Raw genomic sequence first — 57,671 nt, forward strand, 5'->3', positions numbered from 1 at the left:
CCGTTACCTCCTTGGCCTCCGGCCCCGCCACCGGCCCTGATGGCGCCGTTATTGACAAGGGTGAGGCCGGCCTGTTCGACGAGCAGCGCCGTGCCGCCGGCGCCACTGTTCGGTTGACCACCGGCCCCCTGAATCTCGCCATTGACGGTGATATGCAGCGTGCCGCCGCGACCTGTGCCGGTGCGCAGGGCCGGCACGCCGGGCGCCGTTGAGCCGATAATCGTGCCGGCCGGCACGATCACCCGTTTGGGCCGGCTGGCCGCCCAGCGGCCATTGGCCGTGAAATCAGGCAGGGCGGCGAGGTTCACCGCCGTGGCGCTGGTCAGGGTGACCGGGAAGAGGGCGTCGCCCGAAAGCGATGCGGTCTTGCTGACATTGCCGCCATAATATTCCGCCGCGCCCGATACCGTGAGCGTGCCAGCAAGCGCGCCAGTAGCGGTGGCTTTTGCCCGCACTGTGACCGAACAGCTGTCATTCAACAAGAGCGAGGCGGCGGCGCAGCTATTGGCCGTGACCTCGAAATCCGAGGAGTTGATGGCCGGACTGTATAGCACGGCCTTGTCCTCGCCCATGTTGCGCACGGTGAAAGTTGTGGTGCCGCTATAGGCGGTGCCGCTCTCGCCATCGACCAGCATGTTCGAGGCGGCAGGCGGGGTGATCTCCAGATTGGCCGGGGTCCTATCGCGCGTGCGGAGGGTCCATGTCTTCTTCACCCCGCTGATCGAGACGGAAAAGCTCAAGGTGGTTTCGGGGGTAGAAGAAGAAGTGGCGCGCAGCGCCACATCATCGCCGGCGACGATCTGCGTCGGCGAGGGCGTGACGATGCCGTTGACCAGCAAGGCCGCATCGCCCTGAACCTCGATATTTTTGGTGCCCATGAAGCCGGCAAAGGAAATAGAATTCGAGGTATGGTGCGTGGCCAGGCCGGCATTGATGATTGGATCAAAATTCCCGGTTGCCTGCGCGGCCGTGCCGACTTCCTCCCAGCCCGTATCCATGCAGGCCTGCACAACGCCGAGCGAAAGACGCATGATGCCGATGGTCTCGACCGTACAGGCGGCATCGGCCAGATCCTCAAGCCGGGCCGAGGAGACGCGCGGCAGCAGGAACTGGCCGTAGGGCAGGACGCGCACAATATCATCGCTGCCGGCGGGGCGGATTACGCCGGGATGATCGTCATCGATATAATCGGCGCAGCTTGTCTGGAAGATCCGGTCGGGACCGGAACTGACCAGCGCGATGGCAATCCCCGAACTGGACGGACCGCCCCGGCGGCGATGGGCGCTTGCACCGCCGCAGGCGGCAACATTGTCCGAGACGGTTTTACTGCCATGGTCCCAGACGCAATAGCCGTAATCATTACCCCATGGATCGCGGCGGTTGACGCCGACCGTATCGGGCAGGACGCCGCCGCCGGTCGGGGCCGCGCCCACCGGCGCCGGCTTCCATGGCGGCGGCTCGATGATGCCATCGCCATCGCAATCGGCATCGGCATCGGGCAGGGATAATGTATGTTCGGATAAGAGCGCGCCCGCCGCGATCAGATCGTTGGTCACGCGTGTATTCTGGGTGACCGCATGCATCGAGCGTACCGGCCCCTTCACCAGCGTGCTGATCGTTGTTCCCAATACCGCCACGAGGGCGACGGCCCCGAAAAGCGCAAAAAACAAATTCCCCGATTGCCGGTCCCGAATATGCCTGCCCATACCATCCCGTTTGCCTGCAAGCCGGAGAAGGGAAAATAAAGCCGGCTGCATGCTTATGTATTAGTGATTTATAATATTGGTAAAGTCTTCCCTCTTACATGTATAATTATCCCACAATATTGATCTAACAATCAACAAAACTATACGTATATGAGAAATATTATTCAATATAACGCGCACAACGGACATACCTATGCGCGCTCTCCTACCTTTTCCATGAGGGGCAAAAGGGAACCCTTTTCCTTTTTATTCTTAATATCAGCGGCTTAACCGGGCGATGGCCATGAATGTCCCCGACGAAGCGAACATCCAGATCGGCTATGCCCGTGTTTCCACTGACGGGCAAAATCTCGACCTTCAGGAAAGAGCCCTGATTGAGGCCGGCTGCACCATCATCTATTCCGATAAGGCATCGGGTGTGCTCAACGGGCGGCAGGGACTGGACCGCGCTATCGGCAGATGCAGGAGCGGCGACGTGCTGGTGGTCTGGAAACTCGACCGGCTGGGCCGCAGCCTGATCGACCTGATGGGCCTTGTTGAGCAATTGCGCGTCAAGGACATCGGCCTGCGCGTTCTCACCGGACAGGGTGCGATGATCGACACGACGCGGCCCGAAGGGCGGATGATCTTCGCCATCTTTGCGACCCTAGCCGAGTTTGAGCGCGAGTTGATCCGCGAGCGCACTAGGGCGGGCATGGAAGCGGCGAAGCGCCGGGGCGTTCATTGCGGTCGCCCGTCAAAACTAACCCGCGACTTGCTGGAGCATGCGCGGCGCAGCGTCAGAAATGGTGAGCGCATCGTAATTATCGCGCAGCGACTGGGCGTTCATGAAACCACCCTGCGCAAGACGCTGAAAACACGCTCGTAATAGCCATTCTTCCAAAAAGACGGGCCGCCGAAGCGGCCCGCCAATCACATATTTTGCGGACTCAGCTACCGGTCGGTAACGGCCAGCCTCTCACGGTAGAGGGAACGCCAATCCTGCTCTCCGACCAGTCCGCCAATGAGGTAGCAGACGGGATGGCCGATGGCGCACAGGAACGCGCCAAAGCGGTTGCGGCGGGCCGTATCGCCGTGAAGGAACGCGATATGATCGGCCCGCGCCCGTGCAAGCGTGCGCCAGAAGGCGGTAGCCCTGCGCGAGCGCCGCATGGAGCGCACCACCGGCAGCGCCCAGGCGTGATAGCCGCGCATATGCTGCTCGCTCAGGTGCTTTTCGACATGGCGCGCGCCAAGCAGATAATCGTCCCTGTCAAACAAGCCCTGCCGCACCAGTTCGGTGCAGATCACTTTGCGACCTGTGTTGGCTTTTGGGGGAGATGAGCGACGCTGTTTTCTTGTATTAGCTTTTGGGGGAGATAAGCGATGCTGCTTTTGCCGTTCCAACTCTTTTTCGGCTCTGACCTGCTCATTGACCCATGCATTGCCGCTCGTTCCATAGGCCCGGGCGTTTTGGAGGTCGCGCAAATAATTCCCCATAGGTCCTAGATCGTCCTTCTCGCTCATGGTCTTCTCCTTTGCTGTAGCAGTGGGCGGACAGGTAAACAGGAATCAGAGACAAGGCCGGGGAATGGATGATCCCCCGGCCGGATAGAAGCGGGCGGCTTAGGCTGGAACGCCCGGTGCGGGCATAGCCGATGCGGTGGCGGTCGGCCGCATATCGTCGGAAATATCGAACAGGTTCGATGCCGGTGCAGACGCATCCGGGGCCGGTTCTTGCTCGTTGGCCAGTTCGAGAATTTGGGCGCGGACGGCGTCGGGCATGGCGGTAGTCAGTTCATCGCGCAATGCATCGAATTCCTCGTGGGTCATATCGCCCGCATCAAGGCGCTCGCGCGCCTCGTCAAGCTGCGCCTGATAATCAAGAAGCTCCTGGCGCTCCTGTCGCAAGAACAATTCCTCATTGAAAACCCGCTCATAGGTCTCCCAGCTAGGACGCTCATTACCGATCAGTTCGGGATCAATATCATCGGCACCAAGCTCGATTCCGTGCTCGTCAAAGACACGAACGCCGTCTTCCGACTTGAACACGTGGCGGCCATCAGGCAGCACATATGCCTGCATCAGCAGTTCCTCTTTTTGCTGCATGATGAGGGCGAGGGCTGTTTCGTTGGCATAGAGCGCCTCAAACGTGGCTGCATCATACCGGTCAATCTCAAGACGGAACGCACCGATCTCTGCACTGGACACCATCACGGCCGCCATATCGAGCAGGTCCGACCCGTTATCCTCGGCCTCGGCCTCGGCCTTGGCCTTGTCCTCGCGCTCGCGGCGCTTGCGGTCGTCGCGTTGCATTTGCTGGAAACGATGGAAGACGGACGCCTGGCTGCGTCCGCCAAATTCCCTGCTCAAGCTACCGGCTAGAATGGAGTGGGTCATTCGCCGCACTCCTGTTTCAGCATTGCGCCTAATACGGTCGATGGACCGTGTTCACTGTGTTGCTGGAAGGCATCTTCGATAGTCAGGGTGACGCCAGGATTGTTGAAAAACCAGTCGTAAATACATTCCATACCGGTTTCCGTTCGCTCACCCGCCTCAAGCGTATCTTTGCGGAACCGGGAATAGGCGAAGCCTTCAACCATTCCAGAAATATAAACGATAAATTCTCTGTCCGGCATTTCCCGAAGAATATCACCAGCCGTTACGCCTGCGGCATACGAAGGGCTGGCACCGACAATTACCGCCAGCATAAAGGTCGAAATTCTTGCTTTAATATTTCGGGTGATGCGCTTGATATTGCTCACAACCGTCCCATTTTGTTTATATTTGTATAAACACTTCCATTTCTGTTAAGATATTATAGAAATTGAGGTTTCCGGCCAGGTCGCGGGGGTGCCGCACGGGCCGGATCGGCGGAAGCATAAAGGGGACCATTGTGTGACACCCAAAAACCCATCAACATATTGATTTATATGAAAAATATTGCATACATCCGTGTTTCCACCCCAGAGCAGCGCCATGACCGCCAGATTGACGGGTTAAAGGCCCTTTGCGACGAGCTGCATATCGAGACGATTTCGGCGGCAGCGGGCAAGCGGCCCGTTTACGACGAGGTGCTCAAAAAGCTCAAAACAGGGGATATGCTGGTGGTCTGGGATTTGGACCGCGCCTTCCGTTCGGTGGTCGATGCGCTGACCGAGGCGGAAAAGCTCCGCCAGCGCGGCGTGCATTTCCAGATCGCCAATCTCCATATCGACACGTCCACGCCCGCCGGCATTTTTGTCTACACCATGCTTTCGGCGCTGGCAGAGTTCGAGCGGCGCACCCTCTCGCAACGAACCAAGGAGGGCCTTGAGGCCGCCCGAAAGCGCGGCGCACGGATCGGCAGGCCGCCGGTGATGAGTCTATCGGATATCGGCAGAGCAAGACGGATGATCGAGGTGGAAGGGCTCACGCCAACCGGCGCTGCTAAAAGGCTGGGCGTGCATCGGTGGACCTTGATCCGTTCGCTCAAACGCACCGAAACGCCCCTGTTGAATTGATGCCTGACGGGCGGCAGCACCCTGTAGTACAATTCCACAGAACCGGCCATCTCCACGGTTCGCAAGATGTGTTTTGTAGTACAAAACCATCTTGGCAAGGGGGCAGCTAGCGCCCCCCGTTGCATCCCCCAGCCCTGGCTCTTTCAGGGTATCGAACCCGTTCCAGAGCCAATAGACCGTATCGTCGGTCAATCACTCGCGGGAGAGTTCGCTCTCCCTGCACCCATCGCTCAAAGGGCCGTCGAGCCCTTGTGAAATCCTGACCAACCGTCCGCCGATTGGATGTCGCCAGCGCGTCGGCGCTGAACCCGATCAGGGGGCTATCGCGCCGCCCTGAACCCACTCGCAGGGCATGGAGAATTGCCTCTCCACCTGCACCGTACCATGCACAATCGACCGCTCGATTGATCCCCGATCAGGGGAGCTACCCCCGATACTCCCCATGACCGTTTCGTGGACACCAGGAAGGAAGTTTTGCGCTACCCCTCGCCTTGGAGCTATCCCATCGGCCAAAGGCGCTTTGCCCTTAGAGCCGCAAATAAGCAGCACGGATTGGAGAGGTGCTGGACATAACATGTGAGTCCACCCCCATACGTTGTGGGCGGGGGGTTCTTTGAGCTTGCTTGATTGCCGCTTAAGATTCTATTTTTGTTCTCATGGATTCTTTTGCCCTAGCCATCGCCGACCGGCAGCCGTCCCTTTTCGAAACTTCGCCGATCAGCGAGGCTGTGCAGGCCCTTGCCAATGCGGGCATCGAGGAACGGGGAGCAATCTTCACGCGCCGCGAGGTCGTGGACTTCATCCTCGATCTGGCGGGCTACACCCCGGATCGCCCACTACACCGCATGAAGCTGCTGGAGCCGTCCTTTGGGAACGGCGACTTCCTACTGCCGGCTATCGAGCGTTTATTGTCGGCATGGACTCTGGCCGACCGTCCCGATCCAATCGCAAACCTTAGCCATGCCATACGCGGCGTTGAGTTGCACGACGCTACCTACCGCACCACGAAGGAACGTATCGAATCCCTGTTGGTGTCGGCAGGGATTCCGAATGAGACGGCGTCCGCGCTCACCGATATGTGGCTGCTACACGCGGATTTCCTGCTGGCCGACCTTCCCGATGGCTTCGATGTAGTCGTCGGCAACCCGCCTTACGTGCGGCAGGAGCTCATTCCCGATGTACTGATGGCGGAGTATCGCTTTCGCTACCGCACCATTTATGACCGTGCCGACATCTATGTGCCTTTCATCGAACGGTCCCTGACCATGCTCAAGCAGGATGGTGCACTCGGCTTTATCTGCGCGGATCGCTGGATGAAAAACCGTTACGGCGCGCCGCTCCGCGAGCTGGTTGCGTCGCGCTTTCATCTTGCGGTCTATGTGGACATGGTGGACACGCCCGCTTTTCACTCGGATGTAATCGCCTATCCCGCCATCACGATCATTCGACGCGAAGAAGCGGGACCGACGCGCATCGCCCGCCGTCCTGCCATCGAAGCAGATACGTTGTCCGTCCTCGCCCGCGCATTGAACGCGCCCTTGGTTCCGTCCGCTGCTCCGTCCGTGCGAGAGGTTCATAGAGTCATGGACGGACGGGAGCCTTGGATACTGGATGCTCCCGACCAACTCGCACTTGTGCGGCGTTTCGAGCGCGGGCTGCCGACCCTGGAAGAAGCAGGTTGCAAGGTCGGGATCGGCGTTGCTACAGGGGCTGATAAAGCATTCATCGCGCCGTTCGACACCCTTGATGTTGAACCCGACCGCAAGCTGCCGCTCGTAATGACCCGCGACATCATGCAGGGCGTGGTCGATTGGCGGGGATACGGCGTCGTAAATCCGTTTTCAGACGATGGCGGTCTTGTGGATTTGGACAAGTATCCCCGGCTGCGGCGGTATCTCGAAGAGCACAAAGAGCAGATCGCGGGGCGACATGTGGCCCGGAAAGCACCGGCCAACTGGTATCGCACGATTGATCGTATCTATCCCGCGATTGCAGGTAAAAAAAAGCTGCTTATCCCCGACATCAAGGGCGAAGCCCATATCGTTTACGAGGACGGGCAGCTCTACCCTCACCACAACCTTTATTACATCACGTCGGAGACATGGGATATTCGCGCACTTCAGGCCGTGCTCTTGTCCGGCATTGCGCGGTTGTTCATTGCGACCTACTCGACAAAAATGCGCGGCGGGTATTTGCGTTTTCAGGCTCAGTATTTGCGCCGCATCCGCATTCCGCATTGGCGCGACGTTCCGGTGGCAATCCGGCACGAACTGATCGGCGCGGCGGAGCGTGGCGACATTGAAGCCTGCAATCGCGCTGCGATGCATCTTTATGACATTGACGAGTCCGAACGGACAGCCTGGGGGGGCATATCGGGCCATGGCACTTGATTTAGTAGATTATGAACGCAAGGCGCGCGAGGCGACTATGGCGTTCTGGGGCAATCGGGAAAGAGCGAGGCAAAAGCAGATAGAAGCCGGCAAGGCCGATCAGGGAGAGCGGGCGGGCGTCACCGCCGGTAAGAACATGGACGGCTTTCTGGCGTTGCTGATCGATATCATCGAGGCCAATGGTTTGCGTCATGCGCAAATCCACCAGAAGCGTGCTGTACTGACCCTGCCGGGATATTTCAGACCGACCAAGCTGTGGGATGTTCTGGTCATCAATGAAGGCAAACTGGTCGCTGCCATCGAACTGAAAAGCCAGGTCGGGCCTTCCTTCGGGAACAATTTTAATAACCGCACAGAAGAGGCTATCGGCACCGCCCACGATCTGTGGACCGCCTACCGCGAGGAAGCATTCGGCAAACAATCGCGGCCCTTCGTCGGCTGGAGGATGATGGTCGAGGATGCGCCGGAATCGCGGCGTCCGGTGACTGACCGCTCTCCGCATTTTCCGGTATTCAAGGAATTTCAAAAAGCATCATACCTCAATCGCTATGATATTCTTTGCCAGCGATTGGTGCAGGAACAGCTTTATACCAACGCAGCTCTTCTAGCTTCGCCGCGCTCTGCTGCGTCAACTGGCGAATTTACCGAGATGTCAGACATGACAAGTCTGAAAACCTTTATCACATCCTTCGCTGGACATATCGCCGCCGAAGCTGCACGGTAGTCGAGGGGCGTTGGGGTTGACGGATTCTAACCATAAGATCGGATCGATTTGGAAGCGGTGGGATTTGCATTTGCATGCCCCCGGCACCAAGCTGTCCGACAGTTACGGCGGTGTATCGGAAGAAACGCTCAAGCGGTACGTTGACGCGCTTGAGGCATCGGATGTTCAAGCGTTCGGCATTACCGACTATTTTTCTTTCGACGGCTACTTTGCCGTACTGGATGCCTATGGGAGTCATTACCCTGACGGCAAGAAATTCTTCGTTCCCAATATAGAATTTCGTCTGACGGAGACTGTGAGTTCTGACGGGCGTAATGTACACACCCATGTCCTCATCGATCCGGCAGTAGCGACACGGGAGAAATTAGCCACTCTTTTGAGTGACCTCTATACCCATAAAACGAGGGGTGATGCGCGGTTGCGCTGCCGTGAGCTTGGGTCCAGAGATGACTACGAGCAAGCTACAGTTAGCATCAGCGAGCTGAGAACAGCTCTCAAGCAGGTTTTCCCCGACGAAACTGCCTACATCATTGTCACGGCGGCCAGTAACGATGGGCTTCGTGGCGTTGATAGCAAATCGCCCCGAAGCATGTCGATTTCTGACGAACTCGACAAGGCAAGCCATGCGTTCTTCGGAGCTGCGAAGAACACCGATCATTTCTTGAAATCCGACCGCTACGAAGACCGCTCCGAGAGCCAGAAGAAGCCGGTATATTGCGGATCGGATGCACACTCATTCGACGATCTTTCCCGTTTGTCCGGGGACGAGGCGGGCTTCGAGCCGACTTGGATTAAAGCTGACTTGACATTTCGCGGGCTACGTCAAACGCTTTTCGAACCGAAGGGGCGCGTTCATATCGGCGAGCGTCCAACGGTTTTGAAGCGGCTCGATCAGGACGCGACCCGCTTCATCGCCGGTCTCAAAGTCAATCAGGTGTCCGGCTATCGCGGCAACAACGGATCGTGGTTCAAGAACGTCGATATTCCGTTCAACCCCGAGCTTACCGCGATCATTGGTAACAAGGGCAGCGGCAAGAGCGCGATTGCCGACATAATCGGGCTTTTGGGCGAGTCCCGTCAGTTCGATCATTTCTCATTTTTGACCGATGACGCCAGGAACAGGAAATTCAGGCAGAAGGGCTACGCGGAGAACTTTGTCGGTGAGCTGATCTGGGCGAGCGGAGCAACACCGACAAAGAAGCTGGATGCGGATGTCGATACGCTCAAGCCCGAGTCTGTAAAATATCTGCCGCAGAACTACTTCGAGAGCCTTACCAACGAGATTGAGGTCAAGGCATTCCGCCGAAAAATAGAAGAGGTCGTCTTCTCCCATGTCGATGAGTCCGACCGGATGGGGAAGTCCACCTTTGCAGAGCTGGAAGAACTGAAGACCAGCCAGAGTAAGAGCGACATTAGCGCGCTGAAGGTCAGGCTTCGCGAGCTGAACATCGAAATTGTCGAACTGGAAAAGCAGGCTGACCCAGCGACAAAGACGCGCCTCACCGAAGAGCTGAACCAGAAACGCGAGGAATACCGCGTTCTTGAAGAATCGAAGCCCAAGGAAGAGCCGAAGCCCCAGGAGGAAACTCCCGAACAGCAGGCTGTAACCCGACAGATCGAAGAAACGAGACAGGTACAGTCAGATATCGAAGAACGGGGCAAAGCCGCAGTAGAGCGCCTTTCAGCGCTCAAAATGGATATTGTCGATGTTGCTGCGTTGGGGGAAAGCGTGGCCGCGATTGACGCGCAGGTCAAGGAAAGCAAAGAGGAACTTCGGGCTTCATGTACGAAGTTTGGCTTCGACATCGACGCCATTGTTTCACATCGCGTTGATACGCGGCCAATCGACGCTAGAATCACGGCGCTCAAGACCGAGGTAAAAGTGCTGGAGCTTGCGGGCGAGAAACCTGTCTCCGACGAAACCGATTTGGCGGCGCTATCAAGCGTGCCGGATCTTCGCGCCGCTTACCAATTTCTGGCCGACAAGCTGAAAACGCTGCAAGAGACGCTATCTGCACCGCAACGTAGATATCAGCGGTACGTGCAGGCCCTAACCGACGTTCAGTCGAAAATGACCGCAGTTATGGGTGACGAAGAAAGTCCGAAGCCCGGCACTATCAAGGATATCGAGCGGCGTATTCGCTACATTGACGAGGGACTACGAACCCGGCTGAATGCACGATATGAGGACCGTAACCAAATTTCCCGGTCTATATTCGAGGCAAAAACAAAGGTCCGCTCCTTCTATGAAACCCTCAAGACCAGTGTTGAAGAGCGGTTGGCCGAGATAAATTCCGATGCGTTCATGGTGACGATTGATGCGTCTTTCGTTCCATCTCATGATTTTCAGGACAGCTTCTTTGACCTTGTGAACCAAGCGGCAAGCGGGCCATTTCGCGGTACGGCGCAGGGCCAGTCCGAACTTGATGCACGCATGGCGGATGTGGACTGGAATGATGTTGAGAGCATCCTTGCCTTTGCAAAAGGCATTGTTTCCTCGGTCTTCGAGGAAGATGTCAGCAAGCAGGTAAAAGACGTAAAGCGTCTATATGATCTTTTGTTCTCGTTTGAATATTTCGATGCTCGATACGAGCTTCGCCTTGGTGGAAAAAACCTGAACCAGCTATCACCCGGCGAAAAGGGCTTGCTGCTGCTGGTTTTCTATCTGCATCTCGATATGGAGAAAACGCCGCTGATTATCGACCAACCGGAAGATAATCTCGACAACGATAGCATATTCTCCGTTCTGGCGAGTTGCATCCGTGTAGCCAAGAAAACACGGCAGGTGATTTTGGTCACGCATAATCCCAACCTTGCCGTTGGAGCGGACGCGGAGCAGGTACTTTACGTGACCTTGGATAAGGCGGCGGACTACAAATTCACTTATGAATCCGGGTCCATCGAGAATCCGCGCATAAACGATGCCATCGTGAAGATTCTCGAAGGCTCGAAGCCCGCCTTTGTACAGCGCCGCCTTGCCTATCAGATTAAGTAAGTCATGAGGTTCGATCGTACCGGTTTTATTCCGAGCTCACTTTGTGCCGGGATATGGCCACATGCCTTGCGCAAACTCGAACAGTTTTTTGCCGCGCGCCTCGATTTGGGCTTCGTCCCAAATTTCTTCTTTTGTGATTTCGCGATTCATCACCAGCAATGAATGATCTCCAAGGGCCGCACGCTTGTCTTTATAAGGCCCATTACTGACGCTGCTGTTCAAGGGTTTAGTCAGAACGGTCAGATTGCCAAATGTATTTAGAAGCCTGCGGCGTCGCACAATTTGGCCTACGCGCGTGTCGTTCTCTTCACTAGCGAACATCGCTTGGAAGGTCTCATCACTGGTCGGACGCTCACCATTGGGAAGCGGCCAATGCTCTTCCCATCCTGATGGCAGGACGTGTTCCACTGATAGATCGGCACTGAGCTGATCCGTTTCATGGAACTTCTGTCTCTTTACGCGCTCTATGGCTTCCAGCACGGCCCGGACACGGAGGGGGGTCAATCGACGTCCGTACATAGGAGCAGAAAGCCAGGCGCTTTCAAATTCCGAATCAGTAGGAAGACGCGCACTTTCAGATTCCTGAGCCGTGAGGAACTTAGCCAAATTGTCTCGCGAGAAACCCTTGGCTTCCAAATAACGCAAAACAGATAGGAAGAATTTATTATAATTTTTTGTTGTAAGTCCGCAGATTGCGCGGCGAACAATAAACGTTAGAAGAATCGAAAGGCAACCGTTCTTCTCCTCATCGTCCATCTCTCCAGTTGCCCATAGCCGAAGAACGAGAGGGTATACCGTTGTCACATCCCAAGGATGAAGCAGCTTTGCAAATTGTCCGAGCGGGTCATTTCCATCGCGTTCCAGAAGTCGCCGATAAATCTCTCCGTAAGCTCCCAGGTCTCGAAGTTCAGCCTCGACGGTAGGGTACTCTTTTTGCGGTTTGCCAGCCTGGATTTTGATGAAGGCCTTATACTCGCTGAATAGCTTGGAGAGGGTCACTTCTCCTGCAACTTTTCCAGCGATAAAATTGGCAAGGAAGAATTCAATACGTGCCTTTTTATATCGACCCTGCTTTTCCATGAAGCTCCAGAAGGGGTCTTCAAAAGCCTTCCAATATTTCTCGAACAACTTCTCTGCATGTTCGCGTCTTGCGTCTGCACGGTGGAAAATGTTGTTTCGCACAAGATCAGCCGCCAGTAGAGGTTCCCCACGCTCATTAAGCGTTTCGAAAATCACCTGTGCGTCATCGCCTTCTTCCAGCGTGATTTCGACGACCCTGAATTCTTCGATGAGAGCTTCCCAAAGAGCATCAAGCCGCAGCTCCATAGCTGCACGGTCTTGATCTTTTCCATCCACTGCTTCCTTGTTCTCGATTTCGGCGTCGTTTTCACCCTCTAATTCGATGGTTTCGGCGAAATCATCTTCCAGATCGTCACTTTCAACAGCATGCTTGATCCTGTCAAAAAAATAACCATAGGCTCCAAGAAGATTTGGAACGGTGCTGTAGTCGTATATTTTGTCACGTCCCTTGTAAAAGTGTGCGCGATATTTTTTCCGTAGCTCGGTACGACCGATAGTAACGATATCCTGAAATAACTGGCGGTCAAATTTTGTCGGCCAAACTTTAAACCGCTCGATCTCCGGCTCTTCCATGAGATGTTCTTTTTCGTTGAAAAGGTAGCCTTCGATGAGCCCTACAGTGTCCTCAAAACCTGCTTGCTGTGCGTAGTCCCGTGCCGCCGCAAGGTACATTTGGAACGTAGTCAACCGTTGCTGGCCGTCAACAACTTGAAATGAGGTCACTTGCCGCGAAGAAATCGCGCCACGAGCCTCCAGGACGACAGCACCCATAAAATGGGAGAAACGCCGTTCACGACCATTCAGTCGTTCAATGGCCTTCGTCCGAACATCATTCCAGAACGGTTCCCATTGCTTGTCTCGCTGCCATACATAGTGGCGCTGATATATTGGAACACAAAATCGTTGCCGGTTTTCCAGAAGCTGGCGAACAGTGACGGGACCTGCCTTCAAAGTATTCCCTTTCTGTAATTTTCGATCAGGATACCTGATCGCTGAGGTAGTTCAATCAAAACAGCCGTTTATAGGATTCTGGAAATCGAAGATTTTTACCGCGCGCCTTCCCCTCGGATCGGGCTGTCGTGAACCGAGCCTGTAGTCTCGGCCGTCCGGCTTCCATCCCTTGCGCAGCATATTGCCAGCCTTTGGGCTGACCTTTTTTCTCTGGTTTGGGCCTGCGGCCCCGTCCTCCTTCAAGACCAGACACGCCGCAGGCTTTGTGCGCAGTCAGCGGTATCCCCATCCTTCCGCGCTTCGCTTGTGCAGGACGGGTGATCCCCCTCCGCTGTCTGCGGTCTTTGACGGACCTCCCCCGCTCATTGGCGCGGCCTAGTCCGGTTGCATGTGCAACCGGTTTTAAAACTAGGAGAAAGACCAATGAAACAGGATATTTACAAGCAAATCACTGACAAGATTATTGCCGATCTGGAGCAGGGCGAATTGACATGGCTTAAGCCGTGGAGCGCCGGAAACATGGACGGGCGGATCGTCAGGCCGCTACGTCATAACGGCATGGCCTATAGCGGTATCAATGTGCTGATGCTGTGGGGCGCGGCATGGGAGGCCGGTTATAATTCCCCGTACTGGATGACCTTTAAACAGGCAAAAGAGCTTGGCGCGCATGTGCGCAAGGGCGAGCGCGGCAATCCTGTTGTTTACGCCAATACCATCACCAGGACCGAGGAAGAGCGGACAATCCCGTTCATGAAAGCCTATAGCGTTTTCAACGTCGAACAGATCGACGGGCTGGCCGATCATTACTATGCGAAGGTAGAGCCCGTCATTAATGCTGCGCAGCGGATCGGGAATGCGGATTCATTCGTTGCCGCGACCGGCGCGGATATCCGGCATGGCGGCAATCGGGCTTATTACAGCAGCGGCAGCGACCATGTGCAGATGCCCCCGTTTGAGTGCTTCCGCAGCCCTGAATCCTACTATGCGACCCTTGCGCACGAGCTGACCCACTGGACGAAGCACAAAAAGCGGCTGGATCGTGAATTCGGGCGCAAGAAATGGGGCGATGAAGCCTACGCCCGCGAAGAACTGGTGGCTGAACTGGGCGCTGCGTTTCTTTGCGCTGATCTGGCCCTCACCCCGGAGCCGGGAACCGACCATGCCGCCTATATTCAAAGCTGGCTCAAGGTTCTGAAAGACGACAAACGCGCGATGTTTGCCGCCGCCGCCCATGCGCAACGCGCCGCCGATTTCCTGCATGGTTTCCAGCAACCCCGAGAAGAAGGAGTCGCCGCTTAAAGCGGCGCTCCCCATCGCTGGAGGATCAGAAACATGGAAAAGCACATCATCACATGGCGCGGCATTCAGATTGAAATCACCTTCACGCCGGAAAAACTCGGGATGATCGAGCATATCGAATTGCACGCAGAAAACAGGCTTGCGCTGCCCGTTACCGAAACGGGCTACTGCTCGCATTTTATCCCAATAGGCAGCGTTGCACAGGAAGGCGGGCCGGTTGCCTATGTCACCGCTTGGCTGGATTTTGAAGCCGAGCGCACACGCTGGAGCGGTGCGCAGCTAACGCTGTTTTAGGCAAAAATTCGCGGCTGGCTGCCAGGCCAGCCGCACCCTTGCCCATCACCTGATAGGCAAACACAGGTAACTTGCCAATCTGGTGCTTGGCAAAGTTGGCTTTCTCATAGATGGGTTTTCTGCCCGGTTTCAATATTAAGCCAATAGCGTGTATAGCGCCGCTCCCCGGTACGCAGCAGAGCGCCCATCTCCACCAGTTCATGCAAATCACGCGTCGCGGTGGCGCGCGAAGTCTGGGTTATGCTGATATAGTTTTCGGCGCTCAATCCCCCCTTGAAACCGTCAATGCCTTCGCGAAACATCCGTGCGATAACCTTGGCCTGGCGCTCGTTCAATTGATCACCTGCGCGATCATAGAATCTGGCCTTGGCGATATAGAAATTGGCCCGTGCCAAGGTGATCTGCTGCGCTTCCAAGGTCTTATCGGCAAAAAACGTGAGCCATCGGGTTACATCGAAATCCCGGCTGTTCAGCTCCAGCATGTCGTAATATTGTTTCCGGCTGCGTTCTATCGTGTGTGCCAGCGAAATCAGGCTGGGCTGACCAATGCCCTGGGCCAGTGCTTTTTCCGAGAGCGCGCGGCCGATGCGGCCATTGCCATCCTCGAACGGGTGGATGCTCTCGAAATAAATATGCACCAATCCCGAGCGTGTGAGCGGCGGCAAGGGACTTTTCCCGCCGGGGCTCGTGTCATTGAACCAGTCGATGAAGCGCGCCATTTCGCCCGGCACCTGGCTTGAGGGCGGAGCCTCAAAATGGACTTTGGACTTGCCTACGCTGCCCGAAACGATCTGCATAGGTTCGGCATGTGTACGGTAGCCGCCAATGGCTTCAATATGCCGTTCTCCGGCCATAACCATCTTATGCCATTCAAAAAGTTGCGCTGTGTCCAGCGGTTCGGCAAAGGTCTGGTAGAGCGTGACCATCATTTCAGCGATGCCGCGCTCCTTTGCAGGAATATGCCGATCATCGTCACCGAGACCAAACTGGCGGCGCAGGGAAGATTGAAGGCTGTCGCGGTTGAGAATTTCGCCTTCAATGGCGGACGTTTTAAGGGCCTCGTTGCCGATCAACTCAATTCGCAACATATCCCGGTCGTCCTCGGAGATATGCCGATAAGCGCCGATAAATTCCCCCGAACGGAGAAGGAATTGCTTTTCAGGCGTTACAAGCGCTTGCTCGTCATACGTAAAATGCGGCCATTCGGGTTGTTGCCAGTTCCAGCTCATGAGTTATAGGAGACCTTTCTATAACTCATGATGCCATGAACTTGTGAGCGATAGAAGCAATTTCTATCGCTCACGATGCCGAAAATGATTGGCGGAAGACCGGCCGCGTCAGGCTTAAAGGCAGGGCGGACGCCGTGCCAGCTCGATTTTAATATTGTGAATCGAGGTCAGCGCATCGCGGCGCTCTTGCGAGCTGGCCGGCGCGGACGCGCGCGCGGCAAAAGCCTTTTTCAGCAGGCCACGTAAATCGGCGGTGCTGCGGGTTACCGTTTCAAAGCGTGTGACAAGTTCCATCGTATCCTCCTTTGTTTCAAGGAGACCCCGAACAATTCAGGGCCTTTCGGCCCCGGCACACATCATCGGCCCATGAAGGCGCTGATGGTTCGAGTGGTGATTGAAGCAGAGGATGCGTCCCCCCGGAACATTGTCCCGGCTTGGACGGCCCCGGCAGCATGTCGGTCAGTAAATGCGGATGAGGGGAATGGCTTTGCCGCCGCTCGGTGCGGCGCGGGAATTTCACCGCTGCGACCGTGGCCTAACTATCGAAATCATGCTGGCGCGTCCGGCGCTCGCGCTGTCGCTGGCGGGCTTCCGGCCTGATGCTTTCGTCCCGATGTAATCGCTGCTCATTTTCCAGCACGTCATAGTTTGCGACATCCTCGCGCAGCAGGATCAGCCGCTGCTGCGATATCGCGCGCTGCGCCTTGATATAGGATTGCAAGGTGCTGCGTTCCTCAAGCTGACGAAAGATCAGATCGTCTTTCGCTTCCCGATCACGGCGATAGGCTTCGAAGGCTTCTCGTTCGTTCTGTATCCTGATTTTTGCGTATTGTCCGGTCAGGCGGTGCCAGATGCCGGAAATGCCTTTTGGCAATCGTTGCGCGCGACGCAGTGTTTCCGCTTCCCAACGACGCTCAAGACCGGCGTTGAGCTTTTCGCGTTCATCGCGGTGTCGCGCGGCTAATTCCCCCTTGCGCGATGTCAGTTCATCATGGCGCTGCATAGCCTCGCGCTCGGTATCGGCAATGAAGGTTTCAAGCTTGCCGGTCATGGCTTGCGCAATGTTGGCTTTTGTCTGATCGACCGAGCGCAACTGCGCCGGATCGCCAATCCGCGCTTCCAGCTCTTTGACCTTCACACCGGCATAGCGCGAGAGGGAGTAAACCTCCCCGCGATAATCCATGGCGACGAAGCCGCGCCGGTCGCCTCTGGCAAGCCAGAATCCGCGCTCTTTCAGCGCGCGCTCAAACGATGCCCTATTGTCGGAACGCTGCCAGCACTGCTGTAAGACAGATTTGATTTCGCGGGGGTCGAGGCCAGTCCGCTGCGCATGCTGCCATTCCTCTTGCGAGAAATTCAGCGGATTGCGCAGACTGCGATCCTGCAAGCCGCGCGGGATGTCCCAGCCATGCCGCATGAACAGCTCGCGGGAAATGTCGCGTAGCTTGATCTTGTAGTGAGACATGTTGATAGCGCGCATGGAAAGCAGGTAGCGGGCAAGCTGCGGCGCATCCCCGCGCTCTGTTGCTTTCAGGATCATGGCCCGTCTCCCGGCGACTTGCCGAGCGCACGAAGCAGATCGGTGCGCATGGCAGACACATCGCGGCAGGCGGCAGAAAGATCGGCTTCGGTTTCCGGTGATACAGGCAGCGATCCAGAATTGACGGCTTTGGCGAGCTGATTGAGGTTTGACGATAGCCTGGATTGTCCCAACGCCCCGAGGACACGGGCCAAAGCGTCGGCATCCTGCACCGGGCTGGTGCCGCCCTTTTGACGCGGTGCGGCGTCGTCTCCGAAAAGCTGTTGCCGGATATAGGCGCTGAGGGACTTATTGCCCGCAACACATTCAGCCTTGCCCGTTCCTCGGCGGTCAGACGTATCGAGAAGGGCGGCGGATAAGCCGTTTTTGCGGGAGGGGCAGCGACCGCCGCGCTAAATCTTTGGCTTAAGTCGCTCATGACCGCACCGCAGACTCTCATGGTCTAGCAGTGCGAGATGGCGTTCCCATTCATCTAACGAAGCGAAAAGGGTGTTTGAACCTTCTTCGCTGAGGTGCGCCAAATACTGCTGGATACCTTTGATAGTGCGATTTGGCGGCCATGTGACCGCTGGAACCACGCCGGGCAAAGAGCAGGGCATAATTCAACCAGAGAAAAAGCGTGAACCCGACGGCGTTTGGCGGCCAAGGTCTGCGGGCCCATAGCGCCAGAAATCGAAGGCAGCTCCACGCTCCACTAGGCCCAGCCGTCCCATCGGGTGGGCACTTCGTCTCGCCAGAAAGGCTGGCCGCGCCATTCTGTCGCGGAGAGTCAGGACAGTGCCTGATCTTCAAAAAATCCAGCAATTACAATCTATTACAAAATCTCCAGCAAGCTTGTCATCTATTGGAAACGAGCGTAATAAAACATGTCTCTTTTTATCAGGTTTTAACAATGCACAGACTTACCGCGCGCTCCCTTACCGTTGCCGCCACGCTTGCCCTTATGTCCACTCCAGCTTTCGCCGAGCGCATTTTCGTCGACCAGATGGGGCGCGAAGTGGTCCTTGCCGACCAGATCGAACGCTCGGTCGTCCTCTTCCACCAGGCCCTCGACGTTGTTGCCCAACTGGACGCGACTGCCCAGGTCAGCGGCGTCCTGGTCGATTGGGACCAGCGCCTGAGCCCGGGCTTCCGCAAGATCACTCCCGAATTTATCGACATCGCCAAGCCCGGCGAATTGCGCGCGGTCAACATCGAGAGCCTGCTGGCCCTCGATCCCGATCTGGTCGTCATTCCGCATTTTCTGGACGCCGCCGTGATCAAACAGCTCGAAGATGCCGATATCCCGACCATCGCGCTGGCATTTGCCGATCTGCCGGAAGACCAGTACGGAAAACTCGATCCGGAGCTGGATGACGAGAAGACGGCTTACACCGATGGCGTGATCGGGGCGGTGCAATTGCTCGGTGATATCTATGGCAAGACCGAAGCCGCCGGGGCGCTGATCGCCGCCATGGAAAGCGGCCGCGCACTGGCTGACGAACGCACCGCCTCTATCCCCCAGGACGAGCGCGTTCGGGTCTATCTCGCATCATCTGAGACCAGCACCCGCGGTGCGGGCAAATATACCGGGCTGATCATCGAGCAGGCCGGCGGGTTCAACGTCGCCGGGGAATTGCATGGCAACGCCACCGTTTCGCTGGAGCAGGTCCTGCAATGGAACCCCGAAATCATCATCGTCGAAGAGCGCTCGGCCGATGCCTATGAAGCCATCCTGGCCAAGCCCGAATGGGCCGAGATCGATGCCGTGAAGAACGGCAAGGTCTATCTCCTGCCCGAATTCGTGCGTCCCAACGGCCATCCCGCGCCGGAAAGCCTGGGCCTGGGCGAAGCCTATCTCGGCGCGCTGTTCTACCCGGAAATCTATGCGGACCTCGATCTGGAAGCCATGGTGCAGGACTATTACCAGACCTTCTACCGCATCGGCTATTCCCGTGACTGAACAGACCGCCACCCTGCGCCGGACCTTGTCCGGCGCAGCCTTGCCGATCACGCTGCTGGCCATGGTGGCGGCAACGCTGTTTGCCATGAATGCGGGCCGTTACGGCATCGATCCGGTCACCGTCATCAAGGTGATCCTCTCGCGCTTCATCGATCTGACACCCGACTGGAACGCAAGGGTGGAAACCGTGATCTATGGTGTGCGGCTGCCCCGGATCGGCGTGGCCCTGCTGGTGGGTGCGTGCCTCGCCTGTAGTGGGGTGACGTTTCAGGGCGTGTTCCGCAATCCGCTCGTCAGCCCGTTCCTGCTCGGCGTTTCCGCCGGTGCCGGGTTCGGCGCAGCCCTGGCCATCTTGCAGGGCGGGGGCAACCTTACCATCCAGATCTATGCCTTCGCCTTTGGCGGGCTGGCGGTGATCATTGCCGTGCTGCTGGCCAGACTTTACAAGAATTCCAATACCCTGGTGCTGATCCTGTCCGGCACCATTACCGGCTCGGTGTTCACCGCTTTGCTGGGGCTGCTCAAATATACGGCGGATACGGAAAACAAGCTGCCGGTGATCGAATATTGGCTGCTCGGCTCGCTCTCGGCGGCGGGCAATGACGCGCTGATCAATCTGTCCGTGGTCAGCATTCCGGTGATGATCCTCGTCTATCTGTTGCGGTGGCGCTTGAACCTGCTCGCCTCGGGCGATGAGCAGGCCCAGCTTTTGGGAGTGAATGTGCGTCGCGAGCGCGTGCTGCATATCACCCTGGGGACGCTACTCTGCGCTGCTGCCGTTTCCACCTGCGGCATCGTTGGCTGGGTCGGGCTGGTGGCGCCGCATCTGGCGCGCATGATCGTGGGCCCTGATCACGTCAAGCTGGTACCCATGTCGCTGGCCCTGGGCGCGACCTTCCTGCTGGTCGTGGACACGCTGGCGCGAACGCTGGTGCAGGCCGAAATACCCCTCGGCATCGTCACCGCCTTGGTCGGCGCGCCGTTCTTTGCCTTCCTTCTGGCGCGCAGCGGCAGGGGGTGGTCATGAATGGTTCCGCCCTCTCCAGCCGCCAGGTGTCGACGGGCTATGGGAAAACTGTGCTGGTGCGCGATCTCGACTTCGATCTGGCACAGGGCGACGTGCTCAACATTCTTGGCCCCAACGGGGTGGGCAAGACCACGCTTCTGCGCGCCATCACGGGTCTTTCCAACCCGATCGCCGGCGAAGTGCATCTCATGGGCAAGGCGCTCGGAACCATGAGCATCCGCGACCGCGCCAAGGCCATCGCCTTGGTTTCGCAGAGCGAAAACATGACTTTTGCGCTGACGGTGCGGGAGACGGTGCTGACCGGACGGGCGTCCCATCTCGGTCTTTTCGAGCGGCCCGGACCCAAGGACGAAAAGCTCGCCGTGGCCATGCTCGAAGAGATGGGCGTTGCCGATCTGATCGATCGCGAGCTGCCCTCGCTTTCGGGCGGCCAGCGGCAGATGGTGCGCATCGCGCGGGCCCTGACGCAGCAGTCCCAGGTGGTGGTGCTCGACGAGCCGACCTCCCATCTCGACATCGCCAATCAGATGCAGGTCCTGGCCGCCATAAGGCGCCTCTCGACCAGCGGAAAGACCGTGATCGTGACGACGCATGATCCAGAGCACGCGCTGGTGTGTGGCGGGCAGGTTCTGGTGTTGTCCAAGGCCCGCCCGCCAATCTTCGGTTCCGCGTCAACGGTGCTCGACGAGCAGCTTCTGGAAGACGTGTTCCAGGTGCCCGTGTCGCGCTCGGTGACCGAGGACGGCGACATCCTGATTGCCCCGAAATATCGAAAAATATTGGATACATATCAATCATGACCCGACCCCCGGTCGTTCTTTTTCACCCTGGCGATGGTGGTGTCGCCGCAACATTCCGCCCCTGCGTCGAGGCCGGGGATCTGCGCTGGCTGCGGCAGTCCGAGGCGATGCCCGAAGACCTCGACGGCATCGCGGGGCTGATCCTGCCGCTGGCCGTCGACCAGATCGCCCTCCTGGCGATGAAACCTGCGCTGGAAGCCTTTCTGGATCGCGGCGGGCGCATGATCCTCAATTGCCACATGCTGCGGCCATTCGTGGATGGGCCGGGACTGTTCGTTCCGATGGAAAAGCCCAGGCGCTCCGATTTCGATCTGGTGCGGGTGCGCGAGCATCCGATTTTTGCAGATGCACCGACGGCAGCCCTGGAGTCGAACCAGGGCGTCGTGGGCTTTTATGGCCGGGGCCATAATCCGATGCCGCCGGGTGCCGTGCCGATTCAGGTATTCGGCGAAAAGGCAGTTCCGGTCGATTGGGAATGGCAGCGTCCAGCCGGCGGCATCGTGTTCAGCCATTCCGGCAATGATCTGTGGGTTGTCGGCAATGATCCGGCCGTGCGCATGGCTATGGGCCCGCGTCTGGTTGCCTGGTGCAAGGGAGAAATCTGATGGGCATCGCCATTGTCAATTCGGGGGCCTGCTTCCAGCTCGAATGCATCGAGGGGCCGCGTTATCGCGACTATTTCGATAGCGCGATCCGTCCCGAAGAGCTGACGCTCGAAAGCCTCGCCGGCCATGATGTGCTGATCGTCCCCTGCCATACCCCGGTGCACCGCATCTCGCCGCGCAAGCAGGTCCTGCTCGATTTCCTCGATCAGGGCGGCACGATTTTCGCCAGCGGGCGCAGCAAGAACGAACAATGGCTGCCCAATGTTTCCTTTGACCCATGCCCGACCAATTTCTGGTGGTGGCTCACGCCGGGCGAAACACTGGGAACCGCGATCGCCAAGCCGGAGCACAGCCTGTTCGGCTATCTCGATCTCAAAGCCATCACCTGGCACCTGCATGGATTTTACGATGTGCCCGAGGGCGCCGAAGTGCTTGCCACCGGGCCGGAGAACCGTCCCATCCTCTATATCGACGATGTGACGACCAGGGGCCGCATGATCATCACCAGCCTCGACCCGTTTTCCCACCACGGTCGCCATTTCATGCCATCCGCCACACGGTTCCTCGATGGATTGTTGCCGTGGCTGCGCACAAAAGACGCTATTCGTTCGCCCGATTAGCGCAAGGCCGTGTGGTCAATCGATCCTCGCTCCGGGTTCGGACCGTCAAGGATTGATGCCTGCCGGGGAGGATGCCAGCAGGTCTTCGGTCAGCAGCGTCGCCATCTGGCGCAAATCCTGCAAGTGATGCGTATTGGTCCGCCATGATATGTTGATGGTGCGCAATGGCGTTCGCGCGGGCGTAAGGATGCGCAGGTCGGGCAAGGTGGAAAGCCTTGCGATACTGATATGGGGGACCAGGGCCGCAGCCCTGTTCGCCGCCGCTATGACAGCCAGGGATTCGAGGCTGACCCGTCCAATGGGGGTGATGTTGGGCACGGCGGATTGCCAGCCGGAACCAAAGGCCGAGGCCAGGGCCAGATAGTGAGGCCGGCCATAGACCTCCATATCCTCTGGAACGTAGAGCGTGGTTCCGGCCAGATCGCCGGCGGCGATATCGATGCTGGCGGCGTCCACGATGATGTCGCGATGGATGAGAAGCGAGAAGCCTTCCTCCAGAACGCTTGTGGTCTCCACATCGCGATAATCGGGAAGCAGACTGGAGATGAGAACGTCGATCTCGCCGTCTTCGAGGCGCCGGAACGGGCCGTTTGTCATGCCCTCCGAGAGATGAGGCGTGACGCCGGGATAGTGCTGGTGAAAAACCCGCTGGAGAGACGGGAGGATATAGGGGGCGATAGTTGTGTTGGCACCGACCCGCAGCGCGCCGCCAAACGGCAGGAAGGCCGAACCCGCCATGGTCGTCAGGACTTCTGCTTCATCGACGATGCGCGCAATCTGGCGCAGCAGTTTCAAGCCGCCGGCGGTGGGCCGGACGGCATGATGGCTTCGGTCGAAGAGCACGCAATCGAGCGCTTCTTCCACTTTGCGCACCTGGTGGGAAAGCCCCGACGCGCTGATCGCCATGTCCCGCGCCACAGGCCGGAACGCGCCGCGCCGCTGCACGGCGAGCACCAGTTTCATATCGCGAAGAGACACGGCTTGCAGGCGGGGTGAAAGCATTTCTGACCTTGTCGGGCGCTCCATTCCCCCTCCCTGCCGGAGAGGGGGAATGGAGCCGTTCTTTGCGATCAGGCGACTTCGTACACCTGCTCGGGTTGCAGGGCCATGAGGCGATCGGCCATTTCCTGGCGGAGCTGGATGATGCGTTCTTCCTCCTGGGCCGTGCGGTCCTTGCCCTTGGCGACGAGTTGCCGGAATTCCTCGCGCACGAGGCCTTCCTTGACCTGCAAAGTGGTGGTCTTGCCGCGATAGGTGAATTTGAAGACGTAGGGTGCAAGGAAGCCGCGTTCGGGCTTGGCCATTGCGGTATCCACCTTATAGCGGCCTTCGGTAAGGCTGCGGGTGATCATCTCGATGGAATCGCGCGCTCCGGCTCCGCCAAAGGCGGTTTCAATGCTGATTTCCCGGCGCTCGGGTGCTTCGTCGGGACTGAGCGTCTTGATCGCCAGGGCGAGGGAGTGAAAGCCGTGGGCGGCGCCGCCCGGCAGGAGGAAGCCGTGATAGTGCATGCATTCCTTGTAGGTGAACGCCATCGGCTTGCCGTCCTCGACGACATTGATCACATAATCTGCCATTTTCGATTCCTTGTTACGTTTGGTTGGGAGGGAATTCAGGAACGGACGCCAGTGAAGGCGGGAAGCACCCCGTGGCGTTCCCGGCCATCGAGGCCCTCCATGCGGACTTGCCGCATGGTGATGCCGTAAAGTCTTGCCAGATGCTCAAGCGTCATGGTCGTGCTGGTGTCGCCCATTTCGCTCTGCCCGTCGGGCATCAACAGCAGCACCCGGTCAGCAAGGGCCAGGGCATGGTTGGGGTCGTGGGTGGTGAAAACCACCGCCTTGTCGGCATCGGCATGGATTTCGCCGAGGAGGTGCAGAAGCCTTTGCTGATTGGCGAGATCGAGGGCTGAGGTGGGCTCGTCGAGCATGAGCACGCTCGATTGGGTCGCCAGCGCCCGGGCCAGCAGGACCAGTTGCCGCTCACCCCCGGAGAGCACGGAAAAATTGGACCGCGCCAGATGCGACATGCCGACCCGGGACAGACAGGATTCGGCAATGGCGTAATCGGCGCGGTCCGGCTGGCCAAAAAGACCCAGTCGGGCTGCCCGGCCCAGCACCACCGCGTCGATGACGGCGATTTGAGGCACCACCATGAGCGACTGGGGCACATAGCCGATGATGCCCGGAGCTTTTCGCGTACCGGTGGCAAGTTTTTGCTGGCCGAGTGCGGCTCGCAACGCCGTGGTCTTGCCGCGCCCATTGGGGCCGAGAATGGCGAGGCACTGGCCCGGCCCCACTTCAAAATCGAGATTCGAGAATATGAGACGGTCGCCAAAGCGGACTTCGGCATTCGAAAGACCGATCATCGTGCCTTCCTCAGCTGATATTGCCGCAGCAGCAGCGCAAAGACCGGTGCCCCGACGATGGCGGTCAAAATGCCGAGGGGAATTTCGGCAGCCGTCGCGGTGCGGGCGATCGTGTCGACCAGCACCATATAGGCGGCGCCAAACAGGATAGCGGTCGGTATCAACCGGCGATTGTCCTCGCCCACCAGAAGGCGCGCCGCATGGGGAATGACCAGGCCGACCCAGCCGACAATGCCGGACACGGCGACCTGGGACCCCACGATAAGCGCCACGAGAGCGAAGATGATCCAGCGCTCCCTGTCGGGGTTGGAGCCAAGGGTCCTGGCCTCGGTTTCGCCCAGGGCGAGCACGTTGAGGCGGAACCGCATGGCATAGAGGAACGCCACGGCGACGAAGATGCCGGGGCCACCGACCCACAGCCGTTCCCATGTGAGCGTGGAAAACGAGCCCATCAGCCAGAAGACGATCGCCGGCAGGGAGGATTGAGGATCGGCGAACATTTGCACGAGGGAGACGAGAGCGGACCCCAGAGCGCCCACCACCATGCCAGCGAGGATGATGGTCAGCATTTCACTGCGCCCGCCAATTCCAGCCAGCAATCCCACCAGGACCAGCGCCAGGACAGCGCCAAGCGACACCAGAAGGATAAGGGGCAGGCCCCAAATACCCATGACGATGGCAAACGCGCCGCCCAGCGCCGCGCCCTGGGACACGCCCAGAACCTGGGGAGAGACGAGAGGATTACGAAAGACCGCCTGAAGACTGGCACCCGCCACGGCAAGGCCAGCACCCGCCAGGACAGCAAAGAGCGTGCGGGGGGCACGCACGAGCAGGACGATCCGCTCGTCGATCTCTGCGTGTTCGGCGAAAGGCTGGACGAGGCCGCCCAGGATGATCTCCAGCGCCCGCCAGACCGGCACTTCGTACCGGCCAACACAAAGCGAGGCAAGGACGCTTGCGATCAGAAGCACGATGCCCAAAGGCATCGCGCTTTTCTCGAAGCCCTTGCGCGTCGCATCAGGCGACGTGGCGACTGAAACCGTCATTGAGCGCGGAACTGGGCATAGTTGGCGGCGTCGCCCTGCATGTCCATGCGCAGAATGGAGTCGATCTCCGCATCGCTGACCTCGTAATTATAGAGGAATTCATAGGCGCTGCGCATCTCGGCCCGCAGGTCGAAATCATAGACCTCCGGATGCAGCAGATTGGCCAGCCACATCCAGGTCAGCGGTGATTCCTGGCTGGCGGGTTCCCAGCGATAGCCGCCGATGGGCATTTTATAGACCCGGTGTTCCTGGGCTGCGGCGAGTTGGGAGAGAATGGGGTGGTCGTAGACCCAATCGACCGAAAGTTCGGGCTCGAAGCTGTTGAGCAGGATGACGTCCGGGTTCCAGACAGCGATCTGTTCGGCGCTGATCGGAACGGTTCCGTTCAACTCGGCCGAGGAACTGATCCCGCCGGCCATTTCGATATACCAGGTGTTGTAGTGGTTCTCACGCCCGGTTGCTGTGATCTCGCTGAGCGAGCGCAACATATAGAGCACGCTGGGCTTGTCGTCTTTGGCGATGGCGGCAGCTTTCGCCTCGACCGCCGCCACGACTTCGTTGCGCCAGTGCAGCATGGTCTCGAAGCGTTCCGGCTTGCCAATCGCTTCGGCGATCAGCGATTGGCTGCCGCGGGCATTGTCCTCCGTGCCGCTCAAGACCAGCAGCGTCGAAAGGCCGGCATTGGTGATGGGATCGACGATATCGTTGCCGCGCCCGCCCCATTGTACGACCAGATCGGGCGACAGAGTCACCAGGGACTCGACATTAGGTACAAAGCCGTTGCCGACGAAATCGAACGGTATGTCCGCAGCCTCGGGGAAGATCGTGCCTAAAAGGCCCTCGAAATGGGCGGCATAGGATTGCTCGTTCATGCCCACGAGGCGGTCGATGCCGCCATCCATGGAGACGACCACCGAGGCCATCGGCATCGGAAAAGTCGCGATCCGTTCCGCCGGTTTCTCCAGCGTAACGGCCCGGCCTTCCATGTCGGTCAGATTGATCTCCTGGGCACCAGCAATCGATGCGAGAAAGACGGAGGCAAGGGTAGCCAAAAGGGGTGAGCGCATCGCCATACCTTAATCATGAGTTAAATAATCAGGTTTTTTGATAGCGCCGCTCCTGCCCGATAGCAATGAGATTAACCCGCACAGGGTGTGCGATATTGTCGATCACTCTGGATATTTTGCGCGCACCGCCCATCGCCTTCCGCCCCATGTCGGCGCCGCGGACTTGATATCATTTGAGCAATGACTATAAGAAACTATACTAAATCACTCTAGTTATGTTGCCGTATCGAGGAAGTCATGAGCCGCCGTCCAGAACCAAGAATATTCGATGTCCTGTCGACCAGCGTGGTCACCCCCAACATGCTCCGTGTTTCGATTGGCGGCGCAGCCCTCGACGATTTTCCCGACAGCCAGGATGGCGGCTATCTGAAATTGCGCATTCCCGGCCCGGCACCCACGGACAAGCCTTCGGTGCGCACCTATACGATACGCCGGCAGACCGCCGACGCACTGGATATCGATTTTGTGCTCCATGGCGAGGCGGGCGCTGGTGGCCCGGCGGTGTCGTGGGCGCAAGCGGCCCGCCCCGGCGACCGGATCGCGGCTGGTGGCCCCGGCCCGGCCAAACTGCTGCCGCCGGACGCCGACTGGTATCTGGTCGCTGGCGACATGACCGCCTTGCCGGCCATCGCCGTCGCCCTTGAGGCGTTGCCGGACCATGCCGTCGGGCATGCAATCATCGAAATCCAGACCGAAGCGGACCGGCAGGAGTTCCGCCATCCGGCGGGGATTGAGATTGAGTGGCTGGTCAATCCCGACCAAAATCCGGATGTGTTTGAACACGCTCTCCGAGCCGTGCCCTGGAGGGATGGCGAGGTTTACGGCTGGTGCGCAACGGAATTTGACGAAATGCGCCGCGCTCGCAGCTATCTGCGCGGGGAGCGTGGCCTGTCACCCGCCCAATTGTACATCTCAAGCTACTGGAAGCAGGGGCTGGTGGAAGACCAGCATCGCGAAGTCAAGCAAGCCGACGCGGTCGCCACGTCCGCCTGATGTCTTGAACTGACCCATTCAGGTCAGGGGCGGTGCAGCGGGCACGATAAAGTTAGAGGAACAATCCTGCCCGCTGACACGTGGCCAGCGGGCAGGCAATCATTTTGCGATGGGTCAGGCTTCGCCCATGCCCTCGGCGGGCTTGGGGGCGCTGCCGTGGCGCACCTTTTCCTCGATGCGGGCACCAATATCGGCGTCAACGCTCTTCCAATAGTCGAAGGCGCGGCTCAGCACCGGCTCGCGTACGCCGCCCAGCAGGCTGCCGGCCACGGTATCGACCAACTGGTTGCGCTCGTCGTCGTTGAACACCTCGCGTACGAGAATGCCCGGCTGGATGAAGTCGTCATCATCAGCGCGCAGAGTATAGGCACTGCGGACCATGGGGCCATCGGATTCCCAGCTGTCATCGACCGGCCCGGTCTCGTCGGCCCATTGGCGGCCATAGCTGTTGGGCGCATAGACCGGGGCGTTGCCCGAATGGTGATACGCCATCTGTCCGTCGAACATATAGGTGTTCACCGGCACCTTGGGCTGGTTGACCGGCAACTGATGGAAGTTGGTGCCGATACGGTTGCGCTGCGCGTCGTTATAGGCAAAGGCGCGGCCCAGCAGCATCTTGTCGGGCGAAAGCCCGATACCAGGCACCGTGTTGCCGGGGGAGAACGCCGCCTGCTCGATCTGGGCAAAGAAGTTTTCCGGATTGCGGTTGAGCGTCATCTTACCCACCCGGATCAGCGGGTAATCCTGGTGCGGCCAGGTCTTGGTCAGGTCGAACGGGTTGAACCTGTAGGTCTTGGCCTCTTCATAAGGCATGATCTGAACCGACAGGATCCAGCTCGGGTGCTCGCCGCGTTCGATGGCGTCGAACAGGTCGCGGCGGTGGAAGTCCGCATCCGATCCCGACATGGCGGTCGCTTCTTCGTTGGTGAAGAACTCCATGCCCTGTTCGGTGTGGAAGTGATACTTGACCCAGAATTTTTCGCCCTTGGCGTTGATCCACATATAGGTGTGCGAACCATAGCCATTCATGTTGCGCCAGGTGCGCGGCAGGCCACGGACACCCATCAGGTAGGTCACCTGGTGCGCGGATTCGGGATTGTTGGTCCAGAAATCCCACTGCATGTTGTTGTCGCGCAGGCCGGAATCGGGAAGCCGCTTCTGGCTGCGGATGAAGTGCGGGAACTTCATCGGATCGCGCACGAAGAAGATCGGCGTGTTGTTGCCGACGAGGTCGTAATTGCCTTCGCTGGTGTAGAATTTCAGCGAGAAGCCGCGCACGTCGCGCCAGGTATCGGGGCTGCCCATCTCGCCGGCCACGGTCGAAAACCGCGCCAGCATTTCGGTGGATGCGCCCTTCTGGAACAGCGCGGCCTTGGTATAGGCGGACACGTCCTCGGTGGTTTCAAACACACCGAAGGCCCCTGCGCCCTTGGCGTGCGGCTGACGCTCCGGCACCTTTTCGCGGTTGAAATGGGCCATCTGTTCGAGAAAATGAACATCATGGAGGACGATTGGACCATCGGGGCCGACGGTCAGCGAATTGCGATCACTCGCAGCGGGTGCTCCAGTGCTCATGGTTGAGGCAGACGCATGATTCTTATCTGTCATGCTGCGTTCATCGGACATGAAGCCTTTTTCCTTCCTGAAATAGTGCGTGGCAAAAGCCAGCGACGATCAACTTTTAACATTCCCCATGGGCCCAAACGGCCCACCGCGCTTGAACTACAGCCATCACGCAGGCTGCTCATCCTCACGCACTTGATCGGAATCAGAAGCCCCATCGCGACCAGCAGGTGCGACGAACCTTCTTTGCTGAATATAGGCATCCGCGCTGCCAACGACAATCGCGCTGCGGCAAAAGGCTCACCGATATCGGATCAAGACTTTGCGCTTTCCAGCCGAAAAGCCTGCTCCTGCGCCAGCGGCGAAAGGAACAGGCCTTCAGATCATTTCAGCGCTTATTGGAAACGCCCTTGCCCGATGCCCGATCAGGCGGCGCGGGAGGCGTCGCGATCCCTCTCCATGGCCAGCACATAGGGTTCGGCTTGGCCGGAGATTCTGAACACACCCACGATCTGGTCGAGTTCGCTCGCCTGGCCTTCGGTCTGCTCGATGGCGGCGTTGGTCTCTTCCACGAGAGCGGCGTTATGCTGGGTCATCTCGTCGATGGCGCGCACCGCCATCGAGACCCGGTCGATCGCCGCCGCCTGCTCCCGGCTGGCCTGTGCGATCGATTGCATCAGCGTCGCGTTGGCGTTGACCGACTTGAGCATGGTGGTCAACTGCCCCGACGCATCCGACACCAGCGCGGTGCCGGCGCGCACCTCATTGGCGCTCTGGTCGATCAGGGCCTTGACGTCCCCCGAGGCGCTGGCTGCCGATTGGGCCAGACGGCGCACTTCGACTGCAACCACGGCAAAGCCCTTGCCCGCATCGCCGGCCCGCGCCGCTTCCACCGACGCGTTGAGCGCCAGCAGATTGGTCTGGAACGCGATGTCGTCGATCATGCCGATGATGTTGGAGATCTTGGCCGAACTTGCCGTGATCCGCTCCATCGCCTCGGTGGCCTTGTCCATGATGGCGCCGCTTTGCGCTGCGCCCTGGGAGGCCGCCTGCGCCTGCTCGTCGGCGTCTTCGGCCATGCGGGCATTGTCGGCCACCGTGCTGGCCAGTTGCGCCATGGTCGCCGAGGTTTCCTCGATGGTGGCCGCCTGCTTGGTGGTGCGCTCGCTCAGATCGTTGGCGCCGGTCAGGATTTCTTCGGTGGCGATCTTGAGGGCCTGCGACGTCGAGCGGAGCTGGACGACCACTTCGCTGAGCTTGTCGGCTACCGCGTTGGTGTCTTCCTTGAGTTTGGCGAACGAGCCCTGATAGTCCCCTTCCACCCGCTTGGTGAGGTCGGTATCGGCCAATGCCGCCAACACCTCGCCGGTTTCTCCCAATCCGCGATCAACGGTGGCGACGAGATTGTTGATGCCCCGCGCCAGCGTGTTGAGTTCGAGATCGGGGAACTGGGCCTCGACCCGCTTGGAAAAGTCCCCGGCCACGGCCGCGTCGACCACTTCGCCGAACGCTTGCTGCAAATCGCGCATCAATGCGGGCCTGTCGGCCAGCCGGTCGATGGCGGCATTGATGGTGTTGACCGAGATCAGGAACGCGCCGCGCATGCCTTCGGGCCCGATCTTGCGATAGAACCGGCCTTCGCTGGCCGCGGTCATGGCCAGGGCAGATTCGCGCACGAACGCGTCGTTGACGTCGATCATGTCGTTGATCGCATGCCCGGCCCGCAACACATCGCCATATTCGGCGCGCAATTGCAGCCGCTCGGAGAAGTTTCCGGCGGCAACTGCCGAGCCGACCTGGCTCACATGCCCAAGGAATGCCCGCAGGGCGCGCAGGCCGAGAACGGCAAAGCCCGAGCTGACCAGAGCCAGCGCGAGCAGTGCCATGGGCACCGGCAGGGGCTCAAATCCCAGCGCCAGCAGGACCAGCGCCGCCGAGGTCAAAATCGCCTGTACGCCGACCAGCAACAGGACCTTAGAGAGTGAGGATATATTCTTCATAGTCTTGCCCCTGTTCCGCAAGAAACTGCGTCAGCATCTGATAGCTGGCTTCCAGCCCGGCCTTGCGGTTGCTGGTTCCAGCCTCGACCGCCAGCAGCTGCGTGTAGAGTTCGTTGATCTTTTTAAGCGCCTCGACCCGGGGCTTGCGGCGGTTCGAGTGGTAGCCGGTGATTTCACCGCGCTCGTCGATGGTGGGCGTCACGTGGGCGAACACCCAGTAGTGGTCATCACCCTTGGAGCGGTTGACCAGATAGGCGAACACCTCGCGCCCCGATTTCAGCCGCTCCCAGAGCAGCTTGAAAATGCAGCGCGGCACATTGGGATTGCGCACGATCGAGTGCTGCTGGGTCAGGAGATCGTCGAGGGTGAAATCGGAAATTTCCAGAAAATAGCTCGATGCATAAGCAATCCGACCGGTTGGGTCGGTCTTGCTGACGATGATCTTGTCATCGTCCATCACGCGCTCGGAGCCCGAAAAATGAAGCATTTTGACCAACTTTCAAGTGGGGATTGATTTTGGCCAGCAACTTTATCGCTAGCTCGCGTTAATTCCCGGTAAATCCGGCGATCAAACTCAACCTGCGACGCTTTCCCCAACCCCTCATCGTGATTTCATCTTGACAGCGAATAAACTAAGCATTCGACCGTTCGGGATCGATCACAAAAAGCATATTATACTATGCCATTAATGATAGAATTGACGACCGGAACGGAAGTTGTCTTTCTATAGTGAATAAAGCCAAATGATAAATGAACGACCAGATGGGCCCTGCCGCAACTCTACTTACGCAACACCAGTGCGGCACGGCCAGCAACAGCGTCGGGCTCAGGAGGGATTTTCGCCCGGATGCAGCAGCAGGTCGGAAGCGAGATCGTATTTTTCGGCCAGCGCGTCCACGGTGCCATCGGCCCAGAGGCGATGTAACTGTCCTTCGACAGCCCGCCGCAGCGTGAGGTCACCCTTCCAGAAGCCGAAGCCGAGGTTGATCCGCTCAAGCGGCTCGGGCAACAGCGAAAAATCGTGATCGTCTTCTGAAAACGTCTGGGCGGCGAGCAGCGCTTCGGTGATCGCGGCGTCTATTTCGCCCGCGTCCAGCGCCCGGGCCAGCGAGGCCGGATCGCGCATGATTTCGGTCTGAATGCCCGCGCCGCGCAGATATTGGGCCAGCGCGATCCTGTCCAGCCCGGTCAGACCGACATAAACGCCGACCTTGCCGCCGGTCCGGGTGGAATTGATTGGTTTCACATAGGCCCAGCCGGTGCGCAGATAGGGCTCGGAGGTGTCGAGGAACGACCGGCTGGTCTGCGTAAGCGCAATCCCGCCCGCGATGACGCTGCACTGGGCGCGGGTAAGGCGCCAGCTGCGCGGGTTGTAATCGCGCCCCATGTTGGAATTAGAAATGACGTCGAGCCGCCAGCCCAGATTGTGGGCAATTGCCGTGAGCAGTTCCACATCGAAACCCGGCGCTTCCGGGTTACCGGTCACCAGGGGCGGATATTGCGTCGGCATGCAGACCCTGAGCCGCCCCAGCCGGTCGACTTCCGCCGCCGATGTATCGGGGGGCAGAAAGCTCACCCCGATCAGCAGCGCAAAGATCAGCGCGAGCGGACCAAAATCGCCCAGAAGCGTTCTGACTCTCGATTTGCGTTCCTGCATCGTCAGACCTTGCGGAATTCCCAGACCGCCAGCGCGAACAGCGCAACGGTCATCACGCCGACCACTTGCAGGTTCCACACCGGGTTGAACTGGTTGAAGTCGATCAGGATGCCGCGCATGGCGTCGATAGCATAGGTGATCGGGTTGAGCTCGACCACGATCACCAGCCATTCGGGATAGGTCACCAGGGTCTGGGCGCGGGTCAGCGCGGGATCGAGAGGGAACACCGACGAGGCGGTGAAATAGAGCGGCAGGATCACGGCGTTGGAAAACACCCCAAAGCTCTCAAAACCCTTGAGATGGTTGGCTATGACGATACCGAAACTGGTCAGCCCGAACGACAGGACGAACATCAGCGCAATCGCCGCCAGCATGTCCGAAAGGGTCAGCGCCACGCCTGCGAAGCGGGCGACGGCCAGCACCATGCAGCCATGCACTACGGCGGTTGTCGCCCCGCCTAGCACCTTGCCCAGCAATACCGCGTTGCGCGACATGGGCGAGACCAGCACCTCGCGCAGGAAGCCGAATTCACGGTCCCAGATCAGCGATACCGCCGACTGGACGGAGGTATAGAGGATGTTGAGGACGATGACGGCGGGAAAGATGAATTGCAGATAGGTGTAGGGCACGACGAACCGCACTTCCCCATACACCTCGCCCCGGAAATAGGGGTTGAGACCGATCCCCAGGATCAGAACCCACAGCAGCGGCCGGCTGGCGCCGCCGATCAACTGCCCCTTGTCGCGCAGCGAGCGCTTGACCTCGCGCAGCCAGATCGCGTGAACGCCTCCGATCTGTCCCCAAAGGTTCGGTCTTTGCTCAGCCATTCTTGTCTTCCTCGTCCCTCAGGGCAACTCGCCGAATTGCTCCAAGTCCTTGTATTATTGCAGTTCCGGTAGCGCTCTAGATAACGGTATCGCGGCCATAAAAGGCCGATTGGGGATCGGAAAGCACCAGCGTTCGGATTCGCGTCCACAAATGCTCGCGCATCTCGACGAACCGCTTGTCGGCGCGGGCCAGAGACGGGCTGCGCGGGCGCTCGATATCGATAGGCAGATCTTCAAGCACCGAGCCGCTGCCCATGATCAGCACCCTGTCGGCCAGCAACAGCGCCTCATCAACGCTGTGGGTGACGAACAGGACGGTGGGGCGGCGGCGCTCCCACAGGGCGAGAAGTTCGGCCTGCATCAGCTCGCGGGTCTGGGCGTCGAGGCTGGCGAACGGCTCGTCCATCAGCAAGATGTCGGGCTCACCGGCCAGCGCGCGGGCCAGCGCAACGCGCTGCCGCATGCCGCCGGACAATTGGCCGGGGTAGTGGCGCGCCCAGCGCGTCAGCCCCACGATATCCATGTAATGGCGCACGCGTTCGGTGCGCTCATTGGCAGGCAGTGACGTCGCCTCCAGCGCAAACGCGATATTGGCTTCCACTGTTCGCCAGGGAATGAGCCGGAACCCCTGGAACACGAACCCCATCCCCGCACCGGGGACCGGGGGCTTGCCGCCGACCCTGACCGTCCCCTCATCGGGGATGATCAGGCCGTTGGCCACGCGCAACAGGGTGGTCTTGCCGCAACCGGACGGGCCGACAATGGCCACGAACCGGTGCGGCATGACCTTGAGCGAAACGCCGGCCAAGGCCGTGCTCCGGCCGCCCTGGGAAGTGGGAAAGCTCTTGATGACCCCTTCCAGCTCCAGCGCCGGACCGTCCTTTGGGACGGCCCGGCTGGAAGCAGCGGCTGAACTGTCTATGGCCGGCATGGAACTCATCTGTCGGCGGGATCCATGCGATCGTCGACACCAAGCTCTGCGAGCGCCGCGTCAACCGGGCCAAAATCCACCCACTGGTCGAGGGCGAGCGGGGTCTGGCCTTCGAAGTCGGCGGTGCCATACAGCCAGTCGGCGGTGTAGGTCAGCTCCGACGCGCTCATGCCGCCATTGACGCTCCAGCTCTGGGCAAAGGACTCGGCGAGCATGTCGAGCACCGCCGTATCGGTGTCGGGCAGCGCATCGCTCATCGCGTCGATCCACAGCTGCGGATCATCGGCGAAGTCGCGGCTGATCTTGATCAGCGCCCGGATCACCGCTTCGACGTCCTCGGCGCGCTCTTCGAGCACATTGCCGGGTACGGCGTTGACCTTGTTGACCACCGGAGCACCTTCATAATAGGCGTCCTGGTCAACCAGCACGTGCAGCCCGGTCGTGTCGGGCAATTCCGCCCAGGTTCCGATCGACATGGTGGTCGCATCAACCTGCCCGGCCATCAGCGCCTGCGCGCGGACGTTGGGCTGGCCCAGATTGACCAGTTCGGAATCCTCGATATCAGCCCCCAGGCTGCCCAGCACGAGGCTCGACAGCGAATGGTCGAGGCTGCCCACCCGGCCCACGCCGAAGCTGGCTCCGGCCAGGTCCGCGGGGGTTGCGATCTCGTCCTTGGCCACGATCATGAACGGCAGGGACTTGTTGGGTGAGGTGACGGCGCGGAAATCATCGGCGCCAGAGGCGATGATCTGGAGCAGCGCATCGACACCCACATTGGCCATTTCGCCATCGCCGGACTGGAGCGCGGCCAGCGCAGACGGGGTCTGCTGCACGCGCACCAGTTCCACATTGACGCCTTCGCGTTCGAAATAGCCAAGCTCGACGGCCAGGTCCATGACCGAGTTGGGCACGAGCGGGGGCTCAAGGTGGGTCACGATCAGGCGGAACGGAGCGTCCGACTGAGCCAGAGCCGGCCCGGCCACCGCCGTCGACAGCATCAGCCCTGCCAGCAGGGCAGTGAGAACAGTGTTGGTTTTCATCGGGATACCTCCGGTTTGAATTCAGGTTTTCCAGCGTGTAAGGCGCGATTCAAATATACGCAATGCCTCGGTGACCAGGCCGCCGATCGCGGCGAGCGTCAAAACGATCACAAAATACTCTGCCATGCGGAAGGTGTTGCCGTACAGCGCCAGCATCCCGCCCAGCCCGGTGATCGCGGTATAGAGTTCGGCAACCACGGTATTGATCAGCCCGATGGTCGCCCCGATGCGCAGTCCCGCCACCACATAGGGCACGGCCCCCGGCAAGACGATCGCCGTAAAGATGCGGAACCGGTCCGCGCCGACCGAGCGCGCCATCTCGACCAGTTCTTCATCAGCCTGTCGCACACCCGCATAGGTGTTGATCAGGATCGGCATCACCGCCCCGAGAAAGACGATGAACAGCTTGGCTTCCATGCCCAGCCCGAGCAGCACGATGATCAGAGGAATGAAGGCAACGCGCGGTGTTGCGGCAAGCGCATAGACATAGACTTCCAACGTCCGGCCTAAGAGGTTGAACGCCCCCATCAGCACGCCCACCGGAATGGCCACGAGAATCGCCACCCCGAATCCGCCGATATAGGTAAAAAGGCTCTGCGTGATCGCACCCTGCAGTCGCCCCTCGCCCCACAGCCGTCCGGCGGCATGCCAGGTGGCGAGCGGAGAGGGAATGATGTTGCGCGAGACGTTGGCCGAAATCACCCACCACAGCAGCAACAAAAAGATCAGGAACCCGATCCGGGACAGGCCAACGACCCAGGCCTCAGGGATAGCGCGTTTCGCCGAAACAGCAGCCGAGCGCTCAGCCATTGGCGCGCCCCTTCCTGCCCTGCGCGGGCGCGCCGCCGATCTCACGCCCGGTCAGCGAGAGGAACACGCTTTCAAGGCTGGGCTGATCGACCGAAATCTGGCGCAATTCACTGCCGAACCGGGAGAGCACCGCCTCGGGGTTTTCATTGTGTTCGAGGGTAAGCAGAATCTGCCCGTCCACGCCCGGCTTGGCCGAGGGATAGGCTTCCATGATGGCCGTCCGGGTCTCATCGTCGCGCGGGGTGAGCCGCACGAGGGTCTTGCCGTGGTCCGATTTGAGTTCGGCAGGCGACCCCGTGGCCAGAATGGTGCCATGGTCGATGATGCTGACCAGGTCGCAGCCTTCGACCTCTTCGATATAGTGGGTGGTGACCACGACGGTCAGGCCGGTCGTGCGGCGCATGGTGTCGATGAACGACCACAGCCTCGCCCGCGACGGCGCATCGAGGCCCACTGTCGGTTCGTCGAGAAACAGGATCGAGGGCTCATGCATCATCGCACGGGCGATCTCCAGCCTGCGCCGCATCCCCGAAGACAGCGTGCCGACCACCGCGTCTGCGCGGTCGGTCAGATCGGCCAGTTCCAGCATTTCGGTTGTTCGGCGGCGTCCCGCGCTGGCGGTCATGTGATAAACGGCGGCATGGAACGCAAGATTCTCGCGCACGGTCAGGCGGGTGTCGAGGGTAGCGGTCTGGAACACAACCCCGATTTCGTTGCGCACGGCGCGGGGGTTCTTCACCACATCGTACCCGCCGACCCGCGCCTGCCCGCTATCCGGGCGGCTGATGGTGCACAAGATATCGATCAGCGTCGACTTGCCGGCGCCATTGGGGCCAAGCAGCGCAAACACGCTCCCCTGCGGGACGGCGAGATCGACCCCGTCCAGCGCCACCACGCGCCCGAAGCGCTTGGCGACAGTTTCCACCTCGATTGCGTGAGGGCCCGTCTGGGCCGGCTGCGCCGCGGTATTCATGCCAGTACTCCCATCCCCCGCAACTCCCGGAGGCAAAATTCGGTGAGGTCCGTATCGTCGGTGACGGTGACGAAAGGCCAGCCCCGCGCGCGGAACGCGGCCTGCAAACCCTCCTGATGCGCCGCAAATGCCGAGCGATAAGCCTCCAGCGTATCGTGGTCGACATCAACTTTCGTCGCTTCGCCGGTTTCGATATCCTCAAATGTTACCGTACCCGACGCCAAATCGCCGGGATCGCGTTCGCCCTGCGAGAGAACCTGAAGGGCGAGCACCGCATACCCTGCCGCGCCCAGCCAGCCAAGCGCTGTTTCGATGTCCTCGTCCCACCAGTCGCTGATGATGACCAGCAGCGTACCGCGCCGCAGGCGTCCCGCGATCTGCCGCAGCGCGTCGGGCAAGGGCCCGCCCGCGCCCACCGGCAGCTCATTGATCCAGCCAAACAGATCTTCGGCCCGGGCCAGACCCTGCCAGCGTGGCGACTTTTGCAGCCCGCGCGGGCCCGAGACAGCGATCTGGACGGTATCGCCTCCGGCCATGGCGGCAAACCCGACGATCTGCGCCAGGGCGCGCGCCTGATTCTCCTTGCCCTCGCCCCCGGCAGTGATCGAGGCGCTGGTATCGATCAGCACCGTCACCGGCAATTGCTGGTCGCGGGCGTATTCGCGCAGGTGAAACTGCCCGGTGCGGGCATAAAGGTGCGGGTCGAGCCGGCGGGTGTCGTCCCCATCCTGATAGGGGCGATGGTCGATGAATTCGAGCCCCGGTCCCCGCGTTGCCGAACGCCGCTCGCCCACACCGCTGGTGCCCGCCAGAACGCCCGGAAACAGGCGGCTGCGCGACAGCGATTCGAGCAGGGCGGGGCTGGGTCGCATCAAGCCTTGTCCATGATGGCGTCGAACAGGCGCAGCAGCAGCGCCTCGATGTCGATTCCGGCGGCCCGGCTTTCAAAATTGCCATGCACCCGGTGACGGGTCACGGGCAGCATGATCGCCCGCAGGTCCTCGATCGCCACGTGATTGCGCCCGTGCATGAATGCATGGGCCTTGGCGGCCAGCACCAGCGCCTGTGCGCCGCGCGGGCTGATGCCGAACCGCACATAGCGCGCGACATCGCTGTCAGCTTTGCCGTCCACGGGCTGGGTGGCAATACAAAACCGCGCGACCGCTGCCTGCAACGAGGCGGCAATCGGCATGGTGCGTACCAGGTCCTGCAACGCCAGAATATCTTGTGCGGACGCCGCCTCATCGGGCTCACCCCAGCGCGCACCGGTCGTCACATCGAGAATCTCGGCCAGGGCGGTTTCGCTGGGATAGCTCACATCAATGCGGAACAGGAACCGGTCGATCTGCGCTTCGGGCAGCGCATAGGTGCCTTCCATTTCGATCGGGTTCTGGGTGGCCAGCACAAAGAACGGGCGCGGGAGTTCCAGCGTCGCGCCGCCCGCCGAAACTGTGCCTTCCTGCATCGCTTCGAGCAGCGCAGACTGGGTTCTGGGGGTCGCGCGGTTGATCTCGTCGGCCAGCAGCAGCTGGGAGAAGATCGGGCCTTTGCGGAATTCGAGCCTGGTGCGCCCTTCGGCGTCCGGCACCAGTACCGACGCGCCGGTGATATCGGCGGGCATCAGGTCGGGCGTGAACTGTACGCGCGAAAAGCTCAGTCCCGCTGCCTTGGCCAGCGAGCGGACCATCAGCGTCTTGCCGACGCCCGGCGGGCCTTCGAGCAGCACGTGCCCGCCCGCCATCAGCCCGACCAGCATCAGGTCCACGGCCTTGTCCTGCCCCACAACCACCTGGCGCATGGCCGCGCCCACTGCATGCGCCAACTCCCGCAACCGGGCGATGTCGCGCTCCTCTTCTGCCGCCAATGCGCTCATACGCGTTTCCTCCCAGGCCCTCTCAAGACCGTTCCGATCCCGGTTCAAAGATTGAAGATGAAGGCGGCGAACTGCCGCGTGGGGCGAGCGAGGATCATCCCGGCCATCCCGCTCAACGTCAACAGGCCAATGCCGATCGCAAAGAACATCATGCGCTTTTCGATCCAGCGACACAGGTCCGGCGCCAGCGCGCCAATCAGCAGTCCCGCCGCGAGCGGAGGGAGCGGAACAAGATTGAACACGGCAAAATGAACGGCCATTTCCGCGGTCCGCTCCAAAAGCCCGACGCCGACCACCCCGACCGAAGCGGCTGGCAGGGCGGCAAACACGACACCGCGCAGCATCCAGAGCCCCTTGGCCAGCACCAGCAGCACGGCCAGCGCCCCCAGGATCACGATCACGATACCGAAAACACCGCCCCGCACATCCGCCGTGGTCAGGCGCGGCGGACGGCTCCAGCCGAACTGGGTGAGCACCGCGCTCAGCATCCCTACCGGATCGAGATGGCGGAACGGGCTGAGCGACAGCCTGCCGTCATATTGCGGCCCCCGGTCGCCGAGCAAACGCGCCAGGATGACGGCAGCGAGGCCATGAACTGTGACAACCACGACCGCCGCGAACAAGCGGTAGAAAATCTGCTGGCCAGAAAGGTCGATCGTCCAAGGCACAATTGCCCATCCCAAAACTGCCCCTGCGGAGCAAAAATCCGTCGGCGGCGCATGATCCGCCATCCATGGGTACAATCGGTTTATCGGCTGCGCAATGGCATCCTGGCCCGCTGGCAAATTAATCCTACTAAAGCCAGGCACGGGCTGGATTTATGGATATTGTCGTATAATATACGAATTAACATCTTGTTTTTTCTTGTTCTTTAGTGAAGCAGACTTTGACACCCTCTACATTCAATGCAACAAATCAATACAGTAAATAAGGAGCGCGCCGTGAAGCACGATTTCTTGTTACCCCTGCAGGGCAGCCTGATGCGCACCGGCCTCGGCGCCGTCGTGGCGATCGGGCTTGCCGGAGCGGCCATCGGCCAGGAGGCCGACGCAGCCCCGGTTGAAGGCGGGCTGGTCACCGCAGAGCAGGCCGCACGCGGCGACGCCCTTTATGAGCAGCGCTGCGCCACGTGCCATGGTGCGGACATCGTCGATTCGTTTGCCAGCTACCCCAATGCGGCGCTGTTTTTCGGTTACGTCTCGACCGCCATGCCGGCCGACGCGCCCGGCAGCATGCCGCCGCAGCAATATGCAGACATCATCGCCTATCTGATGACCGAGATCGGCCAGCCGGTCGGCACGGAGGAAGTGGCTGCCGATCAGGCTGCCCTCGCCGAAATTTCGCCAGCCGCCATCAAGGCTGCCAATGCGGAGGGCGATCAATAAAATAAAAAGCGCGGATGCCGGGGAGGCGTCCCCCTCAGAGTTTCATTCGTCGGGATATCCGTAAGCGCAAAAGCACAGCCGGACCCGATTTTCATCATGGTCCGCTGGGGACATGATTTTCTTGGGAGGAGTCTAAATGAAACACCATCTACTTATCTGCCTGACATCGGCGCTTGCGCTGACGGCGGCATCGGGCCATGCGCTGGCCCAGGACGTGGAGCGATCCTACACATCGGTCACCAACGAGATGATCCTCGACCCGAACCCGGGTGACTGGCTGCAATGGCGCCGCACGATCAATAACTGGGGCCACAGCCCGCTCGACCAGATCAACCAGGATACGGTCGGCGATCTCGATCTTGTCTGGAGCTGGGCGCTGGGTGAAGCCGGGCAGCAGGAAGTTATGCCGATCATCCATGACGGCATCATGTTCCTGGCCACCAACAACAACTATGTCGAAGCGCTCGACGCGGTGACCGGCGACCTGATCTGGTCCTACACCCACACGCGCCCGGCCTTTGAAGGCGGCTATCACAACAACCAGGCCATGCGTCAGAAAAACAGCGTCGCGCTCTATGGCGACAACGTCATCCTGACCACGGTGGATGCCAAGCTCGTGGCCCTCGATGCCCTGACTGGACAGGTCAACTGGGAAGTTCAGGTCAACGACTGGGAGGCCGGCTACAGCTACACCGCCGGGCCGCTGGTCGCCGATGGCAAGATCTTCACCGGCACCTCGGGCTGTTCCATCGTGGGCACGGCGGGCGCCTGCTGGATCACCGCCCATGACGCGGAAACCGGCGAGGAATTGTGGCGTTTCAACACGCTGAACGATCCCGACAACCCCGATTTCGAGGACAGCTGGGGCGGCGTTCCGCAGGAAAACCGCTGGGGGGCAACCCCTTGGGCCACCGCATCCTATGATCCTGAACTCGATATGGTGTTCTACGGCACCGGCATGCCGATCCCCTATATGGAGATCACCCGCGGCACCGGTGACAATGACGTCCTTTACACCAACTCGACCCTGGCTCTGCACGCCGATACCGGCGAGCTGGCCTGGTACTTCCAGCACCTGCCGCGCGATAACTGGGACCTCGACTCGCCGTTCGAGCGCCTGATCATCGATGCGGAAGTCGATGGCGAAACCCGCAAGATGATCGTCACCACCCCCGGCAAGAACGGCATTACCTTCGGGCTTGACGCGGCGACCGGCGAATTCATCTGGGCCGAGGAAACCGTCTATCAGAACGTGGTCAGCGATATCGACCCCGTGACCGGACGGGCCACCGCCAACGTCGAGATCATCCCCACCGAGTTCGGTGAGCCGGTGACCTTCTGCCCGGCCATCCCGGGTGGTCGCCTGTGGCAGGCCAGTGCCTACAGCCCGGATTCGGGCCTGTTCTATCTGCCCGCCGGCAACACCTGCCAGACCATGGCCGCCCGCGAGATGAGCGAAGCTGCTCCGGGGACCGCCATGGGCATGACTCAGGGCTTCGGCGAATCGCTGGCGCCCAACGCCACCGGCGTCGGCTCGCTCCATGCGCTGCACGTCGCTGACGGCGCGCATGAGTTCGACGTCCAGCAGGGCCCGCGCTTCACCAGCTCGGTTCTGGCCACATCGGGCCGCCTGCTGTTTGTTGGCGACGCCGACCGCTACATCAAGGCGCTCGACGACGAGACCGGCGAAACCCTCTGGCAGCACCGCCTGCAGGCCCCGGTTGGCGGTTCCCCCGCCACCTATGAGGTCGATGGGGTCCAGTATCTCGTCATCGCTGCCGGCCAGAGCAACCAGACTCATGCTGCGCTGACCCCTGGTGGGCTGGCAACGCCGCGTCTGGGCGGCAACTCGATCCACGTCTTCCGTCTGGCCCAATAGGCCCGACACGGACTGACGCCATACTTCCCCCGGAGCCGCACGGCCCCGGGGTTCATCCTCATGAATTCACGGACCGGGTGTTTCAACGTGCTCCACACCAGTTTTCCGCACCGGCTCGGAACCGCCATCAGGGCGGCAGGCCTCGCGCTGGCGCTGGGTCTGGTCGCCTCGTCCGGTTCCGCGCAAGTTACCGACAACATCGATCGCTCGCTGCTCAACACGTGGCGGCTCAACACCGGCAGCATCGTGCGGCTGTGCCAGTTCGCCGGCGTTCCCACCGCCCAATTCGATCGCAGCGTGGGCGAAGCGGTGGCCGACAGGCTCCTGCTCGACAGCGAATACAAAGTCTTGGGCAGCGGCTACGGCATTGGCGGGGAATATGCGGGCGAGGATATCTACATCAGCCTCGTCAACGATTGCGACATCCTTCTGGGCATGGGCATCGGCCCCAATCTCTACCCGCAGGAAATTGCCACCACCCGCCCCTATATCGGTTTCAGCTATGTCGGCGTCACCACCGACGCGCAGGTGAACCGGCTCTCCGACATTGCGTCCGACCGGCGGCTTGGCGCGCGGGTGGCCTCTTACGGGCATACCGCCGTGCAGCGCTATATCGCCACCCTGCCCCAATCCAGACGCTGGCAGCTTTTGCCCTATGGTGATATTGACCTGATGGTTCAGCGCCTCGTCGATGGCACGCTCGGCGCGATGATCATTTACGGCCCGACCCTCGCCGAGGTGATGGCCGAACAGCCTGACCTTTCGCTCACCATCTTTTCGCTGCAACCGGAAACTTCCGCGCAAATGGACATCGGCGGCATCATGCTCACCACCAACACCTATCTGCGCGTCCTGATCGATGAAGCCATCGTCTCGCTGGTTGCCGACGGCACGATCGAAGCGCTGATCGCGGAGGCCGGGCTGAGCGGAATTCCCCATGCACCGGGCGGCTTCTAGCCTCCCCCTCTCCAGACCAGGGGATTCCGACCATGACACCGCTCTCGTCGCACAGCGAATCCCCGCTCGACGCCCTACTCATCCGCCTGCGCCGGGCGCGGCTGTTACTCGCCCTCTCCCTCACCCTAAGCGCCATCCTGCTCGGCCTTGCCGCCGGGCTCGCAGTTTACTGCATCCTCACCGCCCTTCTCGTATTCGGCTTTGAAACCGGGGCGCCCATCACGCCCACCGCGCTCACAATCGGTCTGGCGGTCTTTGCCGGTGCCCTGCTGCTGCACCTTGTGGGCCTGCCGTCCCTTGCCCGGGTCGGCATCGATGCCGATCGCACCCTTGGCAGCCATGAGCAAATCCGCACCGCGCTCGATGTCAGCGGTAAGGACCCTGCCCATCCGCTTGCCCTGTTGCTGCTGCGCGACACCGGCGAACTGGGGGAACGGTTCGATCCGCGCGCCCTTGTGCCAAAGCCCGGCTGGGCCCTGCCCGCTCTCGTTCTCGCTTTGGCCGTGGCGGCGATTTGGCTCTCGCAGATCACCCCGGCCCCGCGTCCCATCCAACCCGCCGCCGCATTGACCGCCCCCGAGCAGGCCTTCGCCGCCGCTCAGCTCGAAGACATCGCCCTCACCCTCCGGGAAGAGGCATCGGAGCGCGAAAGCCAGTATCTTCAGGCCGTGGCCCGCGAGCTCGACCAACTCGGCAGCATGGTGAGGTCCGGCGAGCGCTCCAGCCGCGCCGATATCCTCGATGATATCGCCAGGCTGCAAAGCCATGCCGCGTCCGCCATGGCCAGCGCCAGCGCCACGTCCTCCGAGCCGCCTTCCTCTGCCCTCGATCAGCTTTCCAACCTCAGCGAGCGGCTGGCCCTTGGTGATGCGCCCCTGCCCACGCCCCCCGATCTGCCGGTCCCCGCCGAACCGGGCGAACCCCAGACCCCGTCGCAAACCGCTGATGGCGCGCGGGAGCAAGAGCCGACCGATGACGATGGCCAAATCGACGCCGAGGCAGTTGCCTCAGGGGGGCAGGCCGCCCCAAGACCCCGCAACCTCCCCATAAGCGGCATGGACGTCGAATGCGAGATCGACATCTATGAGGGATGCGTCAATCCCATCGACATCAATGTCGGTCCCGGCGATGCGATGATGCCCATGGAGCCCTTGCAAGCGCTTGGCTCGCCCAGCGCCACCGAAGAAGGCCCCGATGGCGACGGGTTGCTGATCGGACCCTCCGATCAGTCCGGACGCGGCGACAGCACCGAAGCCGGACTAGGCTCGGAAGATCTGTTCGGCCCGGATACGCTGGCGACGCTGTTTGAATTGCGCGAATTTCTGGACCTCGACTCCGGTCCCATTGTCGAAGGAGCGACCGCTTCGCGCTCCGATATGGCCCCGCAAGCCAGCGAGGGCGAAATGGCTGGCGAGGCGCTGGAGAACGATTCCGCCTGGCGCAAGCAGCCCGAAAGCCCGATGGCCCATGGCAGCTTCGCTCCGGGCCAGCGCGATCTGCTCACCCGTTATTTCGCCCGCCCGATCGGAGACTGATCGCAGATGCTGGTTCTCAATCCCCTCTGGCTTCTGCTCGCGCTGGCGGCCCTCCCTATTTTCCTGCTCCATGCGCGCCGCACCTCGCGCAAGGTGGTCTCCAGCGTGTTGTTGTGGCGGCAGATCGCAGCGCAACGCCCGGCGGCCCGCTCGTGGCATTGGCCGCGCCTGTCGCTGCTGATGCTGCTGCAATTGCTGATCCTTGCCCTACTGGTTTTGGCCGCCGCCAATTTGCGCATCGTCCCGTCCCAGATGCCCGATCATACGGTTCTGGTGCTTGATGCTTCCGCCCCTATGCAGGGCAATACCGAAGGCGGCGGCAGCGCCTTTGCCCATGCCCAGGCCGATCTGTCGTCCATTCTCGAAACGATGGCCGGAGCGGATCAGGGGCGCTATTCGCTGATCCTCGTCGATGGAAACACCCGACCGCTGGCTGTCGAGTGGACCGATCCCGAGGCCCTGCGCGCGGCGCTCGACACCGTTTCCGTCAGCTACGAGACACCCGACTGGGCCGGAGCCGGCATATGGCTCGAAACCCTGATCGATCCCCAAGAGCGCACCGCGCTCCATATCGCGTCGCTCACTCCCGAAGCCCTGCCCGTCCCGCAAGCCCTTGGCGATACGCTCACCCTCACCGCCACTCCGCTCATTCCCGCCTCGCGCCCCGGCTTCGCCCTGCGGGTCGAAAGCTCCGGCCCCGACTCAGAGACCGGCCTGTGGCTGCTGTCAGGGTCGGTCACGGGCCCCGCTGAGGCAGACCTGCCGTCCGCCGTCACCGCCCGCTTTGCCCCCGATGGAACCGACCCGCTTCTTGAATGGGGCAGCATCGCCATCGTCGCTGCCGATGGCGGCGAGGCGACGCGAGGCCGGTTCAGCGCGCGCCTCGACCTGCCTTCCTCCGGGCGGCTGGTTCTTGAGTTGCCGCATGATGCGACCCCACACGACAACCGGTATTTCGAGTATGTGGCCTCCGCCCCGGTGCCGCGCGTCCTTGTCGTTGGCGCGCCCGCCCCCGAGCTCGAAAAGGCCCTCGCCGCCACCGGCGATCTGCTGCTAACCCACAGCGAAACGCTGCCCGAAGACAGTGCCTCCTTCGATCTGGTGGTGCTCAATGGCCCCCACCCGGCCAGCGCTCCCCAAACCAACACGCTTTGGCTCGCTCGGTCCGCCCTGTCTTCAGATGCACTCGTCCCACTTCCGCTGGAAGCCCGCCTTTCGGGCTGGGATGCCGCCCATCCGCTATCGCGCGGCCTTGCCTGGGATCAAGCCGAGGCGGTTAGCTATCTCCCCGGCCTTTTGCCGCGCGGCGGCGACACCATCGCCGCCATCGGCACCGACCGGGTGATCACCGGCCGCACCACACCCTTTGGCCGCGATGTCTTCCTCGCCGTCGATCTCACCGATAGCGCTTGGACGCAAAACCCCGGATTCCCTGTCTTCATCGCCAATATGCTCGCCTGGCAGGGCATCGGCACACAGCAACAATGCATCGCCGGCGTCCCCTGCGCTCTCGACCGCTTCACCCGCACCGCGCAGATTTTCGATGCCGATGGCCTGTTGGTCCATGACGGCCCGCGCCTGCTTGAGGCCGGAGACATCCTTGCTCCCTCGCGGTTCGTCCCGCGCCGCGCCGGGTTTTACACCGCCATGGTGGACGACCAGACCCGCACCTTTGCGGTCAACAGCCCGCACCTGGCCGCCTCTGACATCACCGAAATCGCCGATGCGCCCCTGCCCGGTTGGGATATCGCCGCCCCGTTTGCGTTTCGCCCGTGGCTCATTGTTGCCGCCCTCATCCTGCTTGGGGTCGAGTTCGCCTATGTGGCGTTCTCGGGTCACCGCCCCAATCTGAGTGTCATGGACCGGCTGTGGCAGAACCGCGTTACGGGGTTCGCCCGCGTCTTCACCATTGCCGCGCTGGTTCCCGCCCTTCTGGCCGCTCCGCTGCCGCAGTTCGCACCGCAGGAAATCCGCGTTGCCGTTCTCGATCCCGGCACACCCGGTGAAAACACTGCCCTGCCCCCTGATATCCCGGCGATCACCACCGCCTCCGACACATCCTCAGACGATGCGCCCCGTCTCGATCTTGCCGACGCGGTCAGTTGGGCCACCGCGCTGTCTCCTCTTCCTGCCCGCGTGGTTATCGCCGGTGACAGCCAGCCCTCCGCACGGCTTGCCGAGCACGCGACGTCCCCCCATGCTGCTCCCCTCGACCGGCTGACCCCCGCCCCGGCCCCCGCAGACGATCTGTCGGTCGTCGCCCTTGCCGTCCCGGCAGAGGTGGCGATGGGGCAGACCTATGAGGCCAGCATTGTCGTTTCCAGCGCAACGGAAAATGCCGCGCGGCTGATCACCCTGCGCAACGGCCTGACTGTCGATTCCCAGGACCTCACCCTCCAGCCCGGGCTCAACCGGGCCAGCGCCTATCTCACCGCGCTCGAAACCGGCACCGATCTGATCGAGGCCGTGCTCGAACCGTCGGGCACCGTCATCGCGGGCAATGATTTCGACGGCGCGCGCGTCAATGTGGTTCCTGCCCCGCCCATTCTTGTGCTGGCTGGCGACCCCGAACAGGGCGCGGCCTTCTCCAATATTCTCGGCGTGCAGGGGCTCGATGCCACAGTCATCTCTCCGCTCCGGGCCCCGCGTACACTTGCCGAATGGCTCGCCTATGAGGTGATCGTGCTGCTCGACGTTCCGGCGCGAGACCTGCAAGTCGACCAGATCGAGATGTTGCGCCAATCCGTCGAAACCTATGGGCGCGGCCTGCTGCTGGCGGGCGACGCCAACGCCTTCGGCCCCGGCGGCTATTACGGCACCGTGCTCGAAGACCTCTCGCCGCTGTCGAGCCGCGTTCCCCATGACCGGCCTCAGACCGCTTTCGTCTTTGTCATCGACCGCTCGGGCAGCATGGACGTTCAGGTCGGCTCCGTAGTCCGGCTCGACATCGCCAAGGGGGCGGTGCTCAACGTCATCGACCTACTCGAACCCGACGATCTGATGGCGGTGATCGGGTTCGACGAAGATCCCCAGACCATCATCGACCTGCAACTGCGCGAAGAAACCGATTTCAGCGCCCTCATCAATGCCGTAGTCGCCGGCGGCGGCACGGCGCTGTTCCCGGCGCTCAACGAAGCGATCACCATGCTCGAAGGGGCCGGCGCGCGCCATAACCACATCATCGTGCTCACCGACGGGCTGGTCGAGCCTGTCGACTTCTCCCGCCTGCTCGAACGCGCCCAAACCGCCGGCATCACCATTTCCACCGTCGCGGCCGGCAATACCGCCATCACCGAACGGCTGGCCCAGATCGCCCATGAGGGTGGCGGCACCAATTACGCCACCCGCGATTTCCGCACCCTGCCATCGATCCTGATGCAGGACGTGATGATGCTCGATAGCCCGCTGGTCACCGATGGCCCGGCTCCGGTGGTGCGCGGCGAGACCGAGGGTGCGATCGCCGGCGCGCTGCCGGACGCGATTCCCAGTCTCGACCGACACATCTGGACCACCCTCAAGCCCGATGCCGAAAACCTTCTGGGCCTGATGGTGGATGGCGAGGAGCGCCCGCTGCTGGCCTCATGGCGCTATGGCAGCGGCACGGTGATGGCGCTATCGGCCAATCCGTCTGCCGAAGGCATGCAGAACTGGGCCGCCCTGCCCCATTATCCGCGCGTCTGGGCGCAGGCGGTGCGCGCGCTGGTGCCCGATGTCATGGGCCCCGGCCTCACTCTTGACGCCGTCCGTAATGGCGGCGGCGCAGATATTACCGCCCACCTTATCGGCGTTGATGGCGCACCCATTCCCGGCGCATCGCTGAGCGCAACAATTCTCGAAACCGGGCAGACCGTACCGCTCGCGGAAATCGCTCCGGGCGTCCATCGCGGCGAGATTGCCCGCCTCGCCCTCGGGCCGACCACCATCGAAGCGCGGATCGGTGATATCGTCGGAGAGGCAGCGCTCTATACCGCCTATCCCGCCCAATACCGCTACAGCTTTGCCGACCCGCACACCCTCGACCGCATTGCGCTGGCTTCGGGCGGGGTAGTGGCGTCGTCTATCGCTAGCCTGCCTGCTATCCGCTGGGCGTGGCATTTCGTGCCCAATGGTGCGGGCTGGCTCGTCCTTGCGCTCATCCTGTGGCTGGCCGATCTGATCGTCGTCCGCCCGTGGCGCAGGCGCAGAGGCTAAGCGGGATTAAAACGGCGGGTCCGAGCGAAACACCACCGGCGCGCCTCCGGTGGGGTGGCGAAAACCCAGTTCCGATGCGTGCAATTGCAGCCGGTCCGCCGCTGCCAGCGCGTCCCCGGTCGCATAGAACTGATCGCCCAGAATCGGGTGCCCGATCTCTTTCATGTGCACGCGCAACTGATGGGTGCGTCCAGTGATCGGGGTCAGCGCCACCTTGGTGATGCCGTTTTCGCGCCCGATCACCTGCCAGCGGCTCTGGGACGCGCGCCCGCGTTCGTAATCGACGCGCTGGCGCGGCTTGTTCTCCCAATCGGTCGCCAGTGGCAGATCGACCAGCCCTTCATCCTCGGCCACCTCGCCCCAGACGCGGGCGATATAGGTCTTGGAGGTCTGGCGGTTTTCGAACTGCTTGCCGATATGGCCATGGGCCGCCTTGTGCCTCGCCATGACGATCAGGCCCGACGTGTCCTTGTCGAGCCGGTGGATCGTCCCCGCCCCCGGAAAACGCTCCAGCGCCCGGGTTTGCAGGCTATCGGCCAGCGCCGGGTCCTTTCCCGGTACGCTAAGCAGCCCCGAGGGCTTGTCGAACACGACGATATCGTCGTCCTCATGGAGGATGACCAGCCAGGGGTCGCGGGGCGGCGCGTAATGGAAAGTCTTGGGCATGGGCGCGAGCATCGGGCTGCTCTAACAGCAATTACGCCTATGGGAAAGTTCGGGGTTGGCCACGGTCTCGCCCCGATTTCGCCATAAGCGCTCCCCTTATTGTGATCGGTGTGCTAAACGCACCGTCAGGGTTAACGGCTTTTCGGGTTCTCATGTTTGCAAAACGGCTCATCGCGCTGTTTGCCGCACTCACAATTGGGTGCGCGGTCACGCCTGCCAATGCGCAAAGCCACAACCGCGCCGAAATCGAGGTCCTCGCCCAGTTCTACGCCCAGTATTACGATGTTCCGCACGACTTGGTGCGACGGGTGATCAACCGCGAAAGCACCTTCAACCCCTCGGCCCGCAACGGCCCTTATTACGGCTTGATGCAGATTCTGCCCGCCACCGCCAAGTCCATGGGGTTCCGGGGCCAGCCTGCTGATCTGCTCAACGCCGAAACAAATCTCATTTACGCGGTCAAATATCTGCGCGGCGCCTGGCTTCTCGCCAATGGCAGCCATGATCGCGCCGTCCAGCTCTACGCCAAGGGCTATTATTATGAGGCCAAGGCCGCGGGCCTGTTGGAAGAAACCGGGCTGAGGCCCGGCCCCGCCACTCCGGTGGCGCCCACCCCGCCGACTGGCGCTGTCATGGTCGCCGCGGCGCCTCCCGCCCCGATCCCGGCCCCGGTCGAAGCCGTCACCGCAGCGGTGCCGGACACCCAAGTCATCGCGGTTGCCGCCGTCGAGCCTCAAGCTCTGGAAGCAACCTCCATCCGCAGCGTTCCCCTGGGCTTTCTGCCCCCCAGCCGGCCGCTCGGCCTTGCCCTCACCGAGGTCGCACCGGCTCCGTCCAGCGCGGCGCTTGACGCCATCGCCGCCGCTCAGGCTCCCATCGACAACGCTCCTGCCGCGCGCAGTTTCCCCACGCCCCGCCCGATCACGGTTGCCGCCATCATGGACGATCCGGCATCGGTGCAGGCGGTGGTCGATCAGTTGCGCCCGCCCCATGATCTGGTGGCCAGCACCTTCGCGCTGCTCGACTCCATGGCCACAGCCCAGCGCTGACCGTGACCGCCCTGCGACACCCGACGCCGAATCGAACACATGGCGCCAGGTTCAGGGTTTTGGTTAATCTTTCCCGTGCTAGGGTCCTGCTCTCCTTGGAGCGGCTTCTGCCCTGTCGCAGGCCAGCGCTCCGGCCCGACGGAATGGATAGTGTGGATTGCGTACCAGCCGTGAAAGCCCGAAATTTTCATAAAATACTCGCCATAGCCCTGATGGGTACGGCGCTTGCCGGCCCCGCCACCGGCTTTGAACTGTTCGGCATCCAGTTCTTCGGCTCCGATTCCGAGGATGAAGAGGCGGTGATTGCCGATCCGCGCACCTACACGCTCACCTTCGAGACCGGCGCAGAAGGCGACGTCGATGCGGCGCTGCGCGGGGCGTCCAACCTTTGGGGAGACCGCGACCACCCGGCGTCCGGAGTCGCGGGCCTGCTCGCCAAGGCGCGGGGCGATTACGCGCGACTGACCGGCGCGCTCTATAATCTGGGCTATTATGGCGGGGCCATTTCCATCCTTGTCGATGGACGCGAGGCCGCCTCCATCCCTCCCGATGCGCGTCTGGCCGAGCCCGCAACCATCACCGTGTCGGTCAATCCCGGCCCGCAATTTACCTTTGGCCGCCTCGATGTGACCAACCGCGCGCCCGTGCCGGTCCCGCCCGAGGATGAAGTCGAAGCCCCTGAAGAGATCGGCTTTGTCGCTGGCGGGGTGGCCCGTGCCACCATCGTCGCCCAGGCCGAACAGCGGCTGGTCGCCGCCTGGCGTCAGCTTGGCTACCCGAAAGCCGCCATTGCCTCGCGCGATGTGGTCGCCGACCATCCCAGCCGCACGCTGGATGTAACCATCACCGTCGATCCCGGACGCCATGCGTCCATTGGCCCGATCGGGGTCGAGGGCGCGCGGGACATGGATCCCGCCTTCATCGTGCGCCAGACCGGGCTCGTCCAGGGTGCCGAATATGATCCCGACGATCTAGAACTGGCGCGCGAACGGCTCAACCGGCTCGGCGTGTTCCGCTCGTTGCGCATCGAGGCCGCCGAGCAGGTTCCGGCCAATGGCCTGTTGCCCTATCAGATCATCGTGCAGGAGCAGGCCCTGCGCCGCTTCGGCGTGGGCGCGACGCTGGCCACCATCGACGGGTTGGGGGTCGAGGGCTACTGGATGCACCGCAACCTCTTCGGGCAAGCCGAGCGGCTGCGGCTCGACGCCAAGATTGCCGGCATCGGCTTTCCCATCGACACCGCCGAATTCGACTATGCCTTTGGCGGCACCTTCACCAAGCCGGGAATCTTCACCCCCGACACCGATTTCGTCGCCGCGATCAGCGCCGAGCGGTCGGTGCTGCCGCTCTATACCGAAACCTCGGTCGGCGGGCGCGCCGGGATAGAACAATTGTTCACCGACACCATTTCGGGCGGCGTCGGCGTCCAGTTCCAGCATTCCTATTTCGAAAACGACGCCACCTTCGGCAACCGCAATTTCTCGACAGCGGGCCTCTATGGTCGCGGCGTGTTCGACAACCGCGATTCCGAGCTCGATCCGACCGAGGGCTTTTTCGTCGAAGCCACCGTCGATCCGCTCTATGAGTTCGAATACCAGAACCCCATCGTGCGCGCGACGCTCGAAGGCCGCACCTATTTCGGCTTTGGCGGCGACGATTCCTTCATCCTCGCCGCGCGGTTACGCGCCGGAGCGCTCGCTGGTCCCGCGCTGTCGGAAATTCCGCCTGACTTGCTGTTCTTTGCCGGCGGCGGCGGGTCGGTGCGCGGCTACGGCTACCGTTCGATCGGGGTCGATGATGGCTCGGGCAATGTCACCGGCGGGCGCTATCTGCTCGAAGCCTCGCTCGAAGCGCGCATGCGCTTTAACGACACCTTCGGCGGCGTCGCCTTTGTCGATGGTGGCTATGTCGCCGCCGACACCTTCCCCGATTTCGACCAGTTGCGGCTGGGGGCAGGCATCGGCCTGCGCTATTACACGGCGCTCGGCCCCTTGCGGCTCGATGCCGCCATCCCCCTCAACAAGAGCCCGGGTGATCCCGATTACGCGCTCTATGTCGGTATAGGACAAGCATTTTGAGGCAGCGTAGCGCCATCGCAATTGCGGTTCTCGCCCTCTGTGTCCCCCATGGGGCCCTCGCGCAGCAGGACGGGGGCGACAGCCTCATGGACATGCTGGCGCGTGCCACCGAGCTTGACGCGACCCAACAGCGCTCGGGGCTGGTGGCTTTCGTCGAAGACCGCATTTCGTCCCCCGACCGGCAGATTCGTCTGACCGGCATCGAGGGCGTCTTGTCCTCCAATGCGTCGATCGACCAGATCACCATTTCCGACACCGAGGGCATCTGGCTCATCGTCGAAAACGCCGATCTGGTCTGGAACCAGGGCGCGTTGCTGTTCGGGCGGCTGGAGATCGAATCGCTTTCCGCTGATTCCATCGCCTATATCCGCAATCCCGTTTCCACCGAGGCCCCTGCCGCGCCGTCGCCCGAAGCGGGCGGCTTTTCGGTACCCGAACTGCCGGTCGCGGTGATCCTCAAGGAATTGTCCGTCCCGTCCGTGCGTTTTGGCGAACAGGTGTTCGGGCTCGGCTCTGAAATCTCGCTTTCGGGCGCGATGACCCTTGATGGCGGCGCCATTGATACCAATCTCGATATCGAGCGGATCGACGGCCCCGGCGGCTCGCTGACCCTTGACCTCGATTACGCCAATAGCACCCGCCAGATCGATCTGGCCCTCGATCTCGTCGAGCCGGAAAACGGCATCATCGCCAATCTGCTCAACCTCGAAGGCCGTCCCCGCATCGCCCTTGGCCTCTCCGGCTCAGGTCCCATCGACGATCTGGGCATCGCGCTCACCTTCGACGCCGATGGCGAACGCATCCTCACCGGCGAGGGCACAATTGACCAAAGCGCACAGGGGCTGGCCATCGCCGCCGACCTCGAAGGCCCGCTCGCCGATATCCTGCCCGCGGTCTATCGCGATTTCTTCGGCCCGCGCACCGCGCTCAGCGCCCATGCGCTGCTGCGCGAATCCGGCGGGTTCGAACTTTCCGATTTCACCCTGAGCGGGGGGGAGCTTTCGCTAACCGCCAATGCCGGCACCACCGCCGATGGTTTCCTCAATCGCCTCGACATCAGCGGCGAGATTGGTGCCACCAGCAACGCACCGGTCATCCTGCCAGTCCCCGGCGCGACCACCCGCATCGACCGGGCCAACTTCACCGTCGATTTCGGCACCGATGGCGGCGAGGACTGGTCGGGACGCTTCGAGGTGCTGGGCTTTTCCACCCCCGATTTCGGTGCTGACAGCCTCGTTCTCAACGCCAGCGGTGTCGCCGCAGATCTGGAAAACCCACAAGATCGCCGCATCACCTTCAATGGCGACGGCACGCTCTCGGGCGTCACATCCTCCTCCGAGGAGATCGTCGAAGCGCTGGGCACGTCCATCGGGTTCGGCATGGCCGGGCTGTGGCAGGCGGGCGATCCGATCACTCTGGCGCAATTGCGGCTCGTTGCCCAAGCCCTTACCTTCGAGATGGCGGGCCAGATCGACGACATGATCTTCACCGGCGATCTGGGGCTGTCCACCCGCTCCATTGCCCCGTTCTCGGGGCTGGCCGGGCGCGATCTGTCCGGCGCCGTGGATGTGACGGCCACCGGTACGCTCACGCCTTTGTCCGGCGGCTTCGATCTCGACCTCGATGGCACTGCCACGGGGCTGAGCGTCGATGAACCCGCCGCCGACAACCTCCTGGCAGGCACCGTGTCGCTGTCGGGCGGCGTTGCCCGCACCGAAGCCGGGCTAAAAGCCAGCCAGTTCCGCATCGCCAGCGAGCAAATCGAAATGGTTGCCGATGGCACCTATGCCAGCGGTGAAGCCGATTTCACCTTCGATCTCGACCTCAGCGATATCGCCCTGCTCGATCCGCAGACCTCGGGACGACTCACCGCGACCGGCTCCGCCCGGGGCACCGATGGCGTCATCGCGCTTGAAGCCGATGCCACCATCGCCGCCGGCACGCTGGCCGACCGGCCCTTGCGCGATGCAAGGATCGGCTTTTCCGGCACCAGCGACGAGGCGGGCCTGCATGGCGCACTCACCGGATCGGCGTTCCTCGATGGCCATCGCGTCGCCCTTGCGAGCGATATCGACACCACCGCCGAGCGCCTGCGCCTCTCGGGGATTTCCTTTACCGCGCCCGGCACCACGCTGGCGGGCAATCTCACCCGCTACAGCGACGGCATGCTCGAAGGGCGGCTGACCCTCGACGCGCCCAATATCGAGACCGCTGCGGCTCTCGCCATGATCGAAGCGCGTGGCGGCGCGGACGCCGATATCGTTCTCTCGCGGTCCGGCAATACCCAGCAGGCCCAGATCACCGCCGCCCTCGATAGTGTCGTCTTCGGCGATATCGTCGTGGGCAGCGCCGATGCAGAAGCCTCGGTTGCCGACCTGTTCGGCGTTCCGGTGATCGATGGTTCGGTGTCCGGTCGCGATATCAAAGCCGCTGGCACCACAATCGAAACCATCGCGCTCACCGCCACCGCCAGCCAGCAGACCACTCAGTTTTCGGGCACTGCCGCGCTGGCCGGCAACACCGATATTGCCCTTGCCGGCCAGCTCGAACCGATTGCAGATGGCTACCGGGTCGGGCTCGATACCTTCCGGCTGGCGCAAGGGGCCTTGTCCGCCAGTCTCGCCCGTCCCGCCGAATTGACCGTCGCCAACGATGCCGTCGCCTTTACCGGCATCGAACTGGCGGTTGGCCGGGGCCGGATCAGCGCCACCGGCAGCGCAGGCGACACGCTCGATATCGCGTTGACCATCGATGCGCTGCCGCTCGATATCGCCAACACCGTCGCCCCCGGTCTGGGCCTTGCGGGCACGGTTTCGGGCACCGCCCAGCTGTCCGGGGCCGCCGCCGATCCGCGCGCCAGCTTTTCGGTTCAGGCTTCGGGCATCGATGCCGCCGCCATCTCCGACTTCGGCATCGCCCCGCTCTCGCTCTCGGCCCAGGGCAGCTTTGCCAATGGCACCGTGTCGCTGGCCGAAGCCCGTGCCGCGGGCGCAGGCGGGCTCAATGCCACCGCGCAAGGCACCATTCCCCTAGAAGGCAACGGGCTCAACATCTCTGTCACAGGCTCGGCCCCCCTGTCTCTCGCCAACCGGTTCGTTGCCGATCGCGGCGCGCAGGTCTCGGGCGATGCGCGGCTCGATGCCCGCGTCACCGGGCGTCTCGACAATCCGCAATTCTCCGGCACGGTTTCGGTCGCCAATGGCGATTATATCGATCCCGGACTGGCGCTGCGCCTGGTGGGCATCACTGGCACTGCGGCCCTCTCGGGCGACCGGGTGACCATCAACACGCTGTCAGCCAATCTCGCCACCGGCGGCTCGGTCTCCGTCTCCGGCTTTGTGGGCCTCGATGCGGGCCTCACCTCGGATTTGCGCATCGCACTCAATGGTGCGCGCTATGCCGATGGCAACCTGCTGGTGGCCACCGTCAATGGTACGCTGGGGCTCTCCGGCCCCATCGCCAATGGCGGTCGGGTCAGTGGCCGCATCGATGTGGAACGAGCCGATATCACGGTACCCGAAGCTATTGGCGGCGCAGGCAGCCTGATCGATGTCGATCATGTGCGCCCGCCTTCCGCCGTCGCGGCAACCCTGGCGCGCGCGCGCATCGACCAGCGCGCTGCCACCAGCGCTGCGACGGCCAGCCGTCCCATGGCGCTCGACCTCACCATTTCCGCCCCCAATCAGGTGTTCATCCGGGGCCGCGGTCTCGACGCCGAAGTGGGCGGCGAGGTGCGTCTGGCCGGAACCATCGCCGATATCCAGCCGGTGGGCGGGCTCGAACTGATCCGGGGACGGCTCTCCATCCTCGGCCAGCGCATCGATTTCGATGAAGGCTCCGTGACGCTGATCGGTGACCTCGATCCGTTCATCAATCTGGTCGCCCGCTCCGAGGGCAACGAGATCACGGTGTTCGTTACCGTGAGCGGACGGGCTTCGTCCCCCGAAATAACCTTCAGTTCCGATCCGCTCCTGCCACAGGATGAAGTGCTCTCGCGCCTGATCTTTGATCGCAGCGTGGGCGAACTCTCCCCGATCCAGCTCGCACAGCTGGCCGCCGCCGCCGCCGAACTCGCCGGTGGAAGTGGCTCCGGCTCCCT

48 protein-coding genes (1 of these 48 running past the window's edge) are annotated in these 57,671 nt (G+C 61.4%); 22 read left to right on the plus strand and 26 right to left on the minus strand.

The genetic code is table 11. The annotated features are described in order from the left end of the window. Positions 1-1,706 (minus strand): hypothetical protein (locus VNS12_RS11620; RefSeq protein WP_325488005.1); only part of this gene is annotated, 1,706 nt, incomplete at its 3' end. A 283-nt stretch (positions 1,707-1,989) separates the two neighbouring features. On the opposite strand from VNS12_RS11620, the gene VNS12_RS11625 reads away from it, so the two are divergent. After that, the gene (locus tag VNS12_RS11625) at positions 1,990-2,574 is read left to right on the plus strand and encodes a recombinase family protein (protein WP_414693114.1); all 585 of its coding nucleotides are present in this window, start codon (positions 1,990-1,992) and stop codon (positions 2,572-2,574) included. Positions 2,575-2,639: 65 nt separating this feature from the next. On the opposite strand, the gene VNS12_RS11630 is transcribed toward VNS12_RS11625, so the two are convergent. The 3 genes from VNS12_RS11630 to VNS12_RS11640 all read right to left on the minus strand — a co-directional run bounded on the left by VNS12_RS11630 (position 2,640) and on the right by VNS12_RS11640 (position 4,450). Continuing rightward, positions 2,640-2,996, minus strand: a complete 357-nt coding sequence (locus VNS12_RS11630; protein ID WP_325488006.1) for a hypothetical protein — start codon at positions 2,994-2,996, stop codon at positions 2,640-2,642. A 315-nt stretch (positions 2,997-3,311) separates the two neighbouring features. Beyond that, positions 3,312-4,085 carry a hypothetical protein gene (locus VNS12_RS11635; protein ID WP_325488007.1) on the minus strand — a complete coding sequence of 258 codons (774 nt, stop codon included), beginning with the start codon at positions 4,083-4,085 and terminating at the stop codon, positions 3,312-3,314. Beyond that, the gene (locus VNS12_RS11640) at positions 4,082-4,450 is read right to left on the minus strand and encodes a hypothetical protein (RefSeq protein ID WP_325488008.1); all 369 of its coding nucleotides are present in this window, start codon (positions 4,448-4,450) and stop codon (positions 4,082-4,084) included. The genes VNS12_RS11635 and VNS12_RS11640 overlap by 4 nt, the downstream gene beginning before the upstream one ends. A gap of 168 nt (positions 4,451-4,618) precedes the next feature. Here VNS12_RS11640 and VNS12_RS11645 point away from each other — a divergent pair, with 168 nt between their 5' ends. From VNS12_RS11645 to VNS12_RS11660, 4 genes are all read left to right on the plus strand, one after another. Further along, positions 4,619-5,188, plus strand: coding sequence for a recombinase family protein (locus VNS12_RS11645; RefSeq protein ID WP_325488009.1), 570 nt, complete (start codon positions 4,619-4,621; stop codon positions 5,186-5,188). A 656-nt stretch (positions 5,189-5,844) separates the two neighbouring features. After that, on the plus strand, positions 5,845-7,578 hold the full coding sequence (locus tag VNS12_RS11650; protein WP_325488010.1) for an Eco57I restriction-modification methylase domain-containing protein: 1,734 nt from the start codon (positions 5,845-5,847) through the stop codon (positions 7,576-7,578). After that, on the plus strand, positions 7,568-8,302 hold the full coding sequence (locus tag VNS12_RS11655; RefSeq protein WP_325488011.1) for a PaeR7I family type II restriction endonuclease: 735 nt from the start codon (positions 7,568-7,570) through the stop codon (positions 8,300-8,302). Before VNS12_RS11650 ends, VNS12_RS11655 begins: the two co-directional genes overlap by 11 nt. A 16-nt stretch (positions 8,303-8,318) precedes the next feature. Next, positions 8,319-11,297: a TrlF family AAA-like ATPase gene (locus VNS12_RS11660; protein WP_325488012.1), complete on the plus strand. Its 2,979-nt coding sequence runs from the start codon at positions 8,319-8,321 to the stop codon at positions 11,295-11,297. A 36-nt stretch (positions 11,298-11,333) separates the two neighbouring features. Here the strand turns inward: VNS12_RS11660 and VNS12_RS11665 are convergent, their stop codons facing one another. Beyond that, positions 11,334-13,328: a DUF262 domain-containing protein gene (locus tag VNS12_RS11665; protein ID WP_325488013.1), complete on the minus strand. Its 1,995-nt coding sequence runs from the start codon at positions 13,326-13,328 to the stop codon at positions 11,334-11,336. 423 nt (positions 13,329-13,751) lie between these two features. Between VNS12_RS11665 and VNS12_RS11670 the strand changes: the two genes are divergently transcribed. Further along, positions 13,752-14,627 carry an ArdC family protein gene (locus VNS12_RS11670; protein WP_325488014.1) on the plus strand — a complete coding sequence of 292 codons (876 nt, stop codon included), beginning with the start codon at positions 13,752-13,754 and terminating at the stop codon, positions 14,625-14,627. Between the two features lie 33 nt (positions 14,628-14,660). Continuing rightward, positions 14,661-14,921 (plus strand): hypothetical protein, encoded by a 261-nt coding sequence (locus tag VNS12_RS11675; protein ID WP_325488015.1) that lies wholly within the window; start codon positions 14,661-14,663, stop codon positions 14,919-14,921. A gap of 104 nt (positions 14,922-15,025) precedes the next feature. Here the strand turns inward: VNS12_RS11675 and VNS12_RS11680 are convergent, their stop codons facing one another. The 3 genes from VNS12_RS11680 to VNS12_RS11690 form a co-directional block, all read right to left on the minus strand. Next, positions 15,026-16,150 carry a Fic family protein gene (locus VNS12_RS11680; RefSeq protein WP_325488016.1) on the minus strand — a complete coding sequence of 375 codons (1,125 nt, stop codon included), beginning with the start codon at positions 16,148-16,150 and terminating at the stop codon, positions 15,026-15,028. A gap of 114 nt (positions 16,151-16,264) precedes the next feature. After that, complete coding sequence (locus VNS12_RS11685) at positions 16,265-16,444, minus strand: hypothetical protein (RefSeq protein ID WP_325488017.1); 180 nt, start codon at positions 16,442-16,444, stop codon at positions 16,265-16,267. A gap of 241 nt (positions 16,445-16,685) precedes the next feature. After that, positions 16,686-17,690, minus strand: a complete 1,005-nt coding sequence (locus VNS12_RS11690) for a relaxase (RefSeq protein WP_325488018.1) — start codon at positions 17,688-17,690, stop codon at positions 16,686-16,688. Between the two features lie 164 nt (positions 17,691-17,854). Here VNS12_RS11690 and VNS12_RS11695 point away from each other — a divergent pair, with 164 nt between their 5' ends. The 6 genes from VNS12_RS11695 to VNS12_RS11720 all read left to right on the plus strand — a co-directional run bounded on the left by VNS12_RS11695 (position 17,855) and on the right by VNS12_RS11720 (position 22,684). After that, positions 17,855-18,049 carry a hypothetical protein gene (locus VNS12_RS11695; RefSeq protein ID WP_325488019.1) on the plus strand — a complete coding sequence of 65 codons (195 nt, stop codon included), beginning with the start codon at positions 17,855-17,857 and terminating at the stop codon, positions 18,047-18,049. Positions 18,050-18,582: 533 nt separating this feature from the next. Next, complete coding sequence (locus VNS12_RS11700) at positions 18,583-19,632, plus strand: ABC transporter substrate-binding protein (protein ID WP_325488020.1); 1,050 nt, start codon at positions 18,583-18,585, stop codon at positions 19,630-19,632. Further along, positions 19,625-20,659: a FecCD family ABC transporter permease gene (locus tag VNS12_RS11705; RefSeq protein ID WP_325488021.1), complete on the plus strand. Its 1,035-nt coding sequence runs from the start codon at positions 19,625-19,627 to the stop codon at positions 20,657-20,659. The genes VNS12_RS11700 and VNS12_RS11705 overlap by 8 nt, the downstream gene beginning before the upstream one ends. After that, positions 20,656-21,459: an ABC transporter ATP-binding protein gene (locus VNS12_RS11710; RefSeq protein ID WP_325488022.1), complete on the plus strand. Its 804-nt coding sequence runs from the start codon at positions 20,656-20,658 to the stop codon at positions 21,457-21,459. The genes VNS12_RS11705 and VNS12_RS11710 overlap by 4 nt, the downstream gene beginning before the upstream one ends. Continuing rightward, entirely contained in the window at positions 21,456-22,064 is a 609-nt protein-coding gene (locus VNS12_RS11715) for a hypothetical protein (RefSeq protein ID WP_325488023.1), read from the plus strand. The genes VNS12_RS11710 and VNS12_RS11715 overlap by 4 nt, the downstream gene beginning before the upstream one ends. Then, the gene (locus VNS12_RS11720; protein WP_325488024.1) at positions 22,064-22,684 is read left to right on the plus strand and encodes a hypothetical protein; all 621 of its coding nucleotides are present in this window, start codon (positions 22,064-22,066) and stop codon (positions 22,682-22,684) included. Before VNS12_RS11715 ends, VNS12_RS11720 begins: the two co-directional genes overlap by 1 nt. 45 nt (positions 22,685-22,729) lie before the next feature. Here VNS12_RS11720 and VNS12_RS11725 read toward each other — a convergent pair whose 3' ends face one another. The 5 genes from VNS12_RS11725 to VNS12_RS11745 all read right to left on the minus strand — a co-directional run bounded on the left by VNS12_RS11725 (position 22,730) and on the right by VNS12_RS11745 (position 27,165). Next, positions 22,730-23,686 (minus strand): LysR family transcriptional regulator, encoded by a 957-nt coding sequence (locus tag VNS12_RS11725; protein WP_325488025.1) that lies wholly within the window; start codon positions 23,684-23,686, stop codon positions 22,730-22,732. Positions 23,687-23,754: 68 nt separating this feature from the next. After that, positions 23,755-24,261, minus strand: coding sequence for a hypothetical protein (locus VNS12_RS11730; protein WP_325488026.1), 507 nt, complete (start codon positions 24,259-24,261; stop codon positions 23,755-23,757). Positions 24,262-24,296: 35 nt separating this feature from the next. Next, the gene (locus VNS12_RS11735; protein WP_325488027.1) at positions 24,297-25,052 is read right to left on the minus strand and encodes an ABC transporter ATP-binding protein; all 756 of its coding nucleotides are present in this window, start codon (positions 25,050-25,052) and stop codon (positions 24,297-24,299) included. Continuing rightward, on the minus strand, positions 25,049-26,098 hold the full coding sequence (locus VNS12_RS11740; RefSeq protein ID WP_325488028.1) for a FecCD family ABC transporter permease: 1,050 nt from the start codon (positions 26,096-26,098) through the stop codon (positions 25,049-25,051). Before VNS12_RS11740 ends, VNS12_RS11735 begins: the two co-directional genes overlap by 4 nt. Continuing rightward, the gene (locus VNS12_RS11745; protein WP_325488029.1) at positions 26,095-27,165 is read right to left on the minus strand and encodes an ABC transporter substrate-binding protein; all 1,071 of its coding nucleotides are present in this window, start codon (positions 27,163-27,165) and stop codon (positions 26,095-26,097) included. Before VNS12_RS11745 ends, VNS12_RS11740 begins: the two co-directional genes overlap by 4 nt. Positions 27,166-27,402: 237 nt before the next feature. On the opposite strand from VNS12_RS11745, the gene VNS12_RS11750 reads away from it, so the two are divergent. Continuing rightward, a complete protein-coding gene (locus tag VNS12_RS11750) occupies positions 27,403-28,158 on the plus strand; it encodes a siderophore-interacting protein (RefSeq protein WP_325488030.1) in 756 nt (251 codons plus the stop codon). A gap of 114 nt (positions 28,159-28,272) precedes the next feature. Here VNS12_RS11750 and VNS12_RS11755 read toward each other — a convergent pair whose 3' ends face one another. The 12 genes from VNS12_RS11755 to VNS12_RS11810 all read right to left on the minus strand — a co-directional run bounded on the left by VNS12_RS11755 (position 28,273) and on the right by VNS12_RS11810 (position 40,500). Then, on the minus strand, positions 28,273-29,766 hold the full coding sequence (locus tag VNS12_RS11755) for a catalase (protein ID WP_325488031.1): 1,494 nt from the start codon (positions 29,764-29,766) through the stop codon (positions 28,273-28,275). Positions 29,767-30,146: 380 nt separating this feature from the next. Beyond that, positions 30,147-31,721: a methyl-accepting chemotaxis protein gene (locus tag VNS12_RS11760; RefSeq protein ID WP_325488032.1), complete on the minus strand. Its 1,575-nt coding sequence runs from the start codon at positions 31,719-31,721 to the stop codon at positions 30,147-30,149. Further along, positions 31,696-32,208: a PAS domain-containing protein gene (locus tag VNS12_RS11765; protein WP_325488033.1), complete on the minus strand. Its 513-nt coding sequence runs from the start codon at positions 32,206-32,208 to the stop codon at positions 31,696-31,698. Before VNS12_RS11765 ends, VNS12_RS11760 begins: the two co-directional genes overlap by 26 nt. A gap of 339 nt (positions 32,209-32,547) precedes the next feature. Beyond that, the gene (locus VNS12_RS11770) at positions 32,548-33,378 is read right to left on the minus strand and encodes a substrate-binding periplasmic protein (RefSeq protein ID WP_325488034.1); all 831 of its coding nucleotides are present in this window, start codon (positions 33,376-33,378) and stop codon (positions 32,548-32,550) included. Positions 33,379-33,380: 2 nt separating this feature from the next. Continuing rightward, positions 33,381-34,205 carry an ABC transporter permease gene (locus tag VNS12_RS11775; RefSeq protein ID WP_325488035.1) on the minus strand — a complete coding sequence of 275 codons (825 nt, stop codon included), beginning with the start codon at positions 34,203-34,205 and terminating at the stop codon, positions 33,381-33,383. A 76-nt stretch (positions 34,206-34,281) separates the two neighbouring features. Further along, complete coding sequence (locus VNS12_RS11780) at positions 34,282-35,145, minus strand: ABC transporter ATP-binding protein (RefSeq protein ID WP_325488036.1); 864 nt, start codon at positions 35,143-35,145, stop codon at positions 34,282-34,284. Then, positions 35,142-36,176, minus strand: a complete 1,035-nt coding sequence (locus VNS12_RS11785; RefSeq protein WP_325488037.1) for an ABC transporter substrate-binding protein — start codon at positions 36,174-36,176, stop codon at positions 35,142-35,144. Before VNS12_RS11785 ends, VNS12_RS11780 begins: the two co-directional genes overlap by 4 nt. Before the next feature lie 21 nt (positions 36,177-36,197). Next, a complete protein-coding gene (locus tag VNS12_RS11790; protein ID WP_325488038.1) occupies positions 36,198-36,986 on the minus strand; it encodes an ABC transporter permease in 789 nt (262 codons plus the stop codon). After that, positions 36,979-37,959, minus strand: coding sequence for an ATP-binding cassette domain-containing protein (locus VNS12_RS11795; protein ID WP_325488039.1), 981 nt, complete (start codon positions 37,957-37,959; stop codon positions 36,979-36,981). Before VNS12_RS11795 ends, VNS12_RS11790 begins: the two co-directional genes overlap by 8 nt. Beyond that, positions 37,956-38,831 carry a DUF58 domain-containing protein gene (locus VNS12_RS11800; protein WP_325488040.1) on the minus strand — a complete coding sequence of 292 codons (876 nt, stop codon included), beginning with the start codon at positions 38,829-38,831 and terminating at the stop codon, positions 37,956-37,958. The genes VNS12_RS11795 and VNS12_RS11800 overlap by 4 nt, the downstream gene beginning before the upstream one ends. Continuing rightward, a complete protein-coding gene (locus VNS12_RS11805; protein WP_325488041.1) occupies positions 38,831-39,832 on the minus strand; it encodes an AAA family ATPase in 1,002 nt (333 codons plus the stop codon). The genes VNS12_RS11800 and VNS12_RS11805 overlap by 1 nt, the downstream gene beginning before the upstream one ends. A 44-nt stretch (positions 39,833-39,876) precedes the next feature. Further along, positions 39,877-40,500, minus strand: a complete 624-nt coding sequence (locus VNS12_RS11810; RefSeq protein WP_325488042.1) for a zinc metalloprotease — start codon at positions 40,498-40,500, stop codon at positions 39,877-39,879. A gap of 273 nt (positions 40,501-40,773) precedes the next feature. Here VNS12_RS11810 and VNS12_RS11815 point away from each other — a divergent pair, with 273 nt between their 5' ends. The 5 genes from VNS12_RS11815 to VNS12_RS11835 all read left to right on the plus strand — a co-directional run bounded on the left by VNS12_RS11815 (position 40,774) and on the right by VNS12_RS11835 (position 49,779). Beyond that, on the plus strand, positions 40,774-41,217 hold the full coding sequence (locus tag VNS12_RS11815) for a c-type cytochrome (protein WP_325488043.1): 444 nt from the start codon (positions 40,774-40,776) through the stop codon (positions 41,215-41,217). A 136-nt stretch (positions 41,218-41,353) separates the two neighbouring features. Next, entirely contained in the window at positions 41,354-43,096 is a 1,743-nt protein-coding gene (locus tag VNS12_RS11820) for a pyrroloquinoline quinone-dependent dehydrogenase (protein WP_325488044.1), read from the plus strand. Positions 43,097-43,156: 60 nt separating this feature from the next. Further along, the gene (locus VNS12_RS11825) at positions 43,157-44,053 is read left to right on the plus strand and encodes a transporter substrate-binding domain-containing protein (protein ID WP_325488045.1); all 897 of its coding nucleotides are present in this window, start codon (positions 43,157-43,159) and stop codon (positions 44,051-44,053) included. A 32-nt stretch (positions 44,054-44,085) separates the two neighbouring features. Beyond that, positions 44,086-45,588: a phage holin family protein gene (locus VNS12_RS11830; RefSeq protein ID WP_325488046.1), complete on the plus strand. Its 1,503-nt coding sequence runs from the start codon at positions 44,086-44,088 to the stop codon at positions 45,586-45,588. Positions 45,589-45,594: 6 nt separating this feature from the next. Beyond that, positions 45,595-49,779 (plus strand): vWA domain-containing protein, encoded by a 4,185-nt coding sequence (locus VNS12_RS11835; protein ID WP_325488047.1) that lies wholly within the window; start codon positions 45,595-45,597, stop codon positions 49,777-49,779. Positions 49,780-49,785: 6 nt separating this feature from the next. Here the strand turns inward: VNS12_RS11835 and VNS12_RS11840 are convergent, their stop codons facing one another. Continuing rightward, positions 49,786-50,445: a pseudouridine synthase gene (locus VNS12_RS11840; protein ID WP_325488048.1), complete on the minus strand. Its 660-nt coding sequence runs from the start codon at positions 50,443-50,445 to the stop codon at positions 49,786-49,788. A 152-nt stretch (positions 50,446-50,597) separates the two neighbouring features. Here VNS12_RS11840 and VNS12_RS11845 point away from each other — a divergent pair, with 152 nt between their 5' ends. The 3 genes from VNS12_RS11845 to VNS12_RS11855 all read left to right on the plus strand — a co-directional run. After that, positions 50,598-51,494: a lytic transglycosylase domain-containing protein gene (locus VNS12_RS11845; protein WP_325488049.1), complete on the plus strand. Its 897-nt coding sequence runs from the start codon at positions 50,598-50,600 to the stop codon at positions 51,492-51,494. A gap of 212 nt (positions 51,495-51,706) precedes the next feature. Next, positions 51,707-53,572 carry an autotransporter assembly complex protein TamA gene (locus VNS12_RS11850; protein WP_414693117.1) on the plus strand — a complete coding sequence of 622 codons (1,866 nt, stop codon included), beginning with the start codon at positions 51,707-51,709 and terminating at the stop codon, positions 53,570-53,572. Next, on the plus strand, positions 53,569-57,671 hold the 5' portion of the coding sequence (locus tag VNS12_RS11855) for a translocation/assembly module TamB domain-containing protein (protein ID WP_325488051.1). 244 nt of this gene lie beyond the right edge of the window; 4,103 of the gene's 4,347 nt are visible here — the first part of the coding sequence; the start codon lies at positions 53,569-53,571; its stop codon lies off the right edge, out of view. The genes VNS12_RS11850 and VNS12_RS11855 overlap by 4 nt, the downstream gene beginning before the upstream one ends.

Origin of the sequence: Pelagibacterium sp. (assembly GCF_035555455.1) — a bacterium.
Lineage (GTDB): Bacteria > Pseudomonadota > Alphaproteobacteria > Rhizobiales > Devosiaceae > Pelagibacterium.

Coding starts and splice junctions, on each gene's coding strand:
- VNS12_RS11625 (WP_414693114.1), top strand. CDS start 1,990: ATGAATGTCCCCGACGAAGCGAACATCCAGATCGGCTATGCCCGTGTT.
- VNS12_RS11635 (WP_325488007.1), bottom strand. CDS start 4,085: ATGACCCACTCCATTCTAGCCGGTAGCTTGAGCAGGGAATTTGGCGGA.
- VNS12_RS11645 (WP_325488009.1), top strand. CDS start 4,619: ATGAAAAATATTGCATACATCCGTGTTTCCACCCCAGAGCAGCGCCAT.
- VNS12_RS11650 (WP_325488010.1), top strand. CDS start 5,845: ATGGATTCTTTTGCCCTAGCCATCGCCGACCGGCAGCCGTCCCTTTTC.
- VNS12_RS11655 (WP_325488011.1), top strand. CDS start 7,568: ATGGCACTTGATTTAGTAGATTATGAACGCAAGGCGCGCGAGGCGACT.
- VNS12_RS11670 (WP_325488014.1), top strand. CDS start 13,752: ATGAAACAGGATATTTACAAGCAAATCACTGACAAGATTATTGCCGAT.
- VNS12_RS11675 (WP_325488015.1), top strand. CDS start 14,661: ATGGAAAAGCACATCATCACATGGCGCGGCATTCAGATTGAAATCACC.
- VNS12_RS11680 (WP_325488016.1), bottom strand. CDS start 16,150: ATGAGCTGGAACTGGCAACAACCCGAATGGCCGCATTTTACGTATGAC.
- VNS12_RS11685 (WP_325488017.1), bottom strand. CDS start 16,444: ATGGAACTTGTCACACGCTTTGAAACGGTAACCCGCAGCACCGCCGAT.
- VNS12_RS11690 (WP_325488018.1), bottom strand. CDS start 17,690: ATGATCCTGAAAGCAACAGAGCGCGGGGATGCGCCGCAGCTTGCCCGC.
- VNS12_RS11700 (WP_325488020.1), top strand. CDS start 18,583: ATGCACAGACTTACCGCGCGCTCCCTTACCGTTGCCGCCACGCTTGCC.
- VNS12_RS11710 (WP_325488022.1), top strand. CDS start 20,656: ATGAATGGTTCCGCCCTCTCCAGCCGCCAGGTGTCGACGGGCTATGGG.
- VNS12_RS11715 (WP_325488023.1), top strand. CDS start 21,456: ATGACCCGACCCCCGGTCGTTCTTTTTCACCCTGGCGATGGTGGTGTC.
- VNS12_RS11720 (WP_325488024.1), top strand. CDS start 22,064: ATGGGCATCGCCATTGTCAATTCGGGGGCCTGCTTCCAGCTCGAATGC.
- VNS12_RS11725 (WP_325488025.1), bottom strand. CDS start 23,686: ATGCTTTCACCCCGCCTGCAAGCCGTGTCTCTTCGCGATATGAAACTG.
- VNS12_RS11730 (WP_325488026.1), bottom strand. CDS start 24,261: ATGGCAGATTATGTGATCAATGTCGTCGAGGACGGCAAGCCGATGGCG.
- VNS12_RS11735 (WP_325488027.1), bottom strand. CDS start 25,052: ATGATCGGTCTTTCGAATGCCGAAGTCCGCTTTGGCGACCGTCTCATA.
- VNS12_RS11740 (WP_325488028.1), bottom strand. CDS start 26,098: ATGACGGTTTCAGTCGCCACGTCGCCTGATGCGACGCGCAAGGGCTTC.
- VNS12_RS11745 (WP_325488029.1), bottom strand. CDS start 27,165: ATGCGCTCACCCCTTTTGGCTACCCTTGCCTCCGTCTTTCTCGCATCG.
- VNS12_RS11750 (WP_325488030.1), top strand. CDS start 27,403: ATGAGCCGCCGTCCAGAACCAAGAATATTCGATGTCCTGTCGACCAGC.
- VNS12_RS11755 (WP_325488031.1), bottom strand. CDS start 29,766: ATGACAGATAAGAATCATGCGTCTGCCTCAACCATGAGCACTGGAGCA.
- VNS12_RS11760 (WP_325488032.1), bottom strand. CDS start 31,721: ATGAAGAATATATCCTCACTCTCTAAGGTCCTGTTGCTGGTCGGCGTA.
- VNS12_RS11765 (WP_325488033.1), bottom strand. CDS start 32,208: ATGCTTCATTTTTCGGGCTCCGAGCGCGTGATGGACGATGACAAGATC.
- VNS12_RS11770 (WP_325488034.1), bottom strand. CDS start 33,378: ATGCAGGAACGCAAATCGAGAGTCAGAACGCTTCTGGGCGATTTTGGT.
- VNS12_RS11775 (WP_325488035.1), bottom strand. CDS start 34,205: ATGGCTGAGCAAAGACCGAACCTTTGGGGACAGATCGGAGGCGTTCAC.
- VNS12_RS11780 (WP_325488036.1), bottom strand. CDS start 35,145: ATGAGTTCCATGCCGGCCATAGACAGTTCAGCCGCTGCTTCCAGCCGG.
- VNS12_RS11785 (WP_325488037.1), bottom strand. CDS start 36,176: ATGAAAACCAACACTGTTCTCACTGCCCTGCTGGCAGGGCTGATGCTG.
- VNS12_RS11790 (WP_325488038.1), bottom strand. CDS start 36,986: ATGGCTGAGCGCTCGGCTGCTGTTTCGGCGAAACGCGCTATCCCTGAG.
- VNS12_RS11795 (WP_325488039.1), bottom strand. CDS start 37,959: ATGAATACCGCGGCGCAGCCGGCCCAGACGGGCCCTCACGCAATCGAG.
- VNS12_RS11800 (WP_325488040.1), bottom strand. CDS start 38,831: ATGCGACCCAGCCCCGCCCTGCTCGAATCGCTGTCGCGCAGCCGCCTG.
- VNS12_RS11805 (WP_325488041.1), bottom strand. CDS start 39,832: ATGAGCGCATTGGCGGCAGAAGAGGAGCGCGACATCGCCCGGTTGCGG.
- VNS12_RS11820 (WP_325488044.1), top strand. CDS start 41,354: ATGAAACACCATCTACTTATCTGCCTGACATCGGCGCTTGCGCTGACG.
- VNS12_RS11825 (WP_325488045.1), top strand. CDS start 43,157: ATGAATTCACGGACCGGGTGTTTCAACGTGCTCCACACCAGTTTTCCG.
- VNS12_RS11830 (WP_325488046.1), top strand. CDS start 44,086: ATGACACCGCTCTCGTCGCACAGCGAATCCCCGCTCGACGCCCTACTC.
- VNS12_RS11835 (WP_325488047.1), top strand. CDS start 45,595: ATGCTGGTTCTCAATCCCCTCTGGCTTCTGCTCGCGCTGGCGGCCCTC.
- VNS12_RS11840 (WP_325488048.1), bottom strand. CDS start 50,445: ATGCCCAAGACTTTCCATTACGCGCCGCCCCGCGACCCCTGGCTGGTC.
- VNS12_RS11845 (WP_325488049.1), top strand. CDS start 50,598: ATGTTTGCAAAACGGCTCATCGCGCTGTTTGCCGCACTCACAATTGGG.
- VNS12_RS11850 (WP_414693117.1), top strand. CDS start 51,707: ATGGGTACGGCGCTTGCCGGCCCCGCCACCGGCTTTGAACTGTTCGGC.